The sequence below is a fragment of the Vagococcus proximus genome (assembly GCF_029143285.1).
GTDB classification, from domain to species: Bacteria; Bacillota; Bacilli; order Lactobacillales; family Vagococcaceae; genus Vagococcus_D; species Vagococcus_D proximus.
Genome location: NZ_JAPDSH010000003.1, coordinates 230,686 through 288,356, shown reverse-complemented (window position 1 = coordinate 288,356; position 57,671 = coordinate 230,686). Strand labels below are relative to the sequence as shown.

The window sequence follows — 57,671 nt, the reverse complement described above, 5'->3', positions numbered from 1 at the left end:
TGATAGCAATAATAAGATAACATTAGCAAATAATTCAGGAAAATTACTTCTAAAAAAATTAGCTCATACGGATTCACCCTATTTTCATACGATTGATTCTTTAATTCCAAATCTTCAATCGCATACTCAAATCCCGGACTATCGATCTAATTCCGATGAATTATTACACCAAAATGGAGTAGATTACCTTATATCAACTGCTCCCATTGTTGTTCGGAAAAAAAATGTCGGAAAAATATTCATTATTAGAGACATGACTGAATTAATTTCACTTCATGACCAACTACAAAATACGACAACATATGCAACATCCTTACAAGCACAATCCCATGACTTTTTAAACAAACTACATGTGATCTATGGATTAACAGACTTAAAAGCTTATGATCAACTTACCAAGTATCTAGAAAAAATATTAGAGCCTGAACAAGAATTTTCAAGTCGAATGGTTTATCTAGTTAAAAATCCATTAATTGCAGGTTTTTTAATTGGTGAACGCAGTCGTTTTGTTGAAAAGCAACTTCCTTTTATGGTCGAAATATATCCAGATATCCCCGCTACTACTATCCAAGATTCGGTCCAAATTTGGATAAGTATGATAAAGTATATCCATTCTCATATCTTAAAAATAAACGGTAGTGCTGATACCCAAGTTCGGGTAGGATATCTTCAATATCACCTTGAAACATCTTATAGTTTTTTAATCGATGGACTAGAAACTGAAAAATTAAAAAAACAACTCAACTCTAACTATTTAAAAAATGCTCTTTTACAATCCAACAGCACCATTCATTACGAGAAACGCTCTGAGTGGTTTATACTCAACATAAAGACACCTTACGAAACTACAAAGGAGAACAAATAATATGACTTATAACGTCGTAATTGTAGAAGATGATCCAATGGTCCTATTCATTAACCAAAGCTATCTTAACAAAATTAATAACTTTAAATTAATTGGGAGTGCGGATAACGAACAGGCCGCATTAGACCTATTGTCTCAAAAAAAAGTAGATTTAATCTTAATTGATGCACATTTAATACAGGGAAATGGGTTCAACTTAGTAAAATTAATTAGAAAAAAAGGGTTTACAACAGATATTATTATGATTACTGCTGAAAAAAATAGTAATTTTATTGAAGAGATGTTTCGTTATGGTGTGGTCGATTACATACTTAAACCTTTTAATTTCCACCGTTTTGAACGTAGCTTAGCCACGTTTCAAGCAAGAAAAAATATCCTTCATTCCAGTTCACAGCTCACCCCAAAAGAGCTAGATGGACTTAACAGCTACCTCTCTGCTATCCCTGAAGAAAATTTAACTTTGGAAAAAGGTTTAACACAACCTACTCTAAACCTTATAAAAAAAACAATTTATAATATAAAAGCCCCCTTTACTATCAATGATTTAAACAATGAACTTGATTTATCTCACGTTTCTATAAGAAAATATATTAAACATTTAGAAGACACAGGATTCTTAATAAGTGAACTTGAATACCAAACTGCTGGTAGACCGGTCTCCTTTTATTACCCAAAAGAAAAAAACTAGACCTAGGTCTAGTTTTTTTCTTTTGGTTCCACTATAACAAACCTAAAAGGCTCATGACCTTCAGATCTTAATGTAATACTATCATTATCTAGTAAAGCATTTCTTACTTGTTGACGTTCAAAAGATAGCATTGGATCTAATGAAATTGATTCATTAGTTTCATTTACTTTTTTAGCTGTTTCTACAGCTAATTTATTCAAAGTTACTTCTCTACGTCTACGATATTCTCCTACATTAATCATCACAGACATTCTTTTACCTGAAATACGATTAACATACATCTCAGACATATATTGTAAACTATTCAGTACTTTTCCGTGTTTCCCTATCAATACTCCTTGTTTTTCACAATCTAAATCAAACGTAACATGGTGCTCTCCTTCAATAACCACAACGGTAGCAGGATAGCCCATCTCTTTAGTTATTGCTTCCAAATATTCTTTCAGCGCTTCTACAGCTTTGCCTTTGGACAGATTTCTGAGCGGAGTAGTTTCTACTTTTGGTAACTCTTCTGCAATAGGAGCTTCTTCTACTTCTGGTAACTCTTCTGCAACAGGAGCTTCTTCTACTTCTGGTAACTCTTCTACAACAGGAGCTTCTTCTACTTCTGGTAACTCTTCTACAACAGGAGCTTCTTCTACTTCTGGTAACTCTTCTACAACAGGAGCTTCTTCTACTTCTGGTAACTCTTCTGCAACAGGAGCTTCTTCTACTTCTGGTAACTCTTCTGCAACAGGAGCTTCTTCTACTTCTGGTAACTCTTCTGCAACAGGAACTTCTTCTACTTCTGATAACTCTTCTACAACAGGAACTTCTTCTACTTCTGGTAACTCTTCTACAACAGGAGGAACTATTTTCTCAGTTAATTTAGAATCAACATCTTTAGTTTTTATAACTACTCTGGCTAGCTTACTACCCACACCAAAAATTCCCTTTTTAGCAGAATTTAAAACCTTAACAGTCACGTCTTCTTTTCTCAAACCTAACTCTTTTAATCCATTTTCTAAAGCTAATTCAACTGTTTCACCTTCAAAAACTTTGACTATTCTCTCAGTACTAGATGATTTGTTTTTATCCACAGCCGTAACTTGTTTTATTTCTTTTAATACAGATTCATTCGGATTTTTTTTAGCAACTTCTAATGAGCCTTTTTGTTGTTTTGTATCTATGCTCTTTCTTCGTACCATGACTTTTGCTGGTTTACTTTTGCCTATAGTTGGATTTTTACCTAACTCTATTACTTTAATTTTCGCTTCACTTTTTGTTAGATTTAATGTTCTTAATCCCTTTTCTAATGCAAGTTCAACAGTCTCTGCTTCAAAGATGCCCTTGTTATCTGAATCTCTTACTTTTATTTCCTTATTTACATTCTTCTCTTGAAAATTATTATTATCTACTTTTGATTCTTCGTTTAAAATTATTTTTGGTGTTAATTTGACCCTTGCTGGTTTATTCTTCCCTAACCCAGCTGACTTACCTAAATCTAATACCTTTATTTTCACCTCAGATTTAGCTAAACCTAATGATTTTAAACCTTTTGATAAAGCCTCTTCTGGAGTAATACCCTCAAAAATATTATCTACTAGCCTATCAGCACCAACCGTTGTATTAGGGACTTTTACCTTATCTTCTGTAATTTCTTCTTTAGGTGTTAGCATCACTTTTGCAGGTTTGCCTTTTCCAATCCCACCATTTTTACCAAGATCTAATATTTTAATTTTAACTTGGTTTTTTGACATATTTAAATCTTGAAGACCTATCACTAGAGCCTCTTCCGCTGTTGGACCCTCATAGACTTTAGGTATCTTAGGCTGTAGGGTTGCTTCTTTATTTTCTACTATAATTTTCTCCGTCATGCTATTTTCCACTTTGGGTGTTATTTCAAGAATCGCAGGTTGATTATTTCCTAATACACCTTTTTTACCCATACTCAGTACTTTTATGCTAACTTGATTCTTATTTAATTCCAGTTCACTTAACCCTTTTTCTAACGCTTGCTCTACGGTTACACCTTCATATTTCGGCATAAAAATTACCTCCTCAGTGACAATTCTATTTTTAACGTTTTACTCTCTTTTTCTTTGTATTTTTAGCTTTGTTAAGCGCTCTTTCTAACTCTCGTTTTTGTTGTCTTTCTATTTCACGCTCGCGTTTTATTTTAAATGGATTATTGATTAACAAAGTTTGACCTACTTGGAAGGCATTTGAAATTACCCAGTACAAAGAAAGTCCACTTGCTAATTTAACTCCCATAAACAAAATCATCAAAGGCATAAAATAAGTCATGATTTTCATAGTAGGATTTGAATCTATTTGACTCATACTTGATAACTTTGTACTGATGAATGTAAATATAGCAGCTAAAATGGGTAATATCCAATATGGATCTGGACTACCTAATTCCAACCATAAGAATTTACCAGCACTCAAACCTGGAATTCTCGAAATTGATTGCCATAAAGCCATTAAGATTGGCATTTGAATTAACAGTGGCAGACAACCTGCAAATGGATTAACCCCGTGTTGATCATATAATCTTTGCTGTTCTTCTTGTAACTTGCGTTTTGTTTCCGGATCCTTCGATGGATACTTTTCTTGTAATGCTTTGATTTTTGGTTGCAGTTCTTGAGTTTTTTTCATACTCTTATTCTGATATTGCATTAACGGAAATAATATAACCCTAATAATGATAGTAAATAATATAATTCCGATTCCAGCATTGCTTCCAAAAGATAATGCTTGTATTGCTCGGCCAAAATTAAATACGATATATCTTTCCCAAATTCCTGTACTATCTACTGTTATATCACTAGTTCCACAACCTGATAATATAAAGACTAGTGATAACATTCCTAATGTTAATAATAATTTCCTTTTATTCTTCACTATTAAAACTCCTCTATCTTTTTATGATATTATCCCAGCTATTTTTAATACGTGTTCTAGATTTTTCTTCACTTCTTGAGTTGTTAGATTAACAATGTTCGGTCTTGCAATTACAATCATAGAAACATCTTTATCAATACAGCCTTTTAAATTGAACAAACCTTCTCTAATTTGACGCTTTACATAATTTCTATTCACTGCATTTCCAATTTTTTTTCCTACAGATAATCCCACTCTAAAATGTTTTTGATCATTATAGCTGGCATAGACTACAAAATTTTTATTTGCAAATGATTTTTTTTTCAACATAATCATTTGAAATTCTTTTTCTTTTTTTATACGATAGGATTTTTTCATCTTAATCCCCTTTCGCTACTATAATAAAGTTAACAATTATTATTCTAATAGTACCATAAATTACGTCTATATTTACTAGTTATATATATTCCATTATTTTATTTTTCCTAAAAAAAAAACCACTGATTAGGTCAGCGGTTTATGAGCATAAAACTTTTCTTCCTTTACGACGTCTTGTTGCTAATACGCGACGGCCGTTTTTAGTACTCATGCGTTTACGGAAACCATGAACTTTACTATGCTTACGATTATTTGGTTGGTATGTTCTTTTCATAAGTGACACCTCCTATATAAATGTTATCTTCTTATAGCTAGACAGACCTCAATAGTATACGAAAGACTGCCTATTCTGTCAACCTTTCTTAATAAAGAATATTGAGAAATATAAAAAAATAAGAGCATACTTATCCACAATTGTTGGTTTAATCACTCAATACTTTTGTTAATTGTTAATAAATTTATAATTTAAACTTTTTGGTTAACAACTAGTTATGCACAAGTTAACAACTTCAAAAAAATTATCCCCAATTTTAATAACTGTTGTTAAAAACCACTTCAAAGTACTATTAACAAAGGTTCTTTTATCCACAACCTGTTGTTCTTATTAAGATTTTTTCTAAATTAATCCACTATTATTATTCCCTCTGTGGATAACTTGTTATTCTCTTGTTTATTTTTTTTCCACAAGTGTTTAAATTCGGTGGAAAACTTTTTTTTTTAATGCTAAAATAAGAAACGATTATTATCTTGAATAAGGAGGCACTAATTAAATGGCCGATATTAAATATATTTGGAATGAGCTTGTTGCTATTTATCGTGACAGCTTAACCGCTCCCAGTTTCAATGCTTGGATTGAACAGGCAACGCCTATAAGTTTAATCAACAATGATTTAACTATAGAAGTACCCTCAGCCCTTCATAAAGAATATTGGGAAAAAAATCTATCAACTAAAATAGTTGAAACAGGTTTTAAACTTACTGGTTCAGAAATAACTCCTATCTTTACGATTAAGAACGATATAATTGAAGATATTTCAGCTCAACCTAAAATGGAGCCCATTATATCTGACATAACAAAAGAAAATAGTAAAAAGGCTTTACTTAATCCTAAATACACATTTGATACTTTTGTTATTGGTAAAGGAAATCAAATGGCTCACGCTGCTGCTTTAGTTGTTGCTGATGACCCCGGCTCAACTTATAATCCTTTATTTTTCTATGGTGGAGTTGGACTAGGCAAAACTCATCTAATGCATGCAATTGGTCATCAAATGTTAATAAACAATCCCAATGCAAAAGTTAAATATGTTAGCAGTGAAACGTTTGCCAACGATTTTATTAATTCTATTCAAAACAGGACTTCCGAAAGTTTTAGACAGGAGTATCGCAATGTTGATCTTCTTTTAGTTGATGATATTCAGTTCTTTGCTGATAAAGAAGGAACTCAAGAAGAATTTTTCCATACATTTAATTCTTTGTATAATGATGGTAGACAAATTGTTCTAACGAGTGATCGACTTCCAAATGAAATTCCAAAGCTCCAAGAACGGTTAGTTTCTAGATTTGCATGGGGGCTTTCAGTCGATATTACCCCACCTGACCTGGAAACACGAATAGCTATTTTAAGAAAAAAAGCTAATGCTGAACATCTAGAAATTCCAGATGATACCTTGAGTTATATCGCTGGACAGATTGATTCAAATATCCGCGAGCTAGAGGGGGCTTTAGTTAGGGTACAGGCTTTTGCTACTATGAAGAATGAAGATATAACGACAAGTCTTGCGGCCGATTCTTTAAAAACATTGCGTTCAGTTGGAGCCAATAATCAACTTTCTATTTTAAGTATTCAAGAAAAGGTTTGTGAGTATTACCACATTCAACTTAAGGATTTAAAGGGGAAAAAAAGAGTAAAAACCATTGTATTACCCAGACAGATAGCTATGTATCTTTCAAGAGAGCTAACAGATAACTCTTTACCTAAAATAGGGGCTGAGTTTGGCGGTAAAGATCATACTACAGTTATACATTCTCATGAAAAAATACAACAATTACTAGAGACTGATACCTCTATTCAAAAAGAAATCAATGATATAAAAAATGGTCTTTCTAATTAACCCTGTGAATAACTCTAGTAAAAACCAAAAGTTATTCACAGGTTATCAACAAGTGGATAACTTTAGAGTCTGTTTACCTCTCTACAGATATCCACAGAAGTAACAGGCCCTACTACTACTATTATTTTATATATAACTATATTAATTACCGAAAGGAACTTACTAAAAATGAAATTAACGATTAATAGAACCAGTTTTTTAAACGAATTATCAACTGTTCAGAGAGCAATAAGTTCGAAAACAACTATCCCAATATTGACCGGAGTTAAAATAAAATTAAGTAACGAAGGCTTATCATTAACGGGAAGTAATGCAGATATTTCCATTGAAACATTTTTGTCAAAAAATGATACTAAGTCACAAATGCTGATTGAAGAAACAGGTTCTATTGTTCTCCAAGCTCGATTCTTTGGAGAAATAATAAGAAAATTACCTGAAAATACGGTTACTTTGGAAGTTCTAGCTAATAAACAAGTAGCTATAACATCTGGCGCAGCAGAATTTGTTGTTAATGGTTTGGATGCTGACAATTACCCTCAACTACCTGTAGTTGATGAAATCAAGCAACTACAATTACCTGTACGCGTGTTAAATAAAATGATTAATGAAACAAGTTTTGCTATCTCCCAACACGAAAGCAGACCTATTTTAACTGGGGTACATTTCATTTTAAATAGCTCTAGTTTATTATCAGTAGCTACTGATAGTCATCGTTTAAGTCAACGTGTAATACCTTTAGAGGATGTACAAGAGGATTTCGATATCGTCATTCCAGGAAAAAGTTTATTAGAATTATCACGATCATTTAAAGATGAAGAAGAAATGGTATCTATTAGTATTATGGAAAATCAAGTTTTGTTCAAAACAGCTAATATGTACTTTTATTCACGATTGTTAGAAGGAAAGTATCCGGATACAAATCGTTTAATACCAACTAGTTTTTCTACAGAAATTTCTTTTAATGTAGCTAACTTACTGTCAGCTATTGAAAGAGCTTCCTTATTATCACATGAAGGTCGAAACAATATTGTCAAGTTGGCTGTTTCAGATAATAAAGCTATTATTTATGGGAATTCGCCCGAAATAGGCAATGTACAAGAGGAAATTACCTACATTGAGATGACTGGAGAACCTTTAGAAATTTCTTTTAATCCAGATTATATGAAGAGTGCTTTAAAAGCATTTGGTGGTATTGACATTGTTATTAAATTTATTTCACCAATTAGACCCTTTACATTAGAACCGACAGATTCAGAAATTTCATTTATTCAATTAATAACACCAGTAAGAACTAATTAAAAAAGAAGAGCCATATTTAATACGGCTCTTCTTTTTTATGCAAAAAATTCGTTTTAAGGGGTAGAATATTAAATAGATTAAAACTATCTAAAAGAGCTATCGTTCGCTAGAAAGAGAAATTATACGGTTTATTTGTTTTTTAAGTATAAAAAATGGTATAATGTATAAGAAGAAATAGGTCTAAAAGAAGGTGAGAATATTGAAAAATACATTTAAATTAAAAACGGAATACATAACATTGGGGCAGTTTTTAAAAGAAATAACTGTTATCTCAAGCGGTGGTATGGCAAAGTGGTATCTGAGGGAAAATGTAATATTTGTTGATGGAGAAATAGAAAATAGACGTGGACGTAAACTATATCCAGGAATGATGATTGAAATACCTGAAGAAGGTACTTTTTTTATGGAAAAAAATGAAGAACTAATAACTGAGGAAATTTCTGATGAGAGTAACTAGCATCCAATTAGAAAATTATAGAAATTATGAGAAACTGTCACTAGAATTTAGTCGTGATTTAGTTATTTTTTTAGGTGAAAATGCTCAAGGTAAAACTAATTTATTAGAAAGCATCTATGTTCTGGCAATGACTCGAAGTCACAGGACAACTACTGAAAAAGAGCTAATACAATGGGATAAAGATTATGCTAGGCTATTAAGCTATGTCGAGAAAAAAAATCATGATGTAAGTTTAGAAATGGCTATTTCTAAAAAGGGTAAAAAAACAAAAGTTAATCATATAGAACAAAAAAAATTAAGTGATTATATTGGTGAACTTAATGTAGTATTATTTGCACCAGAGGACCTCTTTTTAATTAAAGGGGCGCCCCAAATTCGTAGACGTTTTGTTGATATGGAGTTGGGACAGATAGACCCTATTTATTTACATCATCTAACAACTTACCAAAAGATTTTAAAACAAAGAAATAAATATTTAAAACAGTTAGGATTTAAAGGAAATAAAGAAGGGGACGACTATTTAGATGTTCTCTCTGAACAATTAGCAAGTGCAGGCAGTAAGGTTATTTTTTCGAGATATCGGTTTATAGAAAAACTGGAAAAGTGGGCTCATAGTATACATCAAGGAATTACAGATGGTAGAGAAACCTTGAAGATGAAATATGACTCAAGTATTTCAGTGAGAGAAAATATGACTCAAGTAGAAATTGAGTCTATTTTTTTAAGTGAGCTAATGAAAAGCAAGTTAAAAGAACTTCATAAGCAAACAACATTATTTGGCCCACATAGAGATGATCTATTGTTTTATATTAATGGTCAGGATGTTCAAACATATGGATCACAAGGTCAACAGAGAACTGCTGCGTTGAGTTTGAAACTAGCAGAGATAGAATTGATTAATTTTGAAATTGGTGAGTATCCAATTTTATTATTAGATGATGTTATGAGTGAGCTCGATGATGAAAGACAAATTCATTTATTAAAAACTATTGAAGGTAAGGTTCAAACCTTCGTAACTACAACTACATTAAAGCATTTAGAAAATAGATTGCAGAGTGATCCAGAGATATTTATGGTAACAAAGGGCATGGTAGAGAGGAAGAGTGAATAAGAGTGACTGATGAGATTAAAGAGTATGAAAAAGATAAAGCAAATGAATACGATGCCAGTCAAATCCAAGTTTTAGAGGGACTTGAAGCTGTAAGAAAGCGTCCAGGTATGTACATTGGTTCGACTAGTGGTCAAGGATTGCATCATTTAGTATGGGAAATAGTAGATAATTCAATTGATGAAGCTTTAGCAGGATTTTGTACGGAAATTAATGTCGAAATTGAAAAAGATGGTAGTGTGACTGTTATAGATGATGGACGTGGCATTCCTATTGGTATTCAGGAAAAAACTGGCCGTCCAGCGGTAGAAACAGTATTTACTGTTTTACATGCGGGAGGAAAATTTGGTGGTGGCGGTTATAAAGTATCAGGTGGTCTTCATGGTGTAGGTTCATCTGTTGTAAATGCTTTGTCAAGTCAACTTGATGTAAAAGTATATAAGGATGGAAAAATTCATTACCAAGAATTCAAGAGAGGTGTGGTAGGTGACGATTTAGCAATTATTGGTGAAACAGATCGTCACGGTACAACAGTACATTTTACACCTGATCCCGAAATATTTAAAGAAACCGTTGAATTCGAATTCGAAAAGCTTGCAACTCGTATGCGTGAATTAGCATTCTTAAATAGAGGTCTTAAACTAACTATTGAAGATAAAAGAGAAGAATCTGCAGAAAAACGTGAATTCCATTATGAAGGTGGGATTAAGAGTTATGTAGAGCATTTAAATGAGAGCAAAACAGTATTATTTGATGACCCAATATATACTGAGGGAGAGCAACAAGACATAATGGTTGAGGTTGCAATACAGTATACAGACGGTTATCATGCTAATATTTTGAGTTTTGCTAATAATATCCATACATATGAAGGTGGGACTCATGAATTTGGATTTAGAACTGCTTTAACACGTGTTATAAATGACTATGGACGTAAACAGAAGCTTATTAAAGAAAATGAAGAGAATTTAAGTGGGGAAGACGTACGAGAAGGAATCACTGCAGTCATCTCAATAAAACATCCAGAACCACAATTTGAAGGTCAAACTAAAACTAAATTAGGAAATTCAGAAGTTAGAACAGTAACAGATAGACTTTTTTCAGAGGCTTTTAATAAATTTTTATTGGAAAACCCAACAGTTGCCAAAAAAGTAATCGAAAAAGGTGTGCTAGCTGCTAAAGCACGTATGGCTGCCAAACGTGCTCGTGAGGTTACTCGCCGTAAAGGTGCACTTGAAATTAGTAATTTACCGGGTAAATTAGCAGATTGTTCAAGTCGAGCCCCCGAAAAATCAGAATTGTTTATTGTCGAGGGAGACTCTGCCGGTGGATCAGCTAAACAAGGGAGAGATCGAGAAACACAAGCAATATTACCTATACGTGGTAAAATTTTAAACGTAGAAAAAGCAAGTATGGATAAAATTTTAGAAAATACAGAAATCCGTTCATTATTTACAGCTATGGGTACCGGATTTGGAGATGATTTTGATATTTCTAAAGCAAGATATCATAAATTAGTAATCATGACAGATGCTGATGTCGATGGAGCCCATATTAGAACATTATTATTAACTTTATTTTATAGATTTATGAGACCGATTGTTGAAGCTGGCTATGTCTATATAGCCCAACCTCCTTTATATGGAATTAAGCAAGGAAAAAATATAACTTATATTCAACCGGGAAAAAATGCAGATGAAGATTTAGCTAACACAATTAAAGAATTACCAGCAACTCCTAAACCTAATATTCAACGTTATAAAGGTCTAGGAGAAATGGATGACCATCAATTGTGGGAAACAACTATGGATCCAGATAGACGCTTAATGTTGCGTGTAACAGTAGATGATGCAATAAAAGCTGACCAAGTTTTTGAAATGTTAATGGGAGATAAGGTTGAACCTAGAAGAAACTTTATCGAGGCGAATGCTCGTTATGTTAAAAATTTAGATATCTAGAGGAAAGGAGAATACTATGTCTGAAGAAATTAGAGAAAATGTAAAAGAAGTTAACCTAACAAGTGAGATGGAAGATTCTTTCATTGATTACGCAATGAGTGTAATTGTCTCACGTGCATTACCAGATGTTAGAGATGGTTTGAAGCCAGTTCATCGTCGTATTTTATATGGAATGAATGACCTAGGTGTGACGCCAGATAAACCACACAAAAAATCTGCCCGTATTGTTGGGGATGTTATGGGGAAATATCATCCTCATGGTGATAGTGCTATCTATGAATCAATGGTAAGAATGGCTCAACCATTTAGTTATCGTCAGATGCTTGTAGATGGACATGGAAACTTTGGGTCTGTAGATGGCGATGGAGCAGCTGCAATGCGTTATACGGAAGCTCGTATGAGTAAAATCGCATTAGAGATGTTAAGAGATATAAACAAAGATACAGTAGATTTTGGTAATAACTATGATGAAACAGAGAAAGAACCTCTTGTTCTTCCTGCTAGATTTCCAAATTTATTAGTCAATGGTACTACAGGTATTGCTGTAGGGATGGCTACAAATATTCCTCCTCATAATTTGGGAGAGGTTATTAATGCTACAACCTTACTGATGGATAATCCAAATGCTACTACTATGGAATTGATGGAAGTATTACCTGGTCCTGACTTCCCAACAGGTGGTTTAGTGATGGGGAAATCAGGAATTAGAAAAGCTTATGAAACAGGAAAAGGTTCTATTACAGTTAGAGCTAAAGTCGACATAGAAGAGATGAAAAATGGTAAGGAACGTATTATTGTTACGGAATTACCATATATGGTAAACAAAGCGAAGCTAATTGAAAGAATTGCGGAGTTAGGTCGTGAAAAAAGAGTAGAGGGTATGACAGATTTACGTGATGAATCATCACGTGAAGGAATGAGAATGGTGATTGAGGTCCGTCGTGATGTTAGTGCGTCTGTTATCTTGAATAATCTATATAAAATGACAGCCTTACAAAGTTCGTTTGGATTTAATATGCTTGCTATCGTTTCTGGCGAGCCTAAAATCTTAAGCTTGAAGTCTATCCTTAATCATTATATTACCCATCAAGAAGAAGTAATTAGAAGACGTACAGAGTTCGATAAACGTAAAGCAGAGGCTCGTGCACATATTTTAGAAGGTTTACGTATTGCTTTAGATCATATTGATGAAATTATCCGTATTATTCGATCAGCTGAGGCTGAAGATATCGCTAAACAAGAATTGATAACAACGTTTAGTTTATCAGAACGTCAAGCTCAAGCGATACTAGATATGCGTTTAAGACGTCTAACAGGTTTGGAACGAGATAAGATTGAAAAAGAATACCAAGAATTAATAGCGTTGATAGCTGATTTAAAGGATATTTTAGCAAATCATCATCGTATAGTGGAAATTATCAAAACTGAACTTCAGGATGTTAAAGATAAATATGACGATCCTAGACGTACGGAATTGCTAGTAGGTGAGGTTTTAAGCCTTGAAGATGAGGATCTAATAGAAGAAGAAGACATAGTCATCACTTTGACACACAACGGCTATATTAAGCGCTTAGCTAACTCAGAATTCCGAGCTCAAAAACGTGGTGGAAGAGGAGTTCAAGGCATGGGTATGCATGACGATGATTTTGTAGAAAATCTAGTATCATGTTCAACTCACGATACGTTATTGTTCTTTACTAATAACGGAAAAGTATATCAAGCCAAAGGCTATGAGATTCCAGAATATGGAAGAACAGCCAAGGGAATACCTATTATCAACTTATTAGGGATAGATTCATCAGAAAAAATAGAGGCAATCATCAGTGTTGACGGAAAAGCGTCTGAAGATAATTATTTATTTTTCACAACACGTCAAGGTGTAGTAAAAAGAACAGCAACAAGTTCGTTTTCAAATATTAGAAGTAATGGACTAATAGCAATCAGCTTGAGAGAAAACGATGAACTCATTAATGTATGTGTTACAGATGGTACTAAAAAAATAATTATAGGTACACATCTAGGCTATTCCGTTACATTTGATGAAAATGATGTAAGAGATATGGGAAGAACAGCTACAGGCGTTCGTGGAGTTAGATTAAGAGATGAGGACTATGTTGTTGGCATGGCGATTATTGATGATGACTCTGAAGTTCTTATTATTACTGAAAAAGGTTATGGGAAACGTACAAAAGGTTCTGAGTACCCTGTCAAAGGCAGGGGTGGTAAAGGGATTAAAACTGCTAATATAACAGATAAAAATGGGCCTTTATCTGGTTTAACAACTGTTGATGGGTCAGAAGATGTATTATTGATTACAAACAAGGGTGTTATTATAAGATTTAGCGTTGAATCAGTATCTCAAACAGGTCGCTCAACACAAGGTGTACGTTTAATTAAATTAGAAGAAGATGCAACTGTTTCAACAATGGCAAAAGTAGAAGCAGAAGATGAGAAAGAAGAAAATTCACAAAATAAAACAACCGACTAAACAAAGCTTGATTTACTCTCGTAAAGAGTGTATAATTGCAAGATGTTAGTAGTCTATTTATAGATATACTTTCCTTGCTCTATATAAATATTAGAGCCAAAGTCCATAAGGAGGTGAAAAATCAATGAACAAAGCAACGAATTATGAAATTATGTATATCATTCGTCCAAACATTGATGAGGAAGCTAAAACTGCATTAGTAGAACGTTTTGACGCTATCTTAAAAGATAATGGTGCTGACGTTTTAGAATCGAAAGATTGGGAAAAACGCCGTTTAGCATACGAAATCAAAGATTGTCGTGAAGGTATCTACCATATCGTAAAAGTTTCTTCAACTACAGCTGATGGAATCAACGAATTTGATCGTTTGGCTAAAATCAATGACGGAATCTTACGTCACATGATCGTTAAAGAAGAAAACTAAAATGTTTCACGTGAAACATTTTGACGGAAGGGGATGGAGATATGATTAATAATGTTGTACTTGTCGGCAGATTAACAAAAGATCCTGATTTAAGATACACTTCTAATGGTTCAGCTGTTGCTAGTTTTACGTTAGCTGTAAATAGAAATTTCACTAATCAAAGTGGTAACAGAGAAGCTGATTTCATTAATTGTGTAATTTGGAGAAAACCCGCTGAAACATTAGCAAACTATACACGAAAAGGCTCTTTAATTGGCGTTACTGGTCGTATTCAAACGAGTAGTTATGATAATCAACAGGGACAAAAAGTTTATAGAACAGAAGTTATCTGTGAGAATTTCCAAATGTTAGAGTCTAAAAATGTTAATGAGCAAAGAATGCAAGAGCCACGTTTTGACAATAACCAAGGTGCCCCTGCATCTAGTTATCAACAACAAAGTGGTGCATCATCATTTGACCAATCTTCGTCATCCTATTCAAAAGATATGCCTAGTTTTTCGAGAGACAGTGATCCTTTTGGGAACGCTGCGAAAATTGACATATCAGATGATGATTTACCATTCTAAAATAGAAGAGGAGGCAAAATGATGGCTCAACAAAGAAGAGGCGGCGGAAGAAAAAGACGTAAAGTTTGTTACTTCTGTGCTAACCATGCAGACCACGTTGATTATAAAGAGGTAGAATTACTAAAAAGCAGATTTATTTCTGAAAGAGGTAAAATTTTACCGCGTCGTGTAACAGGTACATGTGCTAAACATCAACGTACATTAACAGTTGCAATTAAACGTGCACGTATTATGGGATTATTACCATTCGTTGCAGACGAACAATAATCTTATTAGGAGTAATGCAAATGCATTACTCCTTTTTTATTTAAAGTGAAGATGTTTCACGTGGAACATCTTCACTTTAAATAAAAATAGAATAGGTTAATGATGTGAGGAATTAGGTAAGTATGGTAAAATATACTTATATCAGATAATAAAAAAAGAGGTGTATAAAATGAAAGTTGTATTTATACAAGATGTTAAAGGACAAGGTAAAAAAGGTGAAATTAAAGAGGTGTCATCAGGTTATGCTCAAAACTTTCTTATTAAAAAAGGTTTAGCTAAGGAAGCAAACCCAACAACAATTAGTGAATTACATGGGAAGAAAAAAGCTCAAGAAAAAATTGAAGCAGGTATTAAAAAAGAAGCAGAAAATTTGAAAAACAAGATAGAAACAGCAGGGTTTGAAATAATAATTAAAGCTAAATCAGGAGAGGATTCAAGATTGTTCGGATCCATTCCCTCTAAACAAATTGCAGAAGCATTAAATAAACAGCATGGTATAAAATTAGATAAAAGAAAAATGGACTTGCCGGAACCTATAAGAACTTTGGGTTATAAAAATGTTCCAGTTAAATTACATCATGATGTAATAGCAGTATTACGCGTACATGTTGTATCAGAATAGAGCGAATTAATATTCGCTTTTTCTTTTTTTTTTAGTAAGCGGGAGCATATAGGAGAGATAAGAATGGATGAAATGTTACATGATAGAGTTCCACCTCAAAGTATTGAAGCAGAACAAGCAGTATTAGGCTCAGTTTTATTAGATTCAGAGACTATAGTTGAAGCTATGGAATTTCTAAAACCTTCTGATTTTTATCGTAGAAGTCATCAATTGATTTTTGAAACGATGATAAAGTTAACAGATAATGGTGATGCAATAGATACTATTACAATAAAAAATAAATTAGAGAGTTTGAATTTATTAGAAGATGTAGGAGGATTGCCATATTTATCGGATTTAGCAATGGCAGTACCTACAGCAGCTAATATTCTTCACTATTCAAAAATTGTTGAACAAAAATCATTACTTAGGAATTTAATAAAAACAGCAACCGAGATAGTTAGTCAGGGGTATGAGCAAGGTGATGAAGTAGGGAATATTTTAGATGAAGCTGAGAAGCGGATTTTAGAAGTTTCAGAAAATAGAAAACGAAATGAATTTTTATCGATTTCTGAAGTGTTGAATGATAGTTTCGCTGAGATTGACAGGTTGTCGCAACAAGAAGAAGAAATAACAGGGTTGCCTACAGGTTACCAAGCTCTAGATAAGATGACAGCTGGTTTACAACCAGAAGAATTGATAATTTTGGCTGCACGACCTGCTGTAGGTAAGACTGCGTTTGCATTAAATATAGCGCAAAATGTAGGCACTAAAACTGATCAAGCTGTTGCTATATTTAGTTTGGAAATGGGAGCAACTTCTCTTGTCAACCGGATGTTGTGTGCAGAGGGGACTATTGAAGCACATAATTTAAGGACAGGTCAGTTGACAGAAACTGAATGGCAAAGTTTAGTCATGGCAATGGGAAGTTTGTCTAAAGCTGATATATATATCGATGATACTCCAGGAATTAAAATTACAGAAATTAGAGCGAAGTGTCGTAAACTCGCGCAAGAAAAAGGTAATTTGGGTCTAATACTAATTGATTATCTTCAACTCATTGAAGGTACGGGTAAGGAAAATAGACAACAAGAAGTATCAGATATCTCCAGACAACTCAAAAAATTAGCAAAAGAATTAAAAGTACCTGTAATTGCGTTATCTCAATTATCTCGTGGAGTAGAACAGAGGCAAGATAAAAGACCAGTACTTAGTGACATTCGTGAATCTGGGTCAATTGAGCAAGATGCGGACATTGTTGCGTTCCTCTATCGCGATGATTACTATCGTGATGAAGAAGGAGAAGATAATGATACAGAAGAAAAAGAAGATAACAATATAGTAGAAGTTATTATTGAAAAAAATAGAAGTGGTGCTAGAGGTACTGTTGAGTTACTCTTTATTAAAGAATATAATAAGTTTTCTTCTCTTTCAACGAGACCAGAATTTTAATGTTCGTGATTAGTTGGATTTAAACACTATCCGTTTTATTATTGTTCGAATACAGTTGATTTTTAAAGGTCGCATTGTTAAAATAGATAAGGAATTGAATATAAATAAATAGAATGAGGTGTTCAAATGTCATCAGTAGTAGTTGTAGGGACTCAATGGGGCGATGAAGGTAAAGGTAAAATTACAGACTTTTTAAGTGAGAATGCAGAGGTTATTTCACGTTATCAAGGTGGAGATAATGCAGGACACACAATCAAATTTGATGGTGAAACATTTAAATTACAGTTAATCCCTTCTGGAATCTTTTATAAGGAGAAAATTAGCGTAATTGGAAATGGTGTAGTTGTAAATCCTAAATCTATCGTAACAGAATTAAAATACTTACATGATCGAGGGATTAATACTGATAATTTACGTATTTCAGATCGCTGCCATATCATTTTGCCATATCATATTCAATTAGATACTTATCAAGAAGAATCAAAAGGTGACAATAAAATTGGAACGACCAATAAAGGTATAGGTCCAGCATACATGGATAAAGCTGCACGTGTAGGTATTAGAATGGCTGATTTATTGGATAAAGAAATTTTTGAAGAACGTTTACGTATTAATTTAGAAGAGAAAAATCGTATGTTTACTAAAATGTATGATGGAAAAGCTCTAAATTTTGAGGATATCTTCGAAGAATATTATGAATACGGACAACAAATTAAACAATATGTAACAGATACTTCTTATTTAGTGAATGAGGCTTTGGATAATAATAAGAATGTTTTATTTGAAGGAGCACAAGGTGTTATGTTAGATATTGACCATGGGACATATCCGTTTGTTACATCATCTAACCCTATTGCTGGTGGAACAACTGTTGGTGGTGGAGTAGGACCATCTAAAATTAATAAAGTTATTGGTGTGTGTAAAGCATACACTTCACGTGTAGGTGATGGACCATTTCCTACAGAATTATTTGATGAAGTGGGTGAACAAATTCGTACGGTTGGACGTGAGTTTGGTACTGTAACAGGGCGTCCACGTCGTGTGGGATGGTTTGATGCAGTTGTTATGAATCATTCGAAACGAGTGTCAGGAATTACTAATCTATCACTCAATTCAATTGATGTATTAAGTGGTTTAGAGACAGTTAAAATATGTACAGCATATGAATTAGATGGAAAAGAGATTAATCATTATCCAGCTAGTTTGAAAGAATTAGAACGCTGTAAACCCATTTTTGAAGAAATGCCTGGTTGGTCTGAAGATGTTACAGCATGTAAGACATTGGAAGAATTACCTGAAACTGCACGTCATTATGTAAAACGAGTTTCTGAACTTGTTGGTGTTAGAATTTCAACATTTTCTGTAGGACCAGATAGAACTCAAACTAATGTTTTAGAAGATATTTGGGCACAAATTTAATAGAAAAAAAAGAACACCTCAACGAGGTGTTCTTTTTTAATTAGAGAATAGTTCTTTAATTTTAGACTGAACATCTTTATTATCAAGAAATTCGTCATAAGTAGTTTCAGCACGGTCGACAACACCCTTATCAGAAATCGCGATGATACGATTAGCAATAGTTTGAATAAATTGGTGGTCATGTGAGCTAAATAATAGAGAGCCTTTAAACGCGATTAGACCATCGTTAAGTGCTGTAATAGATTCTAGGTCCAAATGGTTTGTAGGATCGTCTAGAACGAGAACGTTAGCTTTTGAGAGCATGAGCTTAGATAACATACAGCGGACTTTTTCACCACCGGAAAGAACATTTACAGGTTTCATAACTTCGTCACCTGAAAATAACATTCTTCCAAGGAAACTGCGTAGGAAAGTATTATCATCTTCATCTTTACCAGCATATTGACGTAACCAATCAACGATAGGTTGTTCATTACCCTCAAATTCTTCGGAGTTATCCTTTGGTAAGTAAGCTTGTGAGGTAGTGACTCCCCATTTAACTGAACCAGTGTCAGGTTCCATTTCCCCCATGATAATTTTAAATAAAACAGTTGTAACAATATCATTATTACCAATAAAAGCAACTTTATCATCTTTATTTAAAGTAAAAGAGATATTATCTAGTACCTTTTTGCCATCAATCGTTTTAGATACATTTTCAACAGTTAATAAATCATTGCCGATTTCACGTTCAGGTGTAAATCCTACGAAAGGATAGCGACGTGAAGAGGGTTGGATATCATCAATAGTAATTTTTTCTAACATTTTTTTACGAGAAGTTGCTTGTTTAGATTTTGAAGCATTTGCACTAAATCTAGCGATAAAGTCTTGTAGCTCTTTCACTTTTTCTTCTTTTTTAGAATTTTGGTCAGCGTGTAATTTAGCTGCTAGTTGACTAGACTCTAGCCAAAAATCGTAGTTACCAACATAAAGTTGGATTTTACCAAAGTCTAAATCAGCCATATGCGTACATACTTTATTTAAAAAGTGACGGTCATGTGATACAACAATAACAGTATTATCAAAGTTAATTAAAAACTCTTCTAACCATGCAATTGATTGAGTGTCAAGTCCATTGGTAGGTTCATCTAATAGTAAGACGTCTGGTTTACCGAATAAGGCTTGGGCTAATAAAACTTTAACTTTTTGACCAGCAGACAATTCAGCCATTTTTTGATCGTGTAGTGAGTCTGGAATATTTAGACCTTGTAACATCATTGCAGCTTCAGATTCAGCTTCCCAACCACCAAGTTCAGCGAATTCACCTTCTAATTCAGCAGCTTTGATACCATCTTCTTCAGAAAAATCTTCTTTCATATAGATAGCATCTTTTTCTTGCATCACTTCATAAAGGCGTTTGTGTCCCATCATAACAGTTGCAAGAACTGTTTCTTCTTCATAATCAAAGTGATTTTGTTTCAGAGTAGCTAGACGTTCATCTGGCCCCATTGTTACAGAACCGGTAGTAGGTTCGATTGTTCCGTCAAGAACTTTTAAAAATGTTGATTTTCCGGCGCCATTTGCCCCGATTAAACCGTAACAATTTCCAGGTATAAATTTAATATTTACATCCTCGAAAAGTTTACGGTCAGTTAATAATAAACTAACATTAGATACAGTAATCATTTTATTAAATTCCTCTATTCTTTTATCTCTATTTTTGATAGACCTCTATGAATTATAACGAGGAATTTGAGTATTTACAAGGTATTAAGTTATTCTAGTGGTATAATATAAAAGATAATTGAAATATTTATTAGAAGGGATGAAATAAGATATGAAATTTAGAGATTTTGTGTATGAACGTCCGAATTATGATGAGATAAATAGAAAAATGAGTAGATTAATAGAGGAATTGAAAAGTGAAACAGGTGAGACTGTGGTAAAAATAGCTAAAGAATTAAATCAAATTAACAGTGATGTTAGTTCTATGGCGCAGTTATGTAATATACGTCACTCTATTAATACTAATGATGAATTTTATAGTAAAGAGAAAAAATATTGGGATGAATTTGGACCTAAGTATGAAGACATAATAACAGAATACTATAGAGCAGTATTAGAGTTACCAGATCAAAAGGAATTGAGAAGAAGTTTTCCAACCCCCTTTTTTTTAATGGCAAAAAATCAACTTTCAACTTTTTCATCAGAAATAATAGAATTGCTTCAAAATGAAAATGGCTTAGTAAGTGAATATGAAAAGTTATTAGCGACAGCAGAGGTAGAATTTGATGGTAAAGTATTAGTTTTACCCCAGTTAGATCCGTATTGTCAAAGTTTGGATAGAGATATTAGAAAAAAAGCAACGTTAGCTCGTAGTAATTTTTTTAAAGAAAATAAAGACAAAATAGATTCAATTTATGATGATTTAGTAAGTATTAGGACGGAGATGGCCCATAAGCTTGGTTTTAACGACTATGTTGAAATGGGTTATGCTATTATGAATCGTCTTGATTATGATAGAAAAATGGTGGAAGGATATCGTAAAGATATTTTAAAGTATGTTGTTCCAGTATCTGAAAAATTATATAAGAGGCAAGCGAAGCGGTTAGGATTAGAAAAATTATTTAATTATGATTTGCCGTTAGAATATACTGACGGTAATGCTATACCAAAAGGCACACCAGAAACTATTCTAGAGAATGGATTACAGATGTACAAAGAGCTCTCTCCGGAAACAGGAGAATTTATGTATAGTATGATTGATAGAGAGTTACTTGATGTATTAAGTAAGCCAGGTAAGCAAAGTGGAGGGTATTGTGAGTTTCTTCCAAAGGAGCAGACACCCTTTATTTTTGCTAATTTTAATGGGACATCTGGTGATATTGATGTCTTGACGCATGAGGCAGGTCATGCTTTTCAAGTTTATCAATCACGGTGGATTGAACAGCCAGAGTGTGTATTTCCAACAAATGAAAGTTGTGAAATACACTCAATGAGTATGGAATTCTTCACATGGCCTTGGATGCATCTCTTCTTCAAAGAACAGACGGAGAAGTATTACTTTTCTCATTTAGCAGGAGCGGTTCAATTTTTACCTTATGGAGTACTAGTGGACCATTTTCAACATGAAGTCTATGAAAATCCTAAAATGACACCAGCAGAACGTAATGAAACATGGAGACGTTTGGAAAAAGTATATTGTCCTGAGAGAGACTACTCAGAAGATCCCTTTTTAGAAGAAGGGACATACTGGTACAGACAAGGGCATATCTTTTTTGCTCCATTTTATTATATCGATTATACATTGGCACAAGTATGCGCGTTCCAGTACTGGAAACGTGATTATCTCGAAAAAGATTCTAGTGCATGGGATGATTATATGAAAATATGTAAAGTTGGCGGCACTAAGACATTTACAGAGATAGTTGAATTAGGAAATTTAAAGTCACCATTTGATAAAGAAACTTTAGAAGAAGTCATGAGTGCAGTTGATGGGTATTTTGAGAGTGTTGATGATACTAAATTTTAAATAATAGATTTGAGGAGAGTTATGGTATGACGATTAAATTAATAGCAATTGATATTGATGGGACATTAATAAATTCTCATCACGAACTAACAACGAGAACGAAAGAAGCAATTATAAAAGCAAAAGAACAAGGTGTAAAAATCGTTATTGCAACTGGACGACCATATCCAGGGGTTGCCAATATTTTAAAAGAATTAGATTTAGAAGATAAAGGAGACTATGTTATTACTTATAATGGTTCTCTGGTTCAAGAATGCGATACGAAAAAGGCAATTGTATCCCATGGATTATCATATGATAATTTTATTGAAATTGAGGCTTTATCTCGTCAACTAGGTAGTCATTTACATTCTATAGATAGAGAGAACATATATACAGCAAATCAACATATAAGTCCTTATACAATTCATGAAGCTAGTTTGACGGGTATGCCTTTATATTATCGTGCTGTCGACCAAATGACTAGAAATATGGAAATTGTGAAGATGATGATGATTGATGAGCCTACTATTTTAGATGAGGTTATATCAAAATTGCCAAGTTGGTTTACTGATAAATATACAACTACAAAGAGTGCACCTTTTTATTTGGAAGTACTTAATAAACAGGCTAATAAAGGAATTGCGGTAAAAGAGTTGGCTGATTATTTAGGTATTAAACAAGAGGAAACAATGGCAATCGGTGATAATGAGAATGATTTAGAAATGATAGAGTATGCAGGCGTTGGTGTTGCAATGGCAAATGCAGTTTCTAAATTGAAATCAGCAGCAAATTGTGAAACTTTATCTAATGATGAAGACGGTGTGGCTGTTATGATAGAGAAGCAGCTTAATTAAACAAATAAAAAATGCTAACCTAATTAGGTTAGCATTTTTTATTTGTTTATAATGAGTTAACACTCTGATGATATAGTTTAGATATTATATATTAAAATTGTCTAGTGAGCAACAGGGTAGTGAGGTCATGGAGTATGTCTTTCGTCTTATCTGGTGTAGTTGGTAATTTTTTGATTCCTTTTAAAGCATTATCAGTATAGTGAGTTGCAAGTTCGATAGATTCTTTAAGAGCCCCTGAATTGTGAACTATATCATAAACAATTTCTGTATCCTTTATACTCATTTGTGATTTTTTACTTAGTAAGGGTAATAATTTATTAGGTTGTTTTTTTATAGCAATTATTAAAGGTAAGCTATAAACACCTTGACGGACATCTTCGAGAACTGGTTTACCAAGATCATCAGAGTCTTGAGTGTAATCTAAAATATCATCAAGAATTTGGAAAGCCATGCCTATATTCGCTCCAATTTTTTTACAATTATTAGAAAAAAACTGAGAACAACCTGATTCATATGCACCAACAAAACAGCTAAGCGCGAATAATTCAGCTGTTTTTCCAGAGATGTTATCAAGATAGGTTTGAATAGAAATAGAAGTATCATAGCGAGTGTTCATTTGTCCTAATTCGCCAGATAAAACATTTTCCATGCTTCTTGCATTAATTTGTATACTCTTTAAAGAAGACGTATAGTCGGCTAACATTTTAAAGCAAGTAATGAATAGATAGTCACCTGCATATACAGCAACATCTTTACCAAATTTTGCTTGAATAGTAGGTACATTTCGTCTTATATCGGCTTCGTCAACAATATCATCATGTATAAGCGTTGCAGTGTGAAGAGTTTCCATAGCCGCCGCAAGAGCAATAGCTTTTTCTTTATTTTGAGTGCCAAATTGAGAGAATAGCAAAAGATAAGCCGGTCGTAATAACTTCCCACCAGAGGCCATCATAGAAAAAATAGCAAACTCTACATCTTTATTTGTTAGCTTAATAGAGCGTTCCATTAAGTTTAGTGTAGCTTGTAAGTCTTGTTCCAAATTAGGGTAATCTTGCCATAATTTGTGAATTTTCATGGTTATACTCCTTATAGTAATAATACGAATCCTAGGATAATTTTGGTTGTTCTTGAGCTGCTTTAAATTGACTAAGAGTTTTGACGTGCTCCATCAAATAATTAGCAGCAATACCGACAGCAATACCAGCTAATATTCCAATGAAGGAAAGAATAGGTAAGTATAGCATAACAGACCATGAACGAGCGATAAAACTGGCAGTACATAGTTGTCCAACATTATGCAGAAAACCACCCGTTGCACTTATTCCGATAACACTGACTTTATTAGGGCCTAGTTGTTTTATAAGCAACATTCCAAAGTAGCTCAGTAAAGCCCCAGTTGCACTATAAAGTAGTGTTGAAATAGTTCCTCCAAGTAATGTCGTTAGAATTAACCGTAGGCAAACTAGAAAAAAACTTTCTTTTTTACTCATTGTAAAAATAGAGATAATCGTTATTAGATTAGCTAGACCAAGTTTTGCTCCAGGTGCAAATGCGAATGGAAAAGGGATCATATTCTCTAATAATCCAATAATAACACCTTGTGCTACTAGTAAGGAGATATAAATCAGTTTTTTATTTTTTGTCATGGTTATCACCTCCTAAGTGATGGCTAGTACAGTCAGTAATTAAAAATAAAGCCCTAGAGGAAATCCCCTAGAACTTTATAAAGTAAGGGAGCTTTAGTTATTGCGCCCGTATATTGATTTTACATCTCCGTACCACCATTTACCAAGTTTACGTTGTAACCAAGGCACAACCCACTTGTCTAAACCAATAGCACGACCTGAACCATTCATTAGAGCAAAGGCAACAGGGATGAACCAAATATTTACCCAATAGAACATACCTGATAAACAGAATGCTGCTACTAAAGCAATAGTAGTTGCACTACTTAACCAAGTAAATAGACCAGCAATTAATGCTAAGGCAATTAATACTTCAAAAATAGTCATGAATTTTTGCATAAATAATGCAACTTCTTTGTTAGGCATCATGAATTCCATCACAGATGAGAACCATTTAGGCATGTGATCGAAGACCAACATAGGCTCTTCACCATATGCGTAGCTTAAGCCAAAATGAGCCGCTTGGACTGCAGTATCTCCAGCACCTGCTGCACTATCACCGGCAGCAGAAGCACCAGTTGTTGCCGCATCTTGTAACCAAGGGAATGGGAATGCAACATTGTCAGTAAACCAAGAGCCTTCACCAAACCAAGTATTAGGTTTTAGATAATCACCTTCACCAACAACTTTCTTCATAGCTTCTACTAGCCAAACTAGACCATAGAAGACACGTAGAGGAACAGACCATAAAACATTACCATAACGTGAAGAATGTCCACGTGCAACATTACGTTCATCCTTAATATGGAAGAATTCATGCATGATATATTGGAATGCATAATATCCTGAACGAATATCTAAGAAATACTTCAAGTTAATCATGTGTTTCATTAAAATAGCTAAGAAACCACTTAAGTGAATTTTGTCAAATAGACAAGCTACACCATATTTAGAACCGATAGAAACCATGAAGCCTTGGTAGTTTCCTTTGTAAGCGTGTTTTTCAGTTCCATTGATTTCTGCAATAATATTAGCAGCAGCACAATGTCCAGTACCTTCAGCAGCTTGAACAATTTGAGGTGTTGGAGTGTTTTCGAATTCTTCGTAATATACTAAATCTCCGACAACATAAACACCTTTATCTTCAAAACCTTTAGCTTGCATGAATTCATTGGCAACTAAACGATTTGCACGAGCAGACTCCATACCAAATTCTTTAGCATCACTGTTAGCTTGAACACCAGCAGTCCAAATTAAAGTATGTGTAGGGATAGTATCACCATTTTTAAGAGTGATTGCTTCCGCACCAACTTCAACTATTGGAGAATTTTTAAGGATTTCAATACCATTTTTAACCATGAATCGTTCAGCTTTTCCGGCATCATTACGATCCAGCATGTTTAAGATTGTTGGAGCCGCTTCGACTACTAATAATGAAATTTCATCAGCTGTGATTTTGTTATTTTTAGCTAGACGTTCTTTCCAGTCTAAAAGTTCTCCGACCATTTCGATTCCAGTAAAACCAGATCCACAAACTACGAAAGTTAGCATAGCTTTACGTAATTCATCATTAGGTTCAAGAGCGGCTAGTTTAACAGTTCTTTCGATGTGTTTACGTAATTTGATAGAATCTTCCATAGACCATAAGGTGAAACCATTTTCTTTAACGCCAGGTGTACCGAAGTCATTAGGCTCCCCACCCATGCCCAACATAACATAGTCAAATGGGTATTCTCCATTTTCGGTAACAACAACTTTGTTTTCTTTATCAATAGTAGTAACATTGTCTGTTACTAATTTGACATTTTTTCGTTTGCAGAATAAACGTTGTAAATCGTATTGAATTGCTTCAGGTTCAACACGTCCACCTGCTACTTCATGAAGCTCTGTCATCATTGTTTGGTATGAATGACGGTCAATTAATGTAATTTCTACATCTGGATTTTTTTTCAGTTTTTTTGAAAGTACTTTAGTAGCACAAACACCTGAATATCCAGCACCGACTACGACGATTTTTGTTTTAGTCATAGTTAATAACCTCTTTCCTTTTTATATAATATGTAATAAAAAAATAAATGCAACGATAATCAAACGATAATCTAATACATTATATAATCAAATACAACGTATGTCTAACTAATTTTCAGAAAAAATGAAAATAATACAACAAATAATAACATGCTTATATAATATGTGAAATTTATAAAAATGGGACACTTTTTTATTGCAATAAAATGCGAGATGATATAAAATGAATATGTAAATTAATTCACAAGAAAGTTTTTGTGATTAAAAATATTTTTCGAGAGAAAAGGGGAGTTTTATAATGAAAACAAAAAAATTAGTTACGAGTTTTGCTTTATTAGCAATGGCATCATTTGCTTTAGTAGCATGTAGCCCAGATAAAAAAGCGGATGATAAGTCTGATGCTAAAACAGAACAAACTGAGAAAAAAGAAGATAAAAAAGAAGAACAAAAAGAAATGGTTAAAACTGCTGGAGCAGATTTAAAAGATGGCGAATACACATTAGAAGAGAAAAATGAAGATAATGGTTACCGCTCAACATTTAAAATGGTAGTAAAAGATGGCAAAATCACTAAAGATTCTAAATTTGATGCAATCAATAAAGATGGTAAATCAAAAACAGAAGATGCAGATTATAATAAAATGATGGATGAAAAAGCTGGTACATCACCAGATAAATTTATTCCAGCGTTAAACGAAGCGTTCATAGCGTCACAATCAGCTGACGGTGTTGAGGTCGTAACTGGAGCAACTCATTCAACAAGTACTTTTAAAAACTATGCACAACAATTAATTCAAGCCGCTCAAGCAGGTAAAACTGATAAAATCGAAATCGATAATGGTGCTGAACTTAAAGATGGCGAATACACTTTAGAAGAGAAAAATGATTCAAATGGTTACCACACAGTATTCTCAATCGTAGTTAAAGATCACAAGATTGCGGAATCTAAATATGATAACTTAAATAAAGATGGCAAATCAAAAATTGAAGATGCAGAATATAACAAAAATATGAAAGAATTCGGTGGAGAAACTAACCCAGAAGCTTTCATTCCTGAATTAAACAAACGTTTAGTTGCAGCTAACAAAGAAGCTGAAAAACCAACTGCAGCTATTGATGTAGTGACTGGTGCAACACACTCAACACATTCATTTGAAATGTATGCTGAACAATTAATCAATGCTGCTGAAAAAGGCGACACTGCTAAAATTGTTGTAGATAACATTGTAATGGAAGAAAAAAAATAAGCATTCTTTAGATAAATAAAAAGAACAAGTTCTGAATTTCAGAACTTGTTCTTTTTTTATCAGTTAACTAATGATAAGCTATGGTAATAGTATGAGTATTATATTGAAAGAAAGTGAGTTATATTAAGATGAAAAAAAGAATAAGTATATTGGTAATGGTCGCGTGTGCAATTATATTGGCAGCATGTGGTTCGAATAAAGAAAAAGTTGAATTATTAAATGACCCATATATGGATCAACAATTTTTAATGGGAACTTATGTTAGAATGCAAATCTTCGATGAAGGTAAAGAGGACGTTCTTAAAACAGCTTTTGATAGAGTAAAAGCATTAGCTGATAAAATTACAGTTAATGAAAAAGGTTCAGAGATTGATAAAGTAAATGAGGCATCGGGGATAAAACCAGTTAAAGTATCAGATGATGTCTACCCACTTGTAAAAAAAGCATATCAGTACAGCGATGAGTGGAACAAAGGTTTTGATTTATCAATCGGTAAAATTACTCAACTATGGCATATCGGTTTTGATGATGCTAGGAAACCAGAACAATCAGAAATTGATGATGCATTAAAGTTAATTAATTATAGAGATGTTGAATTAGATGATGAAAAACAAACGGTGTTTTTAAAGAAAAAAGGAATGGAACTGGACTTAGGTGCAATTGCTAAAGGTTATATCACCGATGAAGTAGTTAAAGTTATGAAGAATAACGATGTAACGACTGCGATTATTGATTTGGGTGGAAATGTCTATGTATTAGGGAAGAGTCCTAGAAAGTCAGATGGTGAGTGGAAAGTTGGTATACAAGATCCAAATCAAGCGAGAAATACGGTAGTAGGATCGGTAACAACTAGTAATAAATCATTGGTAACTTCAGGGATATATGAGCGTAACTTAACAGTTAATGGCGAAACGTTCCATCATTTATTTAGTCCTAAAACAGGTTACCCATTTGAAAATGAAATTGCAGGTGTTTCAATTATTTCAGATAAGTCGATTGATGGAGATGGACTATCGACATCGATTTTTTCAATGGGACTTAAAGAAGGTATGGCTCATATTGATAAATTAAATAATGTAGAAGCTATATTTGTAACTAAAGATGATAAAGTTTATATTAGTAAAGGTCTAGAGGGGAATTTTGAATTAAATAAAGACTCTGGTTATGACTTGGTTAAATTGGAAGGAAAATAAAATGACAATAAGAAATTTTTTGAAATTAGTGGAAATTCAGACAAAACTAGCTAGCTTATTTCCCTTTTTAATAGGCGTTCTGTTTTCATTGTCCTATTTCAAACAGATAAATTGGTTAAATACACTTATCTTTTTTTGTGGTATGTTAGTTTTTGATATGGCAACAACAGCCATCAATAATTATATGGATTTTATTAAAGCAAAAGATGATGAGTATAAGAGTAATACTAATATTATTGGTCAAGCTAAATTGGATACGAAAAGAGTCGCTTTTTTGATTAGTATGATGCTTATTTTTTCAATGGTTGTAGGTTTAGTTCTTGTTTATAGAACAGGATGGCTAATGTTAGTTATGGGAGGTGTCTGTTGTTTCATAGGAATTTTTTATACATATGGACCTATTCCATTGTCAAGAATGCCTTTAGGTGAGCTGTTTAGTGGAGTCACCATGGGATTAGGAATATTTTTAATGACAGTATACATTAATACGTATAGCACAATGTTTTTATATTTAGATTTGTCTAATTGGGAGTTTCAATTGGTAGGAAATATAAAAATATTACTTGCGATTCTGTGGGCGTCTTTACCCATGGTTTTTACAATTGCAAATATAATGTTAGCTAACAACTTATGTGATTTGAATGAGGATATAAAAAATCATCGTTATACATTACCTTATTATATTGGAAGAGAAACAGGGATTCAGTTATTTCGCATATTGATGTTCAGTTGCTATGGAGTTATAATAATAGGTATTATTTTTGGCGTTTATCAGTGGCCAATGGCTACTACATTATTAACGTTACCAATTATCAAAAAAAATGTTTCAAATTTTAGTAAGCATCAAATTAAAAGTAAGACATTTGTTGTGTCTATAAAAAATTTGGTTGTGTTTAATACAGCTCAAATAGTTGGTTTATTAATTAGTTTGATAGTATAAAAAGGTATTAAGCTAGTATTCACTAGCTTAATACCTTTTTAGTTTAATATTGGGCTTAGGACTGATTTACTAAGTTATTAAATTTAGTATTATAGTGATAGAGGATTATTCTAGGGAGGAAATTTAAATGGAAAAAAAGCAATATGTATGCGATAAATGCGAAGGGACAAGTTATTCAGCAGACCAGTTTCAAGCAACAGGTGGAAATTTTGCCAAGATATTTGATGTTCAAAATAAAAAATTTATAACAATCAGTTGTGACCGCTGTGGCTACACAGAGTTATATAAGTCCAATACAAGTACAGGGTGGAATGTTCTTGATTTTCTAGCAGGTGGTTAAAAAAATACTCTTCTCATTCTTTTTAAATTCTGCTATGATGTCAGTAAGTTAGTAGAATTTAAAAAGAGGGATAGTAGATGAAGTTAACAATTAAAGACATAGCAAGTAAAGCAGGTGTTTCAATTACGACGGTTTCCCATATCTTAAATGACAAAGGTGGCCGATTTAGTGAGGAAACAAGAGAAAAAGTTTTAAAAGTGGTAGAAGAGTATAATTATAAACCAGATTATGTGGCTAGAAGTATGGTGACTAAGCGTTCTAAATCGATAGGTATGATAGTTCCGGATGTAACCGATTTCTTTTTTTCGAAATTAATCGAAGGTGTGGAAACCTATTTAAATACCTTGGGTTATATGTTAATTTTATGTAATTCAAAACACGATAAGGAGCAAGAAGAGAAATTTTTTTATGAGCTAGTTCATAGGGCAGTAGAAGGAATTATAATTGCTACTCCGAATATCTTACCTAAAGAAATTATGAAAACGTGTACAAAAAAGGATAAGGAAATACCTATTGTGTTAGTCGATATGGCTAAGAATGAAAGAGATGAAGGTAAGTTAATTGTAGAAGAAAGGAAAGGAGTTTATGAGGCAACCTCATATTTGATAGAATCTAACCATCGTAAAATAGGCTTTATGAAAGAGGTGGGTGAGTATTACCAGCTTTCAGAACGATTGAAAGGTTATTTAGATTGTTTAGAGGAAAATAATATTTCAGTTAACTTGAATTATATTGTTGAAAGTTATCTAACTATAGAAGGTGGCTATAAAGGAACTAAAAAATTATTGGAACAAACAGAGAATGACATAACCGCATTGATATGTAGTAATGACCAGATGGCTATGGGAGCATATCAAGCTATTTATGAATCCGGGTTAAAAATTCCAGATGATATATCAATAATAGGGTTTGATGGTTTAGATACGAGTAGATATTTGGCACCATCACTAACGACAGTCCAGCAGCCGGTATTTGATATAGGTTTTTTTGCGGCTAAGTTTGTTGTCGATGCGATTGAGAATCCTTATATTAAAATGCCGACAAAAGTATTTCCAACCAAATTAATTATTAGAGAAAGCGTGAAAGCTATTGACTAGAAAATGGTAAAATGCTAATATAATTATTGAAAGCGCTTGTATGTATTGGTTTTTTGAGAGTAAAACGTTTTACTTGAGTTCTGTAATTTTACATAAAAGGAAGCTACACAATTACAAGTACCAGGGGGAAATAAAAATGAGAATGATCGACTTAATTGAAAAAAAACGCGATGGTGGAGAACTTACGAAGGAAGAAATTAACTTTTTTGTTGATGGATATACTGATGGTAGTATTCCTGATTATCAAGCAAGTACATTTTTGATGACGGTATTTTATAAAGATATGACAGACGAAGAGATCACTAATTTAACATTAGCAATGGCTAATTCAGGTGATGTTATTGATTTATCTTCAATTGAGGGTGTAAAAGTAGATAAACATTCAACTGGTGGCGTAGGCGATACAACAACTATCGTTTTAGCACCGTTGGTAGCAGCAGTGGGTGTTCCGGTTGCTAAAATGTCGGGTCGCGGCTTAGGTCATACAGGTGGAACTATTGATAAATTAGAAGCTATTCCAGGTTTCCAAGTAGAGTTAGAGAATGATAAATTCATTAAACTAGTTAACGAAACACAAGTAGCAGTCACTGGGCAATCAGGTAATTTAGCTCCTGCGGATAAAAAATTATATGCATTAAGAGATGTAACTGCGACAGTAGATTCAATCCCATTAATTGCAAGTTCAATTATGAGTAAAAAAATTGCTTCAGGTGCCGATGCAATTGTATTAGATGTAACAACAGGTGATGGAGCCTTCATGAAGAATATTGAGGATGCTACTCGTTTAGCTAAAACAATGGTTCGTATTGGTAAATTGGCTGGTCGTAACACAATGGCAGTCATTTCAGATATGTCTCAACCATTGGGAGAAGCCATTGGTAATACTATCGAAATTGAAGAAGCAATTGCTACTTTAAATGGTAATGGTCCTGAGGATTTAACTGAAATGGTTTACGTTTTAGGAAGTCAAATGGTAGTTCTTGCTGGAAAAGCTGCAACTCTTGAAGAAGCTCGAGCTATGTTAGTTGAAGCATTAGAATCAGGAAAAGCAAAAGAAAAATTCAAAGAAATGATTGCTAATCAAGGTGGAAATCCAGAAATCGTAGATGCACCTGAAAAAATGGAGCAAGCTAAATTTGTTTATGAAGTACCAGCGAAAGAAACGGGCTGTGTTCGTGAAATTCATGCTGAAAATGTAGGGATTGCAGCAATGATCTTAGGTGCAGGAAGAAAAACAAAAGAAGACTCGATTGATTACAGTGTAGGAGTTAAACTTCACAAAAAAGTCGGTATGGATGTTAAAGAAGGAGAAACGTTAGTGACAATCTACTCGAACACGGAAGATGTTGCAGCTGTGAGAGAGATGTTATATGATAATATTACAATTGGCGAAAAAGTTGAAGAGCCAGCATTGATTAGAGGAATCATTACAGAGTAGGCGTTAAAACTTGCTAAAAAGATTTTAATAGATCAGAATTAAACCTAGTAGAGAATGAGTAATAAATTTACTTCTCATTCTCTACTAGGTAAAATCTGACTCTTTCTGAAAGCGCTTGATATACGAATGATAGTAGCTTGTAAATTATAATAGCAGTGCTTTTACTTGTTTTTTTATGACACAAACAAGTAAAATGATTACTATAGTAGTTGATTCAGTGTTTTTGAGTATTTGAGGCATTATTCATATTGAAAGTTAGGTGGAAAGTTATGAGTGACAAAGAAAAATGGATTAAGATGGCACAAGACGCATGTAAAAATGCTCATGTACCGTATTCTAAATTTCCGGTAGGAGCTTGTTTAGTAACAGAAGATAACAAAGTATTTACAGGTGTAAATATTGAAAATGCATCCTTTGGATTGACAAACTGTGCTGAAAGAACAGCAATATTTAAAGCGGTTTCGGAAGGGTATAATAAGTTCAAACACATTGTTATTGTTGGAGATACAGATCAACCTATTTCACCATGTGGCGCTTGTCGTCAAGTGATGATAGAGTTTTGTAAACCGACAATGCCTGTTACATTAGTAGCAAAAGACGGAAGTACTCTTGATATGACATTAGGAGAATTACTTCCCTATTCGTTTACAGAAGACCAGTTATAATAACCATGATTTATTCAGTCACCAGACTGTTAAATAAAAAATATATTAGGGGGCTTTAAAAATGAAGGTATCTAAAAAATTTGGAATGGGTTTATTAGCTTTAGGATTATGTACAACATTGGTAGCATGCGGAAGTAATGATAAAGGTGACAAAAAGGAAAGCAAAGGTTCTGACGGTCAACATACAGTCGCATTAGTTACTGACTTAGGTGGGGTTGATGATAAATCATTTAACCAATCAGCTTGGGAAGGTTTACAAGAATGGGGTAAAGCAAACAAATTAGAAAAGGGTAATGGTGGTTTTAACTATTATCAATCTAACTCAGATTCAGAATTTGATACTAACATTAATACAGCTTTAAACGATGGTTTTGAAACTATTTTCGGAATTGGATATAAATTAAAACCTGCAATTGACGCAGCAGCGGCAGCAAATGCAGACAAAAACTTTGTCTTAATTGATGATCAAATTGACGGTAAAGATAATGTAGCTTCAGTGGTGTTTAAAGATAACGAAGCGGCTTACTTAGCAGGGATTGCTGCAGCTATGACAACTAAATCAAATAAAGTTGGTTTCGTTGGAGGTCAAGAAGGTGATGTAATTGGACGTTTTGATGCAGGCTTTGAAGCCGGTGTTAAATCAGTTAACAAAGATATCGATGTGAGTTCTTCATACGTTGGCTCATTCGGTGATGCTCCAAAAGGAAAAGCAACTGCTGAAGCAATGTATGGTAAAGGAATCGATATTATCTACCATGCATCAGGAGATACAGGTAATGGTGTATTTACAGCAGCAAAAGATATTATTAAAGCAGACAAAGATAAAAAAGTTTGGGTAATTGGTGTTGACCGTGACCAAACAGCGGAAGGTAAAGAAGGCGATTTAAACGTTACATTAACATCTACATTAAAAGGTGTTTCAAAAGTTGTTCAAGATTTAGCTACTCAAGCGAATGATGGGAAATTCCCTGGTGGTGAACATTTAGTATACGGTCTTAAAGAAGATGGTGTTGATTTAAGTGAAGGTCAATTATCAGATGAAATTAAAACGGCAGTTAACAAAGCTAAAGAAGAAATCAAAGAAGGTAAAATTGAAGTACCAGAAAAACCAGCTAAAAAATAATTATTAAAAATCATTCATCCGAAATAGTAAGGACGTGAAAAAAGTGGAAAAATCACAACACGTGATTGAAATGAAAAATATAACCAAAGCTTTTGGAACATTTAAAGCGAATGATAATATTAATTTGAATGTTAGAAAAGGCGAAATCCATGCACTTTTAGGTGAAAATGGTGCGGGGAAATCAACATTGATGAATATTCTGTCAGGGTTATTACAACCAACTTCAGGAGAAATCTATATCAATGAAAAACTAGAAGAGATTTCAGATCCAACAGTGGCGAGTCAACTAGGTATAGGGATGGTACATCAACATTTCATGCTTATTGATAATTTTACTGTTGCTGAAAATATTATCTTAGGTAGCGAACCCGTAAAAGGTGTTACCATAGATAAGAAAAAAGCTTATGATGAAATCCAAGCTGTTTCGGATAGATATGGTTTTAACATTGATTTAGATGCATTGGTATCAGATATATCTGTCGGCATGCAACAACGTGTTGAAATTCTGAAGACGTTATATCGTGGGGCTGATTTATTGATTTTTGATGAGCCTACTGCAGTATTAACTCCTCAAGAAATTGAAGAATTGATAGGAATCATGCACGGTTTAGTTGCAGAAGGAAAATCATTAATTATCATTACTCACAAACTTGATGAAATTAAATCAGTAGCGGATAGATGTACCATTATTCGTAGAGGTAAAAGTATCGATACAGTTACAGTAGCAGATGTTAGCTCTCAAGAACTAGCAGATTTAATGGTTGGACGTTCGGTGTCATTTAAGACACCGAAAGGTCCATCAAATCCACAAAATGCAGTTCTTAAGGTTTCTAATTTAATTGTAAAAGAAAATCGTGGTCTAGATGCTGTTAAAAACATGAATTTAGAAGTTCGTGCAGGTGAAATTGTAGGGATTGCAGGGATTGATGGTAACGGTCAAAGTGAGTTGATTCAAGCTATTACTGGAATGCGTAAAGTTGAAAGTGGAACTATTGAAATAAATGGTAAAGATATGACGAACTTAAAACCACGTCAAATTACTGAAAATAGTGTAGGACATGTACCGGAAGATAGACATAAGTTTGGTTTAGTATTGCCGATGACGCTATCTGAGAATATTGCACTACAAACCTACTATAAAGAACCTAACAGTAAAAACGGTTTACTAAACTATAAATACATAAATAGTCATGCTATTGAATTAATTGATGAGTTTGATGTAAGAACACCAAGTGAGACAGTTCCAGCATCTGCTTTATCAGGTGGTAATCAACAAAAAGCAATTATTGCGAGAGAAATTGATCGTGATCCAGATTTACTTATTGTTTCCCAACCAACACGTGGGTTAGATGTAGGTGCAATTGAATATATTCACAAACGTTTAATTGAACAACGTGATAATGGTAAAGGTGTATTATGTGTAAGCTTTGAGCTTGATGAAATTTTAAATGTCTCTGACAGAATTGTTGTAATGTTTGAAGGAACAATTACAGGGATTGTAGATCCAAAAGAAACGACTGAGCAAGAGCTTGGGTTGTTGATGGCAGGTATGTCAATAGAAGAGGCACGAGCTAATTTAGCACAAGATGCAACTGTGAAGGGAGCAGAAGGACATGAGTAAAAAGAATTTACAGAGTCTAGCAGTTCCGGTAATATCAGTTCTTTTTGGTCTTATTTTAGGAGCTATTGTTATGTTAGTTTCGGGATATAACCCAATTGAAGGATACGGTGCAATGCTGAAAGGCGCATTTGGTCGTACTTATAATATTGGTGAAGTTTTCCGTTTGGCATCGCCTTTAGTTTTAACCGCATTAGGATTCTCAGTAGCCTATACAGCGGGATTCTTTAATATAGGTCTTGCTGGTCAAGCGCTATGTGGATGGTTGGCATCGGTGTCAATTGCCCAAGCCTTTGCTGATTTACCAAAACCAATCCTACTTACAATGTGTATTGTAGGTGGTGCAGTTGCAGGTGGTCTTTACGCAGGAATTGCAGGAGTTTTGCGTGCGAAATTTGGAACAAGTGAAGTCATTGTAACGATTATGTTAAACTACACAATTTTATATATAAGTAATCACTTAGTTCGTAATGTTTTAACAACAGATAAAGATGCAACAGAAATGATTTCACAAAACGCAAGCTTACGTGTTCCCTTTTTACAACAAATTAGTGGTGGATCTCGTTTGAATGCAGGACTTTTCATTGCGATTATTGCAATTATTGTCATCTGGGTATTGATGAAGAAAACAACAGCAGGATTCGAATTACGATCAGTTGGTATTAATCCGTTTGCTTCAGAATATGCAGGTATGAGCGCAAATAAAAATATTATTTTAGCCATGGTTATTGCAGGGATGTTAGCAGGTCTTGGTGGTGTTATTGAAGGTCTTGGAACATTCCAAAACATTTATGTTATGGCAGCAGTTCCAGAGATTGGGTTTGACGGTATGGCGGTTTCTCTATTAGGAAATGGTCATCCGATTGGGATCTTTATCTCAGCAATCTTATTCGGTATTTTAAAAGTCGGTGGTTTAAGTATGCCGGGTGCGGGAATTCCGAAAGAGGTTGTAGAAATTGTAATTGCATCTATTATTTTCTTCGTCGGTGCAAGTTATGTTATCCGTTACTTATTAGCTAAATTCGACAAAAATGCACAGAAAGGAGAGATGTAAGATGTTACAATTTTTAGTGATCGTTGTCTCTTCGACTCTAGTGTATTCAGCACCTTTAATTTTTACAGCTCTAGGTGGAACATTTTCTGAGCGAGGCGGCGTAGTTAACGTTGGTTTAGAAGGTATTATGGTAATGGGTGCATTTAGTGCCTGTGTGTTTAATTTATTTACAGCAGATGTTTTGGGAGCTGCAACACCTTGGGTTTCATTATTGATAGGTGGTGCGACAGGAATATTATTTTCACTATTCCATGCAGTAGCGACAATTAATTGGCGCGCTGACCATATTGTCAGTGGTACAGTTATTAATTTAATGGCACCAGGTTTAGCAGTGTTTCTAACACGTTTAATTTTTAATGATCGTGGGCAAACTGATATTATCCAAGAGCGTTTTGGTAAATTTAGTTTTCCTATCTTAAAAGATATTCCTTTTATTGGTGATATTCTTTTTAAAGACACATCTGCACCAGCCTATGTTGCGATTTTAGTAGCTGTATTATCATATTTTATTTTATTTAAAACAAAATTCGGCCTACGTTTAAGGGCTGTTGGGGAAAATCCTCAAGCTGCAGATACATTAGGTATTAGTGTTTATAAAATGAAATATGCAGGTGTTTTAATTTCAGGGTTCTTAGGAGGAGTAGGTGGTGCTGTATTAGTACAATCAGTATCTTCTCAATTCTCAAGAGCAACAATTACAGGACAAGGGTTTATTGCTATGGCAGCGATGATTTTTGGTAAATGGAATCCGCTAGGTGCACTAGGCGCAGCGTTATTCTTCGGATTAGCGCAAAGTCTTGGTGTAATTGGACCACAAATTCCAGGATTAGAAAATTTAGCACCTGTTTACTGGCAAGTTGCACCTTACATTTTAACAGTAATTGTATTAGTATTGTTTATTGGGTCATCTAAAGCACCTAAGGCAATCGGTAAAACATATATTAAATCAAAATAATAAGCCGACGTGCCAAGGTAAGTTTTACTGACCTTATGGCACGTTTGTGCTTGAAATGACTATAATTTAGTCGAATTGGAAAAGAAAGAAGGAATTAAGATGTTTAAAAGAGTACATTTAATCGTATTAGATTCAGTTGGTATTGGAGAAGCGCCAGATGCAGAAAAATTTGGAGATTTAGGTAGTCATACATTAGGACATATTGCAGAAGAAGCTGGATTAAATATTCCAGAAATGGAACAATTAGGCTTAGGAACAATTGAACCACTAAAAGGTGTCAAAGCAATTTCTGATCATAAAGGCTACGCTACTAAATTAGAAGAAATTTCTGTGGGTAAAGATACTATGACGGGTCATTGGGAGATTATGGGCTTGAACATCGAAACGCCTTTTAGAGTATTCCCTGAAGGATTCCCGCAAGAGTTATTAGATAAAATTTCTGAATTTTCAGGAAGAGGCATAGTATGTAATAAGCCATATAGTGGAACAGCCGTTATTGATGATTTTGGTGAACATCAAATGAAAACAGGCGATTTAATAGTGTATACGTCTGCAGATCCAGTTTTACAAATTGCAGCACACGAAGAAGTTATCCCATTAGAAGAGTTGTATAAAATTTGTGAGTACGTCCGTGAAATTACTAAAGACGATCCATATATGATTGGTCGTATTATTGCGCGTCCATATTTAGGAGAGCCTGGTAACTTTAAACGTACAGCTAATCGTCATGATTATGCGTTAGACCCATTTGGTCATACTGTATTAGATTCATTAAAAGAAGGCGGAAAAGATGTTATTGCAGTAGGTAAAATTAACGATATCTTTAATGCTCAAGGTATTACTGAATTTGTTCGTACTAAATCAAATATGGATGGTGTAGATCAGTTATTAGAAGTTATGAAGAAAGATTTTACTGGTTTAAGTTTCACTAACTTAGTAGACTTTGATGCTCTATTTGGTCATCGTCGTGATGTTGTTGGCTACGGTAAAGCTCTAGAAGATTTTGATGGTCGTTTAGAAGAGATTTATGCAGCGATGGAAGAAGATGATTTGCTACTAATTACAGCTGACCATGGTAATGATCCAACGTTCCCAGGAACAGACCACACAAGAGAATATGTTCCACTATTAGCTTACAGTAAAAAAATGACTGGCCATGGTTCTCTACCGCAAGGTTTCTATTCAGATATTGCGGCTACTATTGCTGAGAACTTTGACGTTCCTGCGACAGAAAATGGAACTAGTTTCTTAAAAGACTTAAAATAAAAGGAGAACACAATGACTAAAACATTAAGCGTTAAATTAAATGAAACAGCTGAGTTTATTAAAAGTAAAGGTGTTAAAGAAATCGATTTTGGTTTGATTTTAGGTTCAGGTTTAGGAGAACTAGCTGAGGAAATTACTGATGCCATAGTAATTCCTTATGAAGAGATTCCAAACTTCCCAGTTTCGACTGTCGTAGGTCATGCAGGACAGTTGGTATACGGTAAATTAGAAAATAAATTTGTATTAGCTATGCAAGGTCGTTTCCACTTTTATGAAGGGAATACAATGGATGTTGTTACCTTCCCTGTGCGTGTTATGAATGCACTAGGTGCTCATTCAATGGTAGTGACTAATGCTGCTGGTGGTGTGAATACATCATTTACTCCAGGAAACTTAATGTTGATTACAGATCAAATCAACTTTACTGGAACTAATCCTCTAATTGGTGAAAACGATGAAAACTTGGGTCCACGCTTCCCTGATATGTCTGAGCCATATGATATTGAATATGGTAAAGTAGCTCGTAAAGTAGCTGCGGATTTAAAAATTACGTTACAACAAGGTGTTTATATGGGCTTCACGGGACCTACTTATGAAACGCCAGCAGAAGTTCGCATGGCTCGAGTAATGGGTGCTGATGCGGTGGGTATGTCTACAGTTCCTGAAGTAATTGTTGCTCGTCACATGGGCATGCGTGTGTTAGGTATCACGTGTGTAACTAACTTAGCAGCTGGAATGCAAGCTAACTTAAATCATGCAGAAGTTGTTGAAACAACAGAACGTGTAAAAGCTGATTTCAAAATGCTGATTAAACAAACACTTAAAAATATCTAAAGCAGTTTATTAATCAAATTAAAGAAGAGGTGCCAAGATGAGTATCCATATTGGAGCAGAAAAAGGGGCAGTAGCGGATAAAGTTTTATTACCCGGGGACCCACTTAGAGCGAAGTATATTGCAGAAAAATTCTTAGAAGATGTAGTCTTGTATAATGAAGTCCGTGGTATGTATGGTTTTACTGGTACTTATAAAGGCGAACGTGTTTCAGTTCAAGGAACTGGAATGGGAATGCCTTCAGCTGCAATTTATGTGACTGAGCTGGTTAAAGATTACGATGTTAAGAAATTAATTCGAGTAGGAACGTGTGGATCTATTCAAAAAGATGTTCATGTGAGAGATATTGTTTTGGCTCAAGCAGCGGCAACAACATCAGCTATTGTTCGAAATGATTTTCCAAAACATGATTTCCCCCAGATTGCTAATTTTGACTTGTTGATGAAATCATATATGGTTGCTAAAGACAAAGGGTTTAATGTTCATGTGGGAAATGTTTTATCTGATGATGTTTTTTATAAAGATAGCTTAGATGATATATTTAAATTAGGCGAACACGGTGTCTTGGCAGTAGAGATGGAAGCTGCTATTATTTACTATGTCGCTGCTAAATATGGCGTGCAAGCTTTGAGTTTAATGACAGTAAGTGATCACATGATTACTGGTGAAGAAACGACGTCAGAAGAACGTCAAGAAACCTTTGACGAAATGATTATTGTTGCGTTAGATACGTTAATTAATTAAAAAAGATGCCAATCTATTAGATTGGCATCTTTTTGTAAGTAAGAATACTTTAATTTTTAGTTGAAAAACGATATTCTATTACAGTAGAAAAGAAAGAAGGGTTTATATGGAAAATTTTAATTTTTATGCACCAACAAGTATTCATTTTGGTAAAGGTGAGATAAAAGAATTAACAAAAATTATTTCAGAAATCGGTAAAAATGTATTGCTAGTATATGGTGGTGGAAGTATTAAAGTTAATGGGATTTATGATGAAGTTTATCAGTTATTGCCAGATTCTGATTTTACGATTACTGAATTAGCAGGAGTAGAACCTAATCCAAGAATTGATACGGTTCGTAAGGGTGCAGAATTGTGTCATGAACATGATATAGATGTTGTTTTAGCAGTCGGTGGTGGGTCGACAATTGATTGCTCAAAAGCAATTGCAGCGGCGTACTATTATGAAGGTGATCCTTGGGACTTTACCCAAGATAGAAGTCTTGTTCAGAAAGCCTTACCTTTGGTTACGGTGTTAACGATGGCTGCAACAGGTTCAGAGATGAACATGGGGTCAGTATTAACTAACCCTGAAACAAATGAAAAGTTAAGTACAGGCGGAGTAGCTATGATTCCCCGTGCTTCTATTTTAGACCCAGAGTATACTTATACAGTATCAAAATGGCAAACTGCGGCAGGTTCAGCAGATATAACCAGTCATTTACTAGAAAGTTATTTCTCACAAAATACAGAAGCTGTTGTTCAAGATAGAATGGCTGAAGGAATTATGAAAACAGTTATTAAATATGCTCCTATCGCACTGAACAAACCGGATGATTATGAAGCGCGCTCTAATTTAATGTGGTCAAGTTCGCTTGCATTGAATGGTTTAACAAGAGCAGGGAAAAAAGGAACTTGGTCATGTCATGCAATAGAGCATGAGTTGAGTGCTTATTATGATATTACACATGGTATAGGTTTGGCAATCATAACACCGCGTTGGATGTTACATGTTTTAAATGATCAAACTGTTACTAAATTTGTTGAGTACGCTGAAAATGTATGGGGAATTGATAGTAACGGAAAAGATGCTTTCGATGTTGCTAAAGAAGGTATTCAAGCTCTTTATGATGCTTTTGTCTCGTGGGAAATTCCAATGACCTTACCAGAAGTAGGTATAGATAAAGAAAAAATCCGTTTGATGTCTGAGAAAGCGGTAGAACATAGTACGTTGGCTACAACAGCCTATGTTCCGTTAACAGCAGATGATGTAGAAGAAATTTTACTAAACTGCTTTTAAGCATAAAAAAAACCTCTTCTTTAAGGAGAGGTTTTTTTATTATAAGTAGTATTTTTTTGAAACACTTAAGTCGTCGTTTAATTCATAAACTAGGGGTTGACCTGTGGGTATTTCTAATCCCATGATATCGTCATCAGAAATATTTTCAATATGTTTAGCAAGCGCACGTAAAGAATTTCCATGAGCGGCAACTAAAACGATATCACCTTTTAATAGGCTAGGGGCAATCTTGTCTTCCCAATAAGGTATGGCTCTTTCAAGTGTGACTTTCAGATTTTCACCACCAGGAATTGTTCGACGTTCTAAGTTATTATAACGTCGATCTTGTGTTGCTGAGTCGGGATCATCACTTGCTAATAGAGGAGGAAGTGTATCGTATGATCTTCTCCATTCCCGGACTTGCTCGTCTCCATATTTTTCAGCAGTTTCTTTTTTATTAAGACCTTGTAGAGCACCGTAGTGTCTTTCGTTTAGGCGCCATGATTTATATTCAGGAACCCAAAGTTGATCAGACTCTTCTAAAACATAATGACAGGTTTTAATGGCACGCTTTAAGACAGAAGTATAAGCAACATCTAGCTGAATACCTGCTTCTTTAATTTTTTTACCCGCACTTTTGGCCTCTTCTACACCTTTTTCGCTTAAGTCTACATCAACCCACCCAGTAAATTGATTAAGGGCGTTCCATTCACTAAGCCCATGTCTTACAAAAATTAGTTTTCTCATAATGCTGCCTCTTTCTATCAAATAAATGACGGTTATTTACAACTTTATTTTAACGCTATTAATAAATAAGTGCCACTGATAAGGATTTTGAGTAATAAAAAAACATCATGATTAATCATGATGTTTAAAGGCAAGGTAGTAAAGTCCGCTAACCATAATGGCACCACCAATAATATTTCCAGCATATACGGGAATAACATTTTGAATAAATTGTAACCATGTAGCATTACCTTCAAAAATGGCAGCTGGGATAACGAACATATTAGCAACACTATGTTGGAATCCGATAGCAACGAAGGTCATAACAGGGAACCAAATACCTAAAATTTTACCCGCACTATCTTTTGCACCATAGCATAACCAAAGTGATAGACCTACGAACCAATTACAACCAATACCAGATATAAAAGCTTGTATAGGCGTTGCGGCAATTTTTGATTGTGCAACTGTGGCAGTTTCTTCTAAGAAATGACCAGAAGTTGTTAGTCCAGTTACATGACCAAAGAAGTATGCAACAAATAATGCGCCTAAAAAGTTTGCGAACGTAATAGTCAGCCAATTGATAGCAAGGTCTTTTCCAGATACTTTTTTATCGAACCAAGCGACAGCGACAGCCATCATATTTCCTGTGATTAGTTCTCCACCGCCCAAAAGAATGACGATTAGGCCTATTGGAAATACACATGCTCCGATAAAGGATGCAAAACTACCCCATTGTTCCGCAACAGAAGAGATGACACGAATATAGCCAAGATAGCCAAGTGAAATCATCGCTCCTCCGATAAAACCTAAAATAAGTTTAGCTAATAGAGGTTTTGCAATTTTTTTAGTGCCCATTTCAATACTTTTTTCTAAAATTTCATCTGGTGAATACATAAATAAAAACTCCTTTACACTTTGTGAATAAATTATCTTACTGACTTATTATAATATAGTATAAAGGAGATTAAAAGAGTGTTTGTGTATATTGTCACATTAGTTTAACGAGAAACGTTTATTGTTTCGGGTGAGGTTCCTTTTCCAATGATAACCGTATCTACAATATCTAAAAAAAGACCGTGTTCTACAACACCTGTTAGAGTATCTAACCAAGAGGCTAGCTGTTTAACTTTATTGTTTGGGATAGTTTCCATATGTAAATCGATGATGTAATTATCGCTGTCAGTTTTTAGTCGTTCGTTATCAGCTGTTAAGCGAAGTTTAGGATTAAGCCCTTTTTCTTCAAATTTTTTAAGTAATTGTTGAGAGCCATAAGGAATAACTTCTATGGGTAAAGGGAATTTCCCAAGAGTCTCAACCATCTTAGATTCATCAACAATCCAAATGTTTTTTTTCGAATTACTAGCAACTATTTTTTCAAACAAAAGGGCAGCACCGCCGCCTTTGATACCTTGATAGTCAGAGCTAATTTCATCTGCGCCGTCAACTGTGATATCTACATAAGGGACCTCATCGATACTTTTTAATGGGATATTTAATCCTAATGCTTGTTTTTCTGTAGCTTTAGATGTTGTAACACCCGTAATAGATAGCCCTTCTTCGGCTATGCGACGCCCTATTTCTTCAACTAAATAGTACGCAGTTGACCCTGTACCAAGACCAACAATCATACCATCGGTTACATGTGTAGCAGCTTCTATCCCGACCATTTGTTTTAAATTCATTTTAGATTCCTCCTATATAATAAAAGTAAAATTAACTACAATTAACATTATATAATTGTTTGTGTGACAAGCATAGGCAAATGAAGTAATTATAAAAAATATATTGAAAGAGGTTGACAGTTTTTCCGAAAACATGGTATTATCTAAACGGTGCTTAAAGTACAGTCGATTTGAATACTGTCCATGTAGCATTTTTGAGATAAAACTAGCAAGTTAACTTGCTTATTTTTATCAAAAAAAATGACCCACCAGGATGTGTGGGACTAGAAAACCCTTTAGGGAAGGAGGAAATTAGAATGCCAACGATTAATCAATTAATTCGTAAATCTCGTCAATCAAAAGTAACTAAATCAGGTTCTCCTGCTTTAGGAAAAGGCTATAACAGCTTGAAAAAATCTCTAACAAATACAAACGCTCCTCATAAACGTGGAGTATGTACACGTGTGGGTACAATGACACCTAAAAAACCCAACTCAGCGTTACGTAAATACGCTCGTGTTCGTTTGTCTAATAACATTGAGGTTACTGCTTACATTCCAGGTATCGGACATAACTTACAAGAACATAGTGTTGTCTTGATCCGTGGAGGACGTGTAAAAGATTTACCAGGAGTTCGTTACCATATCGTACGTGGTGCGCTTGATACTGCCGGTGTTACTGACCGTAAACAAAGCCGCTCTAAATATGGTGCTAAAAAACCTAAACCACAAAAAGCTTAATTATAAGCAACTACAAATAAACTAAAAAATTCAGAATCGGAAGGAGGAATTTGGAATGTCAAGAAAAGGTCCAGCTCCAAAACGTGAAGTTTTACCTGATCCAATTTTCCAATCAAAAGATGTAACTCGTTTAATCAACCGTATTATGATTGATGGTAAACGTGGTACTGCGGCGAACATTATTTATAACGCCTTTGATATTATTAAAGAATCTACAGGAAATGAGCCAATCGAAGTTTTCAATCAAGCGATGGAAAACATTAAACCTGTATTAGAAGTAAAAGCTCGTCGTGTGGGTGGTTCTAACTACCAAGTGCCAGTTGAGGTTCGTCCAGAACGTCAAATGACATTAGCACTTCGTTGGTTAGCTAACTATGCTCGTTTACGTGGTGAACACACTATGGAACAGCGTTTAGCTAAAGAAATCATGGATGCTGCTAACAACACTGGTGCTTCAGTTAAAAAACGTGAAGACACTCATAAAATGGCAGATGCCAACAGAGCGTTCGCTCATTACCGTTGGTAAAATAATCCTCTCTGTTTCTTCCGGGCGCTTCTTTGCGTTGGGAAGATTCAGATGGTTGACTTGATTTACTAAGAAACATTTATCACAAGAGAGGAGAAATTAGAATGCCTAGAGAATTTACCCTAGATAAAACTCGTAATATCGGTATCATGGCCCATATTGATGCTGGTAAAACAACTACAACTGAACGTATTTTATACTACACTGGTAAAATTCATAAAATTGGAGAAACTCATGATGGAGCTTCTCAAATGGACTGGATGGAACAAGAGCAAGAACGTGGTATTACAATTACTTCAGCGGCAACAACAGCTTCATGGAAAGGCCACCGTGTAAATATCATCGATACTCCTGGACACGTAGACTTCACTGTTGAAGTTGAACGTTCATTACGTGTATTAGATGGTGCTGTTACAGTACTTGATGCGCAATCAGGTGTTGAGCCACAAACAGAAACAGTATGGCGTCAAGCAACTACTTACGGAGTTCCTCGTACAGTATTCATTAATAAAATGGATAAAATTGGTGCGGACTTCTTATACTCAGTAAGTACGTTACATGATCGTTTACAAGCTAACGCAGTACCTGTTCAATTACCAATCGGTGCAGAAGATGAGTTCACTGGGATTATCGACTTAATCACAATGAAAGCTGAAATGTACACCAACGATTTAGGTACAGATATTCGCGAAGAAGAAATTCCAGCTGAATATTTAGAGTTAGCTACTGAATGGCGTGAAAAATTAGTTGAGGCTGTAGCTGAAACTGATGAAGAATTAACAATGAAATACTTAGAAGGCGAAGAAATCTCAATTGAAGAATTAAACGCGGCTATCCGTCGTGCGACAATTAATGTTGAGTTATTCCCAGTTTACTGTGGATCAGCTTTCAAAAATAAAGGAGTTCAATTAATGCTTGATGGCGTTATTGACTACTTACCTGCACCAACTGATGTTGCTGCGATTACAGGTATCAACCCTGATACTGACGAAGAAGTGGTTGTACCATCAACTGATGACGCTCCATTTGCTGCGTTAGCATTTAAAGTTATGACTGACCCATTCGTAGGTCGTTTAACATTCTTCCGTGTTTACTCAGGTGTTTTACAATCTGGTTCATACGTGAGAAACGCTTCTAAAGGGAAACGTGAACGTGTAGGACGTATCTTACAAATGCACGCTAACTCTCGTGAAGAAATCTCAGAAGTATATGCAGGGGACATCGCTGCTGCTGTTGGTCTTAAAGATACAACAACAGGAGATACTCTATGTGACGAGAAAAACCTAGTTATTCTTGAATCAATGGAGTTCCCGGAGCCAGTTATTGAAGTTGCTATTGAGCCTAAATCAAAAGCTGACCAAGATAAAATGGGTACTGCATTACAAAAATTATCTGAAGAAGATCCAACTTTCCGTGCATCAACAAACCCTGAAACTGGTGAAACAATTATCGCTGGTATGGGTGAGCTTCACTTAGACGTCCTTGTAGACCGTATGCGTCGCGAGTTCAAAGTAGAAGCTAACGTAGGTGCTCCTCAAGTTTCTTACCGTGAAACTTTCCGTGCGCCTGTTACTCAAGCTGAAGGTAAATTTGTACGTCAGTCTGGTGGTAAAGGTCAATATGGACATGTTTGGGTTGAATTCACTCCAAATGAAGAGGGTGCTGGATTTGCCTTTGAAAATGCTATCGTTGGTGGGGTTGTTCCTCGTGAATATATTCCAGCAGTTGAAGCGGGCTTAAGAGCTTCTATGGATAATGGTGTATTAGCTGGTTATCCTTTAGTTGATATTAAAGCGAAACTTTACGATGGTTCATACCATGATGTCGATTCTAATGAAACTGCATTCCGTGTTGCTGCTTCTATGGCGCTTAAAGCCGCTGCTAAAAAAGCTCAACCTGCAATCTTAGAACCAATTATGGGTATTGAAATTGTTATCCCTGAAGATTACTTAGGTGATATCATGGGACACGTAACGTCACGTCGTGGCCGCGTTGAAGGTATGGAAGCTCGTGGGAACTCTCAAGTAGTTCGTGCTATGATTCCATTAGCTGAAATGTTCGGTTATGCAACTACTTTACGTTCTGCGACTCAAGGTCGTGGTGTCTTCACAATGACATTTGATCATTACGAAGATGTACCGAAATCAGTACAAGAAGAAATCATTAAGAAAAATGGCGGTTCTAACTAATTGACTTCTCTTGTCAATCTAGTAGGTTATCGTGTAAAATTGTAATAACGATGTCAGGATTAACCTGTCTCGAAATAAAAAAATAACATTCCTAGGAGGAACTTAAAATGGCTAAAGAAAAATTTGACCGTTCAAAACCACACGTAAACGTTGGTACAATCGGACACGTCGATCATGGTAAAACAACTTTATCAGCTGCTATCGCAACTGTATTATCAAAAAAAGGATTCGGTGAAGCTCAAAACTACGCTGATATCGATAATGCTCCAGAAGAAAAAGAACGTGGTATCACAATCTCAACTTCTCATATCGAATATGAAACAGAAAACCGTCACTACGCTCACGTGGATTGCCCAGGTCACGCGGATTACGTTAAAAACATGATCACTGGTGCTGCACAAATGGATGGAGCTATCTTAGTAGTATCTGCTGCTGATGGCCCAATGCCACAAACTCGTGAACACATCTTACTTTCTCGTAACGTTGGTGTTCCATACATCGTTGTATTCTTAAACAAAATGGATATGGTTGATGATGAAGAGTTATTAGAATTAGTAGAAATGGAAGTTCGTGACTTATTAAGCGAATACGATTTCCCAGGAGACGATACTCCAATCGTTGCTGGTTCAGCTCTTAAAGCCCTAGAAGGCGAAGAAATGTACGAAGATAAAATCATGGAATTAATGGCTGAAGTTGATGCTTACATCCCAACTCCAGAACGTGACCATGACAAACCATTCATGATGCCAGTAGAGGATGTATTCTCAATTACTGGACGTGGTACTGTTGCTACAGGCCGTGTTGAACGTGGTACTATCTCAGTAGGTGACGAAGTTGAATTAGTAGGTATCGCTGAAGAAACTGCTAAAATCACTGTTACTGGTGTTGAAATGTTCCGTAAATTATTAGATTACGCTGAAGCTGGCGATAACATCGGAGCTTTATTACGTGGTGTTGCACGTGAAGATATCCAACGTGGTCAAGTATTAGCTGCGCCTGGAACAATCACTCCACATACTCAATTTAGTGCTGAAGTTTATGTACTATCAAAAGAAGAGGGTGGACGTCACACTCCATTCTTCACTAACTACCGTCCTCAATTCTATTTCCGTACAACTGACGTAACTGGTGTTATCGAGTTACCAGAAGGTACTGAAATGGTAATGCCTGGTGATAACGTTACTATCGACGTAACATTAATTCACCCAATCGCTATCGAAGAGGGAACTCGTTTCTCTATTCGTGAAGGTGGACGTACTGTTGGTTCAGGTGTTGTATCTGAAATCACTAAATAATCTATCTTTAAAACCAAGAGCTTTTGCTCTTGGTTTTTTTTGTTGTTTATGCATGGCTTATGGTGTAAAATGTAGTGGATTGCATTTAAAAAGAAAGAGGTAATAATAATGGGGAAGTTTAAAAACGGATTACTTGTTACTGTATCAGGTGCATTTGCTGTTGGATCTTTGCTGCTAGGTACAACGTATTATAATTCGAATGTTAAGGGTGAAGAGGTATCAAAGAATAAAGTTAAAGTTATCAAGACAACTGAAACAAAGAGTGAGAAAAAAGATAATAATAAGATAGATAAGATATTTTTAAATTCTAAAAAGATTTTCTTAGCCAAAGATATCTCAATTGAATCAATAGAAGCATTGGAAAAAGAGTCTGATGAACTATCGTCTTCTGAGAAGAAATTGCTAAAAAAAGCAAAACAAAAATGGGATATACAAAATACATTGAATAGTATGTTTGAGACTCCTGTATTAATAGGTGATAAGTATATAGAAGAGGCTCCTGTTAAAGAAGGTGTAACAGCTGATAAATTAGAAAAACTTAATGATAAAATTGAAAAGTTAGAAAAAGATGATTTTAAGGACAAAGTTATAGAAATCAGAATGTTTCTCGAAGGTTTTATAGGCTATTCGGTTGGAGCGGATAGTAAAGCTAAAGAAACAGAAATAACAGAAACAGAGACTCAACTGACAGAAACAGAGACTCAACTGACAGAAACAGAAACTCAACTCACGGAAACTCAATCAATCGAAATGAATGTTACAGAAACAACAGAGGTGTTAGAGGGACAAATTGGTGAGACGCAAGTTAATCAAAATGACCAAGATCATGTTGGAGAGACAGCTGAGAATAATAATGAAAATGCAATAGAGTCTCCTAGTGATGTTTTTTAATTTATTTAAAAAAAAAGCTTGCGTGTGAGCTTTTTTTTTAGTATACTAGCTAAGGTGCTGTTATTATATAGCGGTCACGAGTGGGGATGTTAGTAGAAACCCTGCGGCTGAGAAGCGAGAGGTTGCGACACACCCGGACGCATTGCCATGGGAGGCTGTGTCGGTATTTTCGTGGAGCTATGTCTACTTTTCAAAATAGGCGAAGGAGGGAACAAAAATGGCAAAACAAAAAATTCGTATCCGTTTAAAAGCGTATGAACACCGTATTTTAGATCAATCTGCGGAGAAAATCGTTGAAACAGCGAAAAGAACTGGAGCTGACGTATCAGGTCCGATTCCGTTACCAACAGATCGTTCAGTTTACACTGTAATCCGTGCGACTCATAAGTACAAAGATTCTCGCGAACAATTCGAAATGCGAACTCACAAACGTCTGATTGACATTGTGAACCCAACACCAAAAACAGTTGATGCTTTAATGAAGCTTGACTTACCAAGTGGTGTGAATATTGAAATCAAGTTATAAAAATTAAATGGATGGAGGTGCACTCATGACTAAAGGAATCTTAGGAAAAAAAGTAGGAATGACGCAAGTTTTCACTGAAAATGGCGAGTTAATCCCAGTTACTGTAATCGAAGCTACTCCAAACGTTGTTTTACAAGTTAAAACAATGGATACAGATGGTTACGAAGCAGTTCAATTAGGTTATCAAGACAAACGTGAAGTCTTAGCGAACAAACCGGCGAAAGGTCATGTTGCAAAAGCAAACACGGCTCCTAAGCGCTTCATTAAAGAGTTTAAAGATGTTGAGCTAGGAGATTACGAAGTAGGTAAAGAAATTAAGGTAGATATCTTCGAAGCAGGAGACATCATTAACGTTACAGGAACAACTAAAGGTAAAGGTTACCAAGGCGTTATTAAACGTCACGGACAATCTCGCGGACCAATGAGTCACGGTTCTCGTTACCACCGTCGTCCTGGGTCAATGGGTCCAGTAGATCCGAATAGAGTATTTAAGAACAAGAAATTAGCTGGTCAAATGGGTGGCGATCGTGTCACTATTCAAAATCTAGAAGTTGTACGTGTAGATCTTGAAAAAAATGTTATCTTAATTAAAGGTAATGTACCAGGTTCTAAAAAATCATTAGTACAAATCAAATCAGTGAAAACTGGGAAATAATTGTTGAAGAGAGGAGGACTAAGGAATGCCAACTGTAGCATTATTTAAACAAGATGGATCAAAAAACGGAGTTGTTGAGTTAAACGATACAATTTTCGGGATTGAGCCTAACGAAAGTGTTGTATTTGATGCAATCATCATGCAACGTGCTTCATTAAGACAAGGAACTCACGCGGTTAAAAATCGTAGTGCTGTTCGCGGCGGTGGACGTAAGCCGTGGAGACAAAAAGGAACTGGACGTGCGCGTCAAGGTTCTATCCGTTCACCACAATGGCGTGGCGGTGGAGTAGTCTTCGGACCAACACCACGTTCATACAGCTACAAACTTCCTAAAAAAGTTCGTCGTTTAGCGATCAAATCTGTATTATCAGAAAAAGTTGCTGAAGAAAAATTTGTTGTTGTTGACGCTTTAGGCTTTGACGCACCAAAAACAAAAGGATTTAAAGAGGTTTTAGCAAAATTAGATGTAACAACTAAAGTTTTAGTCGTTTTAGAAAGCGGCAACGACTTCGCAGCGTTATCAGCTCGTAACTTACCAAACGTATCTGTTGTAGAAGCAGACAACGTAAGCGTGTTGGATGTAGTAGCTAACGATAAAATGTTAATTACTCAAGCTGCTCTTACTCAAGTAGAGGAGGTGCTTGCATAATGGAATTACTAGATGTAATTAAACGCCCAGTTATCACAGAAGCTTCAATGTTAGCTATGGACGAGAAAAAATACACATTTGATGTGGATACTCGTGCTAACAAAACTCACGTGAAACAAGCAGTAGAGGCTGCGTTTGATGGTGTTAAAGTTAAAAACGTAAACATCATGAACGTTAAACCAAAATTAAAACGCATGGGTAAATATGCAGGATATACGAAAAAACGTCGTAAAGCTATCGTGACGTTAACTAAAGAATCAAAAGAAATTCAATTGTTTGACGCTGAATAATTCAGGTCAAGACTCTAATTTTTAAATAGGAGGGAACATAGACGTGGGAATTAAAAAGTATAAACCAACCACTAACGGCCGTCGTAATATGACAGGTTCTGATTTCGCTGAAATCACAACTTCAACGCCCGAAAAAACGTTATTACAACCACTTAAAAACAATGCTGGTCGTAACAACAACGGACGTATTACTGTACGCCATCAAGGTGGCGGGCACAAACGTCAATACCGCGTGATTGACTTTAAACGTAACAAAGACAACGTTGTTGGACTTGTTAAAACAATCGAGTATGATCCAAACAGATCTGCTAATATCGCTTTAATCCACTATACTGATGGTGTGAAAACATACATCTTAGCACCAAAAGGATTAGAAGTAGGAATGCAAGTTGTATCAGGCGATAATGCTGATATTAAAATTGGTAACGCGTTACCATTAGCAAACATTCCAGTTGGTACAGTTATCCACAATATCGAAATGAAACCAGGCAAAGGCGGACAATTAATCCGTTCAGCTGGTACTAAAGCACAAGTTTTAGGTAAAGAAGGTAAATACGTCTTAGTTCGCTTGAATTCAGGTGAAGTCCGTATGATCTTAGCTACTTGTCGTGCTTCAATCGGTGCTGTAGGTAATGAACAACACGAATTAATCAACATTGGTAAAGCCGGCCGTAGCCGTTGGATGCGCAAACGTCCAACTGTACGTGGTAGCGTAATGAATCCGAACGATCACCCACACGGTGGTGGTGAAGGTAAAGCTCCAATCGGACGTCCTAGCCCAGTTACACCTTGGGGTAAACCAACGCTTGGTTACAAAACTCGTAATAAGAAAGCTGCATCTGACAAACTTATTGTTAGACGTCGCAAAACAAAATAAAACACTCGTGGCTTAAAGCCATATAATTTGAGAGGAGGTTCACCATGGGCCGTAGTTTGAAGAAGGGACCTTTTATTGATGAGCATTTAATGAAAAAGGTTGAAGCTCAAAAAGATTCTGAAAAGAAAAGTGTTATTAAAACATGGTCACGTCGTTCAACGATTTTCCCTAACTTTGTAGGTTATACAATCGCTGTTTATGACGGACGTAAACATGTTCCTGTCTATATTCAAGAAGACATGGTAGGACACAAATTAGGTGAATTTGCACCAACAAGAACATATCGTGGGCATGTTGTTGACGATAAAAAAACAAAACGCTAATTATTGAGGGGAGGAATTTCAAATGTCAGAACAAATTACTTCAGCAAGAGCAACTGCAAAAACAGTTCGTACTTCACCTCGTAAAGCGCGTATTACGATCGATTTAATCAGAGGGAAAAGCGTAGCAGAAGCTATTTCAATCTTAAAATTCACACCGAATAAACCGGCTGGAATTATTGAAAAAGTATTGATGTCAGCTGTTGCCAATGCAGAAAATAACTATGATTTAGATGTTGAGAATTTGGTAGTATCTGAAGCATTTGTTAACGAAGGACCAACGATGAAACGTTTCCGTCCTCGTGCGAAAGGTTCAGCATCACCAATCAACAAAAGAACAAGTCACATTACAGTAGTAGTGACTGAGAAGTAAAAGAAGGAGGGACAATCAGTGGGTCAAAAAATACATCCTATTGGACTTCGTGTCGGCGTCATCCGTGATTGGGACGCTAAATGGTATGCTGAAAAAGAGTATGCTGAATATTTACACGAAGATTTAAAAATTCGTAAATTTGTCTCATCTAGACTAGCCGATGCCGCTGTTTCAAAAGTAGAAATCGAACGCGCTGCAAAACGTGTGAACGTATCACTACATACAGCTAAACCAGGAATGGTTATTGGTAAAGGTGGATCTGAAGTTGAGAACATTAGAAAAGAACTAGTTAAATTAACTGGTAGAAAACCTAATGAAATCCATATTAATATTGTGGAAATTAAAAAACCAGATTTAGATGCTAAATTAGTAGCAGAAGGAATTGCTCGTCAATTAGAAAATCGTGTGGCATTCCGTCGCGCTCAAAAACAAGCAATCCAACGTACAATGAGAAGTGGAGCACAAGGGATCAAAACTCAAGTTTCTGGTCGTTTGAACGGTGCAGATATTGCCCGCGCTGAAGGATATTCAGAAGGAACTGTTCCATTACATACATTACGTGCTGATATTGACTATGCATGGGAAGAAGCAGATACAACATACGGAAAACTAGGAGTTAAAGTGTGGATCTATCGCGGAGAAATTCTTCCTGGTATGAAAAACACTGAGAAAGGAGGGAAATAATCATGTTAGTACCTAAACGTGTGAAACACCGTCGTGAGTTTAGAGGTAAAATGCGCGGAGAAGCTAAAGGTGGTAAAGAGGTAGCATTTGGTGAATACGGTTTACAAGCTGTTGAATCAAAATGGATTACTAACCGCCAAATTGAAGCATCACGTATCGCAATGACACGTTATATGAAACGTGGCGGGAAAGTATGGATTAAAATTTTCCCTCATAAATCATATACATCGAAAGCAATTGGCGTTCGTATGGGTAAAGGTAAAGGGGCTCCTGAAGGATGGGTTGCACCAGTTAAACGTGGTAAAATCATGTTTGAAATCGCTGGAGTACCAGAAGACGTAGCTCGTGAAGCATTAAGACTTGCTTCTCACAAATTACCTGTTAAAACTAAGATTGTAAAACGTGAGGAAATGGGTGGTGAATCGAATGAAGGTTAAAGATATCAAAGCGTTAACCACTGCCGAAATGCTTGAGAAAGAAAAGGAATTTAAAGAAGAATTATTCAACTTAAGATTCCAACTTGCTACAGGTCAGCTAGAAAACACTGCGCGTATTCAAGAAGTGCGTAAATCGATTGCACGCATTAAAACAGTGTTGCGTGAACAAGAAAAGTAACATTGGAAGGAGGCCATTAGACGAATGACTCAAGATCAAGAAAGAAATCAACGTAAAGTTTACCAAGGCCGCGTTGTTTCAGACAAAATGGATAAAACTATCGTTGTTGTCGTAGAAACTCGTAACGCTCATAAAAAATATGGTAAACGTGTTAAATATTCAAAGAAATACAAAGCGCATGATGAAAACAATGTTGCTAAAACAGGAGACATCGTGAAAATTATGGAAACTCGTCCATTATCCGCTACAAAACGTTTCCGTTTATTAGAGGTCGTTGAAGAAGCAGTTATTATCTAAGCGAGATTTTCCTATATAGATTGAAGCTTAAAATCTGAAAGGAGGATACTATAGTGATCCAAACAGAAAGTCGTTTGAGAGTAGCTGATAACTCAGGTGCTCGTGAAGTACTAACAATTAAAGTGTTAGGCGGATCAGGACGTAAAACAGCTAATATCGGTGATATCATCGTAGCTACGGTTAAACAAGCAACACCAGGTGGAGTTGTTAAAAAAGGTGAAGTCGTTAAAGCTGTTATTGTAAGAACTAAAACTGGAGCTCGTCGTAATGACGGTTCATATATCAAATTTGATGAAAATGCTTGTGTTATTATCCGTGACGACAAGAGTCCTCGTGGTACACGTATTTTCGGACCAGTTGCTCGTGAATTACGTGATGACAACTTCATGAAAATTATTTCACTTGCACCAGAAGTTTTATAATCAATTCTTGTCAAAAGGAGGTGCGAAACAATATGTTTGTTAAAAAAGGCGATAAAGTTAAAGTTATCACTGGTAAAGACAAAAACAAAGAAGGCGTAGTATTAACTGCGTTTCCTAAAAACGATCGTGTTATCGTTGAAGGTGTTAACATGATTAAAAAACATCAAAAGCCTAGCGCTGCAGCTCCGCAAGGAGGCATCGTCGAAACAGAAGCATCTATTCATGTTTCTAACGTGATGGTCATTGACCCATCAAACGGAGAACCAACAAGAGTAGGTTATAAAGAGATCGATGGTAAAAAAGTACGTGTTTCTAAGCGCACAGGTGAAGTATTAGATAAGTAGTAAAGAACGGAAGGAGGGACCTACAGAATGAACCGCCTAAAAGAAAAATATGTTAAAGAAATCACTCCGTCATTAATGGAGAAATTTAATTACACATCAGTTATGCAAACACCAAAAGTTGAAAAGATTGTTATCAACATGGGTGTTGGTGATGCTGTAACTAACGTTAAAAACTTAGATAAAGCCGTAGAAGAGTTAACTAAAATTTCTGGTCAAAAACCAGTAATTACAAAAGCTAGAAAATCTATCGCTGGTTTCCGTCTACGTGAAGGTATGCCTATCGGCTGTAAAGTAACTTTACGTGGCGAAAGAATGTACGAATTCTTAGACAAACTAGTAACAGTTTCTCTACCTCGTGTACGTGACTTCCATGGTGTAAGTAATAAGTCATTTGATGGCCGTGGTAACTATACTATGGGTGTTAAAGAACAATTAATCTTCCCAGAAATCGATTACGATTTGGTAGATAAAGTACGTGGTATGGACATCGTTGTTGTTACAACTGCTAACACAGATGAAGAATCACGTGAATTATTAACTCAACTTGGAATGCCATTCCAAAAATAATTAAAGGAGGCGAACTACTTGGCTAAAAAATCAATGATTGCTAAAAACAAACGTCCAGCAAAATTCTCAACACAAGCTTATACACGTTGCGAACGTTGTGGCCGTCCACATTCAGTTTATCGTAAATTTAAACTTTGCCGTATTTGCTTCCGCGAACTTGCCTATAAAGGACAAATTCCCGGCGTGAAGAAAGCTAGCTGGTAACAAAAAACCCGCATAAAGGAGGTAAATAGTTCAATGGTCATGACAGATCCAATCGCAGATTTTCTAACTCGCGTGCGTAATGCCAACATGGTTAAGCAT

At 35.1% G+C, this 57,671-nt stretch carries 63 protein-coding genes (2 of these 63 only partly in view); 52 read left to right on the top strand and 11 right to left on the bottom strand.

Going from position 1 to position 57,671, the window contains the following annotated elements; genetic code table 11:
* Positions 1-865, top strand: the 3' portion of a protein-coding gene (locus tag OL233_RS06035) for a Spo0B domain-containing protein (protein ID WP_275471431.1). Its footprint begins 689 nt before the window's first position; the window shows 865 of its 1,554 coding nt (coding positions 690-1,554); the start codon falls outside the window, past its left edge; its stop codon occupies positions 863-865.
* 1 nt (position 866) lies between these two features.
* Positions 867-1,553, top strand: a complete 687-nt coding sequence (locus OL233_RS06030; RefSeq protein WP_275471430.1) for a response regulator — start codon at positions 867-869, stop codon at positions 1,551-1,553.
* 8 nt (positions 1,554-1,561) lie between these two features.
* Here the strand turns inward: OL233_RS06030 and jag are convergent, their stop codons facing one another.
* From jag to rpmH, 4 genes are all read right to left on the bottom strand, one after another.
* On the bottom strand, positions 1,562-3,580 hold the full coding sequence (gene jag, locus OL233_RS06025; protein ID WP_275471429.1) for an RNA-binding cell elongation regulator Jag/EloR: 2,019 nt from the start codon (positions 3,578-3,580) through the stop codon (positions 1,562-1,564).
* A gap of 31 nt (positions 3,581-3,611) precedes the next feature.
* The gene (locus OL233_RS06020) at positions 3,612-4,403 is read right to left on the bottom strand and encodes a YidC/Oxa1 family membrane protein insertase (protein WP_302470559.1); all 792 of its coding nucleotides are present in this window, start codon (positions 4,401-4,403) and stop codon (positions 3,612-3,614) included.
* A gap of 57 nt (positions 4,404-4,460) precedes the next feature.
* Positions 4,461-4,796, bottom strand: coding sequence for a ribonuclease P protein component (gene rnpA / locus OL233_RS06015; protein ID WP_126831884.1), 336 nt, complete (start codon positions 4,794-4,796; stop codon positions 4,461-4,463).
* Between the two features lie 139 nt (positions 4,797-4,935).
* A complete protein-coding gene (gene rpmH / locus OL233_RS06010; protein WP_126831883.1) occupies positions 4,936-5,070 on the bottom strand; it encodes a 50S ribosomal protein L34 in 135 nt (44 codons plus the stop codon).
* A gap of 496 nt (positions 5,071-5,566) precedes the next feature.
* On the opposite strand from rpmH, the gene dnaA reads away from it, so the two are divergent.
* The 12 genes from dnaA (at position 5,567) to OL233_RS05950 (ending at position 18,949) form a co-directional block, all read left to right on the top strand.
* On the top strand, positions 5,567-6,910 hold the full coding sequence (gene dnaA, locus OL233_RS06005) for a chromosomal replication initiator protein DnaA (protein ID WP_275471427.1): 1,344 nt from the start codon (positions 5,567-5,569) through the stop codon (positions 6,908-6,910).
* Positions 6,911-7,078: 168 nt separating this feature from the next.
* Positions 7,079-8,209, top strand: a complete 1,131-nt coding sequence (gene dnaN / locus OL233_RS06000; protein WP_275471426.1) for a DNA polymerase III subunit beta — start codon at positions 7,079-7,081, stop codon at positions 8,207-8,209.
* Positions 8,210-8,408: 199 nt separating this feature from the next.
* Positions 8,409-8,666 carry a S4 domain-containing protein YaaA gene (gene yaaA / locus OL233_RS05995; RefSeq protein ID WP_275471425.1) on the top strand — a complete coding sequence of 86 codons (258 nt, stop codon included), beginning with the start codon at positions 8,409-8,411 and terminating at the stop codon, positions 8,664-8,666.
* Positions 8,653-9,777: a DNA replication/repair protein RecF gene (gene recF / locus OL233_RS05990; RefSeq protein WP_275471424.1), complete on the top strand. Its 1,125-nt coding sequence runs from the start codon at positions 8,653-8,655 to the stop codon at positions 9,775-9,777. The genes yaaA and recF overlap by 14 nt, the downstream gene beginning before the upstream one ends.
* Positions 9,778-9,791: 14 nt before the next feature.
* Positions 9,792-11,732: a DNA topoisomerase (ATP-hydrolyzing) subunit B gene (gene gyrB / locus OL233_RS05985; protein WP_437184407.1), complete on the top strand. Its 1,941-nt coding sequence runs from the start codon at positions 9,792-9,794 to the stop codon at positions 11,730-11,732.
* A gap of 16 nt (positions 11,733-11,748) precedes the next feature.
* Positions 11,749-14,220 (top strand): DNA gyrase subunit A, encoded by a 2,472-nt coding sequence (gene gyrA, locus OL233_RS05980; RefSeq protein WP_275471422.1) that lies wholly within the window; start codon positions 11,749-11,751, stop codon positions 14,218-14,220.
* A 124-nt stretch (positions 14,221-14,344) separates the two neighbouring features.
* Positions 14,345-14,644 carry a 30S ribosomal protein S6 gene (gene rpsF, locus OL233_RS05975; RefSeq protein ID WP_126831876.1) on the top strand — a complete coding sequence of 100 codons (300 nt, stop codon included), beginning with the start codon at positions 14,345-14,347 and terminating at the stop codon, positions 14,642-14,644.
* 41 nt (positions 14,645-14,685) lie between these two features.
* Complete coding sequence (ssb, locus tag OL233_RS05970; protein WP_275471421.1) at positions 14,686-15,210, top strand: single-stranded DNA-binding protein; 525 nt, start codon at positions 14,686-14,688, stop codon at positions 15,208-15,210.
* A gap of 21 nt (positions 15,211-15,231) precedes the next feature.
* Positions 15,232-15,477 carry a 30S ribosomal protein S18 gene (gene rpsR, locus OL233_RS05965; RefSeq protein WP_126831874.1) on the top strand — a complete coding sequence of 82 codons (246 nt, stop codon included), beginning with the start codon at positions 15,232-15,234 and terminating at the stop codon, positions 15,475-15,477.
* Between the two features lie 169 nt (positions 15,478-15,646).
* On the top strand, positions 15,647-16,099 hold the full coding sequence (gene rplI / locus OL233_RS05960) for a 50S ribosomal protein L9 (RefSeq protein ID WP_275471420.1): 453 nt from the start codon (positions 15,647-15,649) through the stop codon (positions 16,097-16,099).
* Positions 16,100-16,162: 63 nt separating this feature from the next.
* On the top strand, positions 16,163-17,530 hold the full coding sequence (gene dnaB / locus OL233_RS05955) for a replicative DNA helicase (protein WP_275471419.1): 1,368 nt from the start codon (positions 16,163-16,165) through the stop codon (positions 17,528-17,530).
* Positions 17,531-17,656: 126 nt separating this feature from the next.
* Positions 17,657-18,949: an adenylosuccinate synthase gene (locus tag OL233_RS05950; protein ID WP_275471418.1), complete on the top strand. Its 1,293-nt coding sequence runs from the start codon at positions 17,657-17,659 to the stop codon at positions 18,947-18,949.
* Between the two features lie 36 nt (positions 18,950-18,985).
* Here OL233_RS05950 and OL233_RS05945 read toward each other — a convergent pair whose 3' ends face one another.
* The gene (locus OL233_RS05945; RefSeq protein WP_275471417.1) at positions 18,986-20,614 is read right to left on the bottom strand and encodes an ABC-F family ATP-binding cassette domain-containing protein; all 1,629 of its coding nucleotides are present in this window, start codon (positions 20,612-20,614) and stop codon (positions 18,986-18,988) included.
* Between the two features lie 151 nt (positions 20,615-20,765).
* On the opposite strand from OL233_RS05945, the gene OL233_RS05940 reads away from it, so the two are divergent.
* Together OL233_RS05940 and yidA are read left to right on the top strand one after the other, a co-directional pair.
* Positions 20,766-22,460 (top strand): M3 family oligoendopeptidase, encoded by a 1,695-nt coding sequence (locus OL233_RS05940; RefSeq protein WP_275471416.1) that lies wholly within the window; start codon positions 20,766-20,768, stop codon positions 22,458-22,460.
* Between the two features lie 26 nt (positions 22,461-22,486).
* A complete protein-coding gene (gene yidA / locus OL233_RS05935; protein WP_275471415.1) occupies positions 22,487-23,296 on the top strand; it encodes a sugar-phosphatase in 810 nt (269 codons plus the stop codon).
* A gap of 91 nt (positions 23,297-23,387) precedes the next feature.
* On the opposite strand, the gene OL233_RS05930 is transcribed toward yidA, so the two are convergent.
* From OL233_RS05930 to OL233_RS05920, 3 genes are all read right to left on the bottom strand, one after another.
* Positions 23,388-24,371, bottom strand: coding sequence for a polyprenyl synthetase family protein (locus OL233_RS05930; RefSeq protein ID WP_275471414.1), 984 nt, complete (start codon positions 24,369-24,371; stop codon positions 23,388-23,390).
* 31 nt (positions 24,372-24,402) lie between these two features.
* Complete coding sequence (locus OL233_RS05925) at positions 24,403-24,942, bottom strand: Gx transporter family protein (RefSeq protein WP_275471413.1); 540 nt, start codon at positions 24,940-24,942, stop codon at positions 24,403-24,405.
* 93 nt (positions 24,943-25,035) lie between these two features.
* Complete coding sequence (locus tag OL233_RS05920) at positions 25,036-26,949, bottom strand: NAD(P)/FAD-dependent oxidoreductase (protein WP_275471412.1); 1,914 nt, start codon at positions 26,947-26,949, stop codon at positions 25,036-25,038.
* 298 nt (positions 26,950-27,247) lie between these two features.
* Here OL233_RS05920 and pplA point away from each other — a divergent pair, with 298 nt between their 5' ends.
* The 15 genes from pplA to OL233_RS05845 all read left to right on the top strand — a co-directional run bounded on the left by pplA (position 27,248) and on the right by OL233_RS05845 (position 42,739).
* Positions 27,248-28,195, top strand: coding sequence for an extracellular electron transfer flavoprotein PplA (pplA, locus tag OL233_RS05915; RefSeq protein ID WP_126831864.1), 948 nt, complete (start codon positions 27,248-27,250; stop codon positions 28,193-28,195).
* Positions 28,196-28,323: 128 nt separating this feature from the next.
* Entirely contained in the window at positions 28,324-29,388 is a 1,065-nt protein-coding gene (locus OL233_RS05910; protein WP_275471411.1) for an FAD:protein FMN transferase, read from the top strand.
* Between the two features lies 1 nt (position 29,389).
* Positions 29,390-30,328 carry a 1,4-dihydroxy-2-naphthoate polyprenyltransferase gene (gene menA / locus OL233_RS05905; RefSeq protein ID WP_275471410.1) on the top strand — a complete coding sequence of 313 codons (939 nt, stop codon included), beginning with the start codon at positions 29,390-29,392 and terminating at the stop codon, positions 30,326-30,328.
* 127 nt (positions 30,329-30,455) lie between these two features.
* A complete protein-coding gene (locus tag OL233_RS05900; protein ID WP_275471409.1) occupies positions 30,456-30,668 on the top strand; it encodes a zinc ribbon domain-containing protein in 213 nt (70 codons plus the stop codon).
* 77 nt (positions 30,669-30,745) lie between these two features.
* Entirely contained in the window at positions 30,746-31,765 is a 1,020-nt protein-coding gene (locus tag OL233_RS05895; protein WP_275471408.1) for a LacI family DNA-binding transcriptional regulator, read from the top strand.
* A 136-nt stretch (positions 31,766-31,901) separates the two neighbouring features.
* On the top strand, positions 31,902-33,203 hold the full coding sequence (locus OL233_RS05890) for a pyrimidine-nucleoside phosphorylase (RefSeq protein ID WP_275471407.1): 1,302 nt from the start codon (positions 31,902-31,904) through the stop codon (positions 33,201-33,203).
* A gap of 269 nt (positions 33,204-33,472) precedes the next feature.
* Complete coding sequence (locus OL233_RS05885) at positions 33,473-33,868, top strand: cytidine deaminase (RefSeq protein ID WP_275471406.1); 396 nt, start codon at positions 33,473-33,475, stop codon at positions 33,866-33,868.
* Positions 33,869-33,929: 61 nt separating this feature from the next.
* Complete coding sequence (locus OL233_RS05880; protein WP_275471405.1) at positions 33,930-34,991, top strand: BMP family lipoprotein; 1,062 nt, start codon at positions 33,930-33,932, stop codon at positions 34,989-34,991.
* Between the two features lie 70 nt (positions 34,992-35,061).
* Positions 35,062-36,612 carry an ABC transporter ATP-binding protein gene (locus tag OL233_RS05875; protein WP_275471457.1) on the top strand — a complete coding sequence of 517 codons (1,551 nt, stop codon included), beginning with the start codon at positions 35,062-35,064 and terminating at the stop codon, positions 36,610-36,612.
* On the top strand, positions 36,605-37,663 hold the full coding sequence (locus OL233_RS05870; protein ID WP_275471404.1) for an ABC transporter permease: 1,059 nt from the start codon (positions 36,605-36,607) through the stop codon (positions 37,661-37,663). Before OL233_RS05875 ends, OL233_RS05870 begins: the two co-directional genes overlap by 8 nt.
* Before the next feature lies 1 nt (position 37,664).
* Positions 37,665-38,618, top strand: a complete 954-nt coding sequence (locus OL233_RS05865) for an ABC transporter permease (RefSeq protein WP_275471403.1) — start codon at positions 37,665-37,667, stop codon at positions 38,616-38,618.
* A gap of 99 nt (positions 38,619-38,717) precedes the next feature.
* Entirely contained in the window at positions 38,718-39,884 is a 1,167-nt protein-coding gene (gene deoB, locus OL233_RS05860) for a phosphopentomutase (protein ID WP_275471402.1), read from the top strand.
* A gap of 12 nt (positions 39,885-39,896) precedes the next feature.
* Positions 39,897-40,718, top strand: a complete 822-nt coding sequence (locus OL233_RS05855) for a purine-nucleoside phosphorylase (RefSeq protein WP_126831853.1) — start codon at positions 39,897-39,899, stop codon at positions 40,716-40,718.
* 37 nt (positions 40,719-40,755) lie between these two features.
* Entirely contained in the window at positions 40,756-41,460 is a 705-nt protein-coding gene (gene deoD, locus OL233_RS05850) for a purine-nucleoside phosphorylase (RefSeq protein ID WP_275471401.1), read from the top strand.
* Between the two features lie 106 nt (positions 41,461-41,566).
* Positions 41,567-42,739, top strand: a complete 1,173-nt coding sequence (locus OL233_RS05845) for an iron-containing alcohol dehydrogenase (protein WP_275471400.1) — start codon at positions 41,567-41,569, stop codon at positions 42,737-42,739.
* Between the two features lie 39 nt (positions 42,740-42,778).
* Here OL233_RS05845 and gpmA read toward each other — a convergent pair whose 3' ends face one another.
* The 3 genes from gpmA to rpiA form a co-directional block, all read right to left on the bottom strand.
* Positions 42,779-43,465 carry a 2,3-diphosphoglycerate-dependent phosphoglycerate mutase gene (gene gpmA, locus OL233_RS05840; RefSeq protein ID WP_275471399.1) on the bottom strand — a complete coding sequence of 229 codons (687 nt, stop codon included), beginning with the start codon at positions 43,463-43,465 and terminating at the stop codon, positions 42,779-42,781.
* A 111-nt stretch (positions 43,466-43,576) separates the two neighbouring features.
* Complete coding sequence (locus OL233_RS05835; RefSeq protein ID WP_275471398.1) at positions 43,577-44,341, bottom strand: formate/nitrite transporter family protein; 765 nt, start codon at positions 44,339-44,341, stop codon at positions 43,577-43,579.
* A gap of 104 nt (positions 44,342-44,445) precedes the next feature.
* Complete coding sequence (gene rpiA, locus OL233_RS05830) at positions 44,446-45,129, bottom strand: ribose-5-phosphate isomerase RpiA (protein WP_275471397.1); 684 nt, start codon at positions 45,127-45,129, stop codon at positions 44,446-44,448.
* 296 nt (positions 45,130-45,425) lie between these two features.
* Here rpiA and rpsL point away from each other — a divergent pair, with 296 nt between their 5' ends.
* The 21 genes from rpsL to rpsH form a co-directional block, all read left to right on the top strand.
* Entirely contained in the window at positions 45,426-45,848 is a 423-nt protein-coding gene (gene rpsL, locus OL233_RS05825; RefSeq protein WP_126831847.1) for a 30S ribosomal protein S12, read from the top strand.
* Positions 45,849-45,903: 55 nt separating this feature from the next.
* Positions 45,904-46,374 (top strand): 30S ribosomal protein S7, encoded by a 471-nt coding sequence (gene rpsG, locus OL233_RS05820; RefSeq protein ID WP_126831846.1) that lies wholly within the window; start codon positions 45,904-45,906, stop codon positions 46,372-46,374.
* Between the two features lie 104 nt (positions 46,375-46,478).
* Complete coding sequence (gene fusA / locus OL233_RS05815) at positions 46,479-48,563, top strand: elongation factor G (protein ID WP_275471396.1); 2,085 nt, start codon at positions 46,479-46,481, stop codon at positions 48,561-48,563.
* 107 nt (positions 48,564-48,670) lie between these two features.
* On the top strand, positions 48,671-49,858 hold the full coding sequence (gene tuf, locus OL233_RS05810) for an elongation factor Tu (RefSeq protein ID WP_126831844.1): 1,188 nt from the start codon (positions 48,671-48,673) through the stop codon (positions 49,856-49,858).
* A gap of 108 nt (positions 49,859-49,966) precedes the next feature.
* Positions 49,967-50,749, top strand: a complete 783-nt coding sequence (locus tag OL233_RS05805) for a hypothetical protein (RefSeq protein ID WP_275471395.1) — start codon at positions 49,967-49,969, stop codon at positions 50,747-50,749.
* A gap of 217 nt (positions 50,750-50,966) precedes the next feature.
* Positions 50,967-51,275, top strand: a complete 309-nt coding sequence (gene rpsJ, locus OL233_RS05800) for a 30S ribosomal protein S10 (protein WP_126831842.1) — start codon at positions 50,967-50,969, stop codon at positions 51,273-51,275.
* Between the two features lie 25 nt (positions 51,276-51,300).
* Positions 51,301-51,930, top strand: coding sequence for a 50S ribosomal protein L3 (rplC, locus tag OL233_RS05795; RefSeq protein WP_126831841.1), 630 nt, complete (start codon positions 51,301-51,303; stop codon positions 51,928-51,930).
* Positions 51,931-51,955: 25 nt separating this feature from the next.
* On the top strand, positions 51,956-52,579 hold the full coding sequence (gene rplD, locus OL233_RS05790) for a 50S ribosomal protein L4 (RefSeq protein ID WP_275471394.1): 624 nt from the start codon (positions 51,956-51,958) through the stop codon (positions 52,577-52,579).
* The gene (locus OL233_RS05785; protein WP_275471393.1) at positions 52,579-52,869 is read left to right on the top strand and encodes a 50S ribosomal protein L23; all 291 of its coding nucleotides are present in this window, start codon (positions 52,579-52,581) and stop codon (positions 52,867-52,869) included. The genes rplD and OL233_RS05785 overlap by 1 nt, the downstream gene beginning before the upstream one ends.
* Before the next feature lie 43 nt (positions 52,870-52,912).
* Positions 52,913-53,746 carry a 50S ribosomal protein L2 gene (gene rplB, locus OL233_RS05780; protein ID WP_275471392.1) on the top strand — a complete coding sequence of 278 codons (834 nt, stop codon included), beginning with the start codon at positions 52,913-52,915 and terminating at the stop codon, positions 53,744-53,746.
* A 44-nt stretch (positions 53,747-53,790) separates the two neighbouring features.
* On the top strand, positions 53,791-54,069 hold the full coding sequence (rpsS, locus tag OL233_RS05775; RefSeq protein ID WP_275471391.1) for a 30S ribosomal protein S19: 279 nt from the start codon (positions 53,791-53,793) through the stop codon (positions 54,067-54,069).
* 22 nt (positions 54,070-54,091) lie between these two features.
* On the top strand, positions 54,092-54,439 hold the full coding sequence (gene rplV / locus OL233_RS05770; protein WP_126831836.1) for a 50S ribosomal protein L22: 348 nt from the start codon (positions 54,092-54,094) through the stop codon (positions 54,437-54,439).
* A gap of 18 nt (positions 54,440-54,457) precedes the next feature.
* Complete coding sequence (gene rpsC / locus OL233_RS05765) at positions 54,458-55,123, top strand: 30S ribosomal protein S3 (protein ID WP_126831835.1); 666 nt, start codon at positions 54,458-54,460, stop codon at positions 55,121-55,123.
* A 2-nt stretch (positions 55,124-55,125) separates the two neighbouring features.
* Complete coding sequence (gene rplP, locus OL233_RS05760) at positions 55,126-55,560, top strand: 50S ribosomal protein L16 (protein WP_166006953.1); 435 nt, start codon at positions 55,126-55,128, stop codon at positions 55,558-55,560.
* Positions 55,550-55,738: a 50S ribosomal protein L29 gene (gene rpmC / locus OL233_RS05755; RefSeq protein WP_126831833.1), complete on the top strand. Its 189-nt coding sequence runs from the start codon at positions 55,550-55,552 to the stop codon at positions 55,736-55,738. Before rplP ends, rpmC begins: the two co-directional genes overlap by 11 nt.
* A 24-nt stretch (positions 55,739-55,762) precedes the next feature.
* Complete coding sequence (gene rpsQ / locus OL233_RS05750) at positions 55,763-56,035, top strand: 30S ribosomal protein S17 (RefSeq protein ID WP_126831832.1); 273 nt, start codon at positions 55,763-55,765, stop codon at positions 56,033-56,035.
* A 53-nt stretch (positions 56,036-56,088) separates the two neighbouring features.
* Positions 56,089-56,457, top strand: a complete 369-nt coding sequence (gene rplN, locus OL233_RS05745) for a 50S ribosomal protein L14 (protein WP_126831831.1) — start codon at positions 56,089-56,091, stop codon at positions 56,455-56,457.
* Between the two features lie 32 nt (positions 56,458-56,489).
* The gene (gene rplX, locus OL233_RS05740) at positions 56,490-56,801 is read left to right on the top strand and encodes a 50S ribosomal protein L24 (protein ID WP_126831830.1); all 312 of its coding nucleotides are present in this window, start codon (positions 56,490-56,492) and stop codon (positions 56,799-56,801) included.
* Between the two features lie 27 nt (positions 56,802-56,828).
* Complete coding sequence (gene rplE / locus OL233_RS05735; RefSeq protein ID WP_126831829.1) at positions 56,829-57,368, top strand: 50S ribosomal protein L5; 540 nt, start codon at positions 56,829-56,831, stop codon at positions 57,366-57,368.
* An 18-nt stretch (positions 57,369-57,386) separates the two neighbouring features.
* Positions 57,387-57,572 carry a type Z 30S ribosomal protein S14 gene (locus OL233_RS05730; RefSeq protein ID WP_010052071.1) on the top strand — a complete coding sequence of 62 codons (186 nt, stop codon included), beginning with the start codon at positions 57,387-57,389 and terminating at the stop codon, positions 57,570-57,572.
* A 33-nt stretch (positions 57,573-57,605) separates the two neighbouring features.
* A protein-coding gene (rpsH, locus tag OL233_RS05725; protein WP_126831828.1) for a 30S ribosomal protein S8 crosses the window boundary here: on the top strand, positions 57,606-57,671 show its 5' end (the start). It continues 333 nt past the right edge of the window; 66 of the gene's 399 nt are visible here — the first part of the coding sequence; it begins with the start codon at positions 57,606-57,608; its stop codon lies off the right edge, out of view.

Excerpts from the sequence above, each read along its gene's own strand:
- OL233_RS06030 (WP_275471430.1), top strand. The coding sequence starts at position 867 with ATGACTTATAACGTCGTAATTGTAGAAGATGATCCAATGGTCCTATTC.
- jag (WP_275471429.1), bottom strand. The coding sequence starts at position 3,580 with ATGCCGAAATATGAAGGTGTAACCGTAGAGCAAGCGTTAGAAAAAGGG.
- OL233_RS06020 (WP_302470559.1), bottom strand. The coding sequence starts at position 4,403 with ATGTTATCACTAGTCTTTATATTATCAGGTTGTGGAACTAGTGATATA.
- rnpA (WP_126831884.1), bottom strand. The coding sequence starts at position 4,796 with ATGAAAAAATCCTATCGTATAAAAAAAGAAAAAGAATTTCAAATGATT.
- rpmH (WP_126831883.1), bottom strand. The coding sequence starts at position 5,070 with ATGAAAAGAACATACCAACCAAATAATCGTAAGCATAGTAAAGTTCAT.
- dnaA (WP_275471427.1), top strand. The coding sequence starts at position 5,567 with ATGGCCGATATTAAATATATTTGGAATGAGCTTGTTGCTATTTATCGT.
- dnaN (WP_275471426.1), top strand. The coding sequence starts at position 7,079 with ATGAAATTAACGATTAATAGAACCAGTTTTTTAAACGAATTATCAACT.
- recF (WP_275471424.1), top strand. The coding sequence starts at position 8,653 with ATGAGAGTAACTAGCATCCAATTAGAAAATTATAGAAATTATGAGAAA.
- gyrA (WP_275471422.1), top strand. The coding sequence starts at position 11,749 with ATGTCTGAAGAAATTAGAGAAAATGTAAAAGAAGTTAACCTAACAAGT.
- rpsF (WP_126831876.1), top strand. The coding sequence starts at position 14,345 with ATGAACAAAGCAACGAATTATGAAATTATGTATATCATTCGTCCAAAC.
- ssb (WP_275471421.1), top strand. The coding sequence starts at position 14,686 with ATGATTAATAATGTTGTACTTGTCGGCAGATTAACAAAAGATCCTGAT.
- rpsR (WP_126831874.1), top strand. The coding sequence starts at position 15,232 with ATGGCTCAACAAAGAAGAGGCGGCGGAAGAAAAAGACGTAAAGTTTGT.
- rplI (WP_275471420.1), top strand. The coding sequence starts at position 15,647 with ATGAAAGTTGTATTTATACAAGATGTTAAAGGACAAGGTAAAAAAGGT.
- dnaB (WP_275471419.1), top strand. The coding sequence starts at position 16,163 with ATGGATGAAATGTTACATGATAGAGTTCCACCTCAAAGTATTGAAGCA.
- OL233_RS05950 (WP_275471418.1), top strand. The coding sequence starts at position 17,657 with ATGTCATCAGTAGTAGTTGTAGGGACTCAATGGGGCGATGAAGGTAAA.
- OL233_RS05945 (WP_275471417.1), bottom strand. The coding sequence starts at position 20,614 with ATGATTACTGTATCTAATGTTAGTTTATTATTAACTGACCGTAAACTT.
- OL233_RS05940 (WP_275471416.1), top strand. The coding sequence starts at position 20,766 with ATGAAATTTAGAGATTTTGTGTATGAACGTCCGAATTATGATGAGATA.
- yidA (WP_275471415.1), top strand. The coding sequence starts at position 22,487 with ATGACGATTAAATTAATAGCAATTGATATTGATGGGACATTAATAAAT.
- OL233_RS05930 (WP_275471414.1), bottom strand. The coding sequence starts at position 24,371 with ATGAAAATTCACAAATTATGGCAAGATTACCCTAATTTGGAACAAGAC.
- OL233_RS05925 (WP_275471413.1), bottom strand. The coding sequence starts at position 24,942 with ATGACAAAAAATAAAAAACTGATTTATATCTCCTTACTAGTAGCACAA.
- OL233_RS05920 (WP_275471412.1), bottom strand. The coding sequence starts at position 26,949 with ATGACTAAAACAAAAATCGTCGTAGTCGGTGCTGGATATTCAGGTGTT.
- pplA (WP_126831864.1), top strand. The coding sequence starts at position 27,248 with ATGAAAACAAAAAAATTAGTTACGAGTTTTGCTTTATTAGCAATGGCA.
- OL233_RS05910 (WP_275471411.1), top strand. The coding sequence starts at position 28,324 with ATGAAAAAAAGAATAAGTATATTGGTAATGGTCGCGTGTGCAATTATA.
- menA (WP_275471410.1), top strand. The coding sequence starts at position 29,390 with ATGACAATAAGAAATTTTTTGAAATTAGTGGAAATTCAGACAAAACTA.
- OL233_RS05900 (WP_275471409.1), top strand. The coding sequence starts at position 30,456 with ATGGAAAAAAAGCAATATGTATGCGATAAATGCGAAGGGACAAGTTAT.
- OL233_RS05895 (WP_275471408.1), top strand. The coding sequence starts at position 30,746 with ATGAAGTTAACAATTAAAGACATAGCAAGTAAAGCAGGTGTTTCAATT.
- OL233_RS05890 (WP_275471407.1), top strand. The coding sequence starts at position 31,902 with ATGAGAATGATCGACTTAATTGAAAAAAAACGCGATGGTGGAGAACTT.
- OL233_RS05885 (WP_275471406.1), top strand. The coding sequence starts at position 33,473 with ATGAGTGACAAAGAAAAATGGATTAAGATGGCACAAGACGCATGTAAA.
- OL233_RS05880 (WP_275471405.1), top strand. The coding sequence starts at position 33,930 with ATGAAGGTATCTAAAAAATTTGGAATGGGTTTATTAGCTTTAGGATTA.
- OL233_RS05875 (WP_275471457.1), top strand. The coding sequence starts at position 35,062 with ATGAAAAATATAACCAAAGCTTTTGGAACATTTAAAGCGAATGATAAT.
- OL233_RS05870 (WP_275471404.1), top strand. The coding sequence starts at position 36,605 with ATGAGTAAAAAGAATTTACAGAGTCTAGCAGTTCCGGTAATATCAGTT.
- OL233_RS05865 (WP_275471403.1), top strand. The coding sequence starts at position 37,665 with ATGTTACAATTTTTAGTGATCGTTGTCTCTTCGACTCTAGTGTATTCA.
- deoB (WP_275471402.1), top strand. The coding sequence starts at position 38,718 with ATGTTTAAAAGAGTACATTTAATCGTATTAGATTCAGTTGGTATTGGA.
- OL233_RS05855 (WP_126831853.1), top strand. The coding sequence starts at position 39,897 with ATGACTAAAACATTAAGCGTTAAATTAAATGAAACAGCTGAGTTTATT.
- deoD (WP_275471401.1), top strand. The coding sequence starts at position 40,756 with ATGAGTATCCATATTGGAGCAGAAAAAGGGGCAGTAGCGGATAAAGTT.
- OL233_RS05845 (WP_275471400.1), top strand. The coding sequence starts at position 41,567 with ATGGAAAATTTTAATTTTTATGCACCAACAAGTATTCATTTTGGTAAA.
- gpmA (WP_275471399.1), bottom strand. The coding sequence starts at position 43,465 with ATGAGAAAACTAATTTTTGTAAGACATGGGCTTAGTGAATGGAACGCC.
- OL233_RS05835 (WP_275471398.1), bottom strand. The coding sequence starts at position 44,341 with ATGTATTCACCAGATGAAATTTTAGAAAAAAGTATTGAAATGGGCACT.
- rpiA (WP_275471397.1), bottom strand. The coding sequence starts at position 45,129 with ATGAATTTAAAACAAATGGTCGGGATAGAAGCTGCTACACATGTAACC.
- rpsL (WP_126831847.1), top strand. The coding sequence starts at position 45,426 with ATGCCAACGATTAATCAATTAATTCGTAAATCTCGTCAATCAAAAGTA.
- rpsG (WP_126831846.1), top strand. The coding sequence starts at position 45,904 with ATGTCAAGAAAAGGTCCAGCTCCAAAACGTGAAGTTTTACCTGATCCA.
- fusA (WP_275471396.1), top strand. The coding sequence starts at position 46,479 with ATGCCTAGAGAATTTACCCTAGATAAAACTCGTAATATCGGTATCATG.
- tuf (WP_126831844.1), top strand. The coding sequence starts at position 48,671 with ATGGCTAAAGAAAAATTTGACCGTTCAAAACCACACGTAAACGTTGGT.
- OL233_RS05805 (WP_275471395.1), top strand. The coding sequence starts at position 49,967 with ATGGGGAAGTTTAAAAACGGATTACTTGTTACTGTATCAGGTGCATTT.
- rpsJ (WP_126831842.1), top strand. The coding sequence starts at position 50,967 with ATGGCAAAACAAAAAATTCGTATCCGTTTAAAAGCGTATGAACACCGT.
- rplC (WP_126831841.1), top strand. The coding sequence starts at position 51,301 with ATGACTAAAGGAATCTTAGGAAAAAAAGTAGGAATGACGCAAGTTTTC.
- rplD (WP_275471394.1), top strand. The coding sequence starts at position 51,956 with ATGCCAACTGTAGCATTATTTAAACAAGATGGATCAAAAAACGGAGTT.
- OL233_RS05785 (WP_275471393.1), top strand. The coding sequence starts at position 52,579 with ATGGAATTACTAGATGTAATTAAACGCCCAGTTATCACAGAAGCTTCA.
- rpsS (WP_275471391.1), top strand. The coding sequence starts at position 53,791 with ATGGGCCGTAGTTTGAAGAAGGGACCTTTTATTGATGAGCATTTAATG.
- rplV (WP_126831836.1), top strand. The coding sequence starts at position 54,092 with ATGTCAGAACAAATTACTTCAGCAAGAGCAACTGCAAAAACAGTTCGT.
- rplP (WP_166006953.1), top strand. The coding sequence starts at position 55,126 with ATGTTAGTACCTAAACGTGTGAAACACCGTCGTGAGTTTAGAGGTAAA.
- rpmC (WP_126831833.1), top strand. The coding sequence starts at position 55,550 with ATGAAGGTTAAAGATATCAAAGCGTTAACCACTGCCGAAATGCTTGAG.
- rpsQ (WP_126831832.1), top strand. The coding sequence starts at position 55,763 with ATGACTCAAGATCAAGAAAGAAATCAACGTAAAGTTTACCAAGGCCGC.
- rplX (WP_126831830.1), top strand. The coding sequence starts at position 56,490 with ATGTTTGTTAAAAAAGGCGATAAAGTTAAAGTTATCACTGGTAAAGAC.
- rplE (WP_126831829.1), top strand. The coding sequence starts at position 56,829 with ATGAACCGCCTAAAAGAAAAATATGTTAAAGAAATCACTCCGTCATTA.